At 67.5% G+C, this 57153-nt stretch carries 51 protein-coding genes; 25 read left to right on the top strand and 26 right to left on the bottom strand.

The annotated features are described in order from the left end of the window. Positions 1-147: 147 nt before the first annotated feature. A complete protein-coding gene (locus tag V7778_RS17845; protein WP_335557699.1) occupies positions 148-1563 on the bottom strand; it encodes an aminotransferase-like domain-containing protein in 1416 nt (471 codons plus the stop codon). A 108-nt stretch (positions 1564-1671) separates the two neighbouring features. Between V7778_RS17845 and V7778_RS17840 the strand changes: the two genes are divergently transcribed. The 5 genes from V7778_RS17840 (at position 1672) to V7778_RS17820 (ending at position 7156) form a co-directional block, all read left to right on the top strand. After that, positions 1672-2592 (top strand): DMT family transporter, encoded by a 921-nt coding sequence (locus V7778_RS17840; RefSeq protein WP_335557697.1) that lies wholly within the window; start codon positions 1672-1674, stop codon positions 2590-2592. A gap of 24 nt (positions 2593-2616) precedes the next feature. Continuing rightward, positions 2617-3642, top strand: a complete 1026-nt coding sequence (locus tag V7778_RS17835; RefSeq protein WP_335557695.1) for a threonine dehydratase — start codon at positions 2617-2619, stop codon at positions 3640-3642. A gap of 154 nt (positions 3643-3796) precedes the next feature. Then, a complete protein-coding gene (locus V7778_RS17830) occupies positions 3797-4258 on the top strand; it encodes a RidA family protein (protein WP_335557693.1) in 462 nt (153 codons plus the stop codon). Positions 4259-4389: 131 nt separating this feature from the next. Further along, a complete protein-coding gene (locus V7778_RS17825; protein WP_335557692.1) occupies positions 4390-5583 on the top strand; it encodes an aminotransferase-like domain-containing protein in 1194 nt (397 codons plus the stop codon). A gap of 214 nt (positions 5584-5797) precedes the next feature. Continuing rightward, complete coding sequence (locus V7778_RS17820; RefSeq protein ID WP_335557690.1) at positions 5798-7156, top strand: GGDEF domain-containing response regulator; 1359 nt, start codon at positions 5798-5800, stop codon at positions 7154-7156. A 16-nt stretch (positions 7157-7172) separates the two neighbouring features. Here V7778_RS17820 and V7778_RS17815 read toward each other — a convergent pair whose 3' ends face one another. The 6 genes from V7778_RS17815 to V7778_RS17790 form a co-directional block, all read right to left on the bottom strand. Next, positions 7173-8087 (bottom strand): alpha/beta hydrolase, encoded by a 915-nt coding sequence (locus tag V7778_RS17815; protein WP_335557689.1) that lies wholly within the window; start codon positions 8085-8087, stop codon positions 7173-7175. Beyond that, on the bottom strand, positions 8084-9205 hold the full coding sequence (locus V7778_RS17810; RefSeq protein WP_335557687.1) for an acyltransferase family protein: 1122 nt from the start codon (positions 9203-9205) through the stop codon (positions 8084-8086). The genes V7778_RS17815 and V7778_RS17810 overlap by 4 nt, the downstream gene beginning before the upstream one ends. Further along, positions 9202-10374, bottom strand: a complete 1173-nt coding sequence (gene ampC / locus V7778_RS17805; protein ID WP_442920738.1) for a class C beta-lactamase — start codon at positions 10372-10374, stop codon at positions 9202-9204. Before ampC ends, V7778_RS17810 begins: the two co-directional genes overlap by 4 nt. 98 nt (positions 10375-10472) lie before the next feature. Further along, positions 10473-11237 (bottom strand): LytR/AlgR family response regulator transcription factor, encoded by a 765-nt coding sequence (locus V7778_RS17800; protein WP_335557683.1) that lies wholly within the window; start codon positions 11235-11237, stop codon positions 10473-10475. A gap of 4 nt (positions 11238-11241) precedes the next feature. Next, complete coding sequence (locus V7778_RS17795) at positions 11242-12369, bottom strand: sensor histidine kinase (RefSeq protein WP_335557681.1); 1128 nt, start codon at positions 12367-12369, stop codon at positions 11242-11244. 114 nt (positions 12370-12483) lie between these two features. Next, positions 12484-14088 carry a methyl-accepting chemotaxis protein gene (locus tag V7778_RS17790; protein WP_335557679.1) on the bottom strand — a complete coding sequence of 535 codons (1605 nt, stop codon included), beginning with the start codon at positions 14086-14088 and terminating at the stop codon, positions 12484-12486. A 367-nt stretch (positions 14089-14455) separates the two neighbouring features. On the opposite strand from V7778_RS17790, the gene V7778_RS17785 reads away from it, so the two are divergent. Next, positions 14456-15172: a flagellar brake protein gene (locus V7778_RS17785; protein ID WP_335557677.1), complete on the top strand. Its 717-nt coding sequence runs from the start codon at positions 14456-14458 to the stop codon at positions 15170-15172. A 135-nt stretch (positions 15173-15307) separates the two neighbouring features. Next, on the top strand, positions 15308-16591 hold the full coding sequence (locus V7778_RS17780) for an HD-GYP domain-containing protein (RefSeq protein WP_335557676.1): 1284 nt from the start codon (positions 15308-15310) through the stop codon (positions 16589-16591). Between the two features lie 4 nt (positions 16592-16595). Here V7778_RS17780 and V7778_RS17775 read toward each other — a convergent pair whose 3' ends face one another. From V7778_RS17775 to V7778_RS17765, 3 genes are read right to left on the bottom strand one after another with little or no spacing between them, the layout of a single operon-like run. Further along, entirely contained in the window at positions 16596-18158 is a 1563-nt protein-coding gene (locus V7778_RS17775; protein WP_335557674.1) for an FGGY-family carbohydrate kinase, read from the bottom strand. Positions 18159-18175: 17 nt separating this feature from the next. Further along, complete coding sequence (locus V7778_RS17770) at positions 18176-19741, bottom strand: glycerol-3-phosphate dehydrogenase/oxidase (RefSeq protein WP_335557673.1); 1566 nt, start codon at positions 19739-19741, stop codon at positions 18176-18178. Continuing rightward, positions 19738-21333 (bottom strand): FAD-binding oxidoreductase, encoded by a 1596-nt coding sequence (locus V7778_RS17765; RefSeq protein ID WP_335557671.1) that lies wholly within the window; start codon positions 21331-21333, stop codon positions 19738-19740. Before V7778_RS17765 ends, V7778_RS17770 begins: the two co-directional genes overlap by 4 nt. 88 nt (positions 21334-21421) lie before the next feature. On the opposite strand from V7778_RS17765, the gene V7778_RS17760 reads away from it, so the two are divergent. After that, a complete protein-coding gene (locus tag V7778_RS17760) occupies positions 21422-22477 on the top strand; it encodes an AraC family transcriptional regulator (protein WP_335557670.1) in 1056 nt (351 codons plus the stop codon). Between the two features lie 755 nt (positions 22478-23232). Further along, the gene (locus tag V7778_RS17755; RefSeq protein WP_335557668.1) at positions 23233-24243 is read left to right on the top strand and encodes a DUF2235 domain-containing protein; all 1011 of its coding nucleotides are present in this window, start codon (positions 23233-23235) and stop codon (positions 24241-24243) included. Between the two features lie 251 nt (positions 24244-24494). On the opposite strand, the gene V7778_RS17750 is transcribed toward V7778_RS17755, so the two are convergent. Beyond that, positions 24495-25016: a GNAT family N-acetyltransferase gene (locus V7778_RS17750; RefSeq protein WP_335557666.1), complete on the bottom strand. Its 522-nt coding sequence runs from the start codon at positions 25014-25016 to the stop codon at positions 24495-24497. Positions 25017-25156: 140 nt separating this feature from the next. Between V7778_RS17750 and dapC the strand changes: the two genes are divergently transcribed. From dapC to V7778_RS17735, 3 genes are all read left to right on the top strand, one after another. After that, positions 25157-26371 carry a succinyldiaminopimelate transaminase gene (dapC, locus tag V7778_RS17745; protein ID WP_335557664.1) on the top strand — a complete coding sequence of 405 codons (1215 nt, stop codon included), beginning with the start codon at positions 25157-25159 and terminating at the stop codon, positions 26369-26371. Between the two features lie 46 nt (positions 26372-26417). Beyond that, positions 26418-27257: a 2,3,4,5-tetrahydropyridine-2,6-dicarboxylate N-succinyltransferase gene (gene dapD / locus V7778_RS17740; protein WP_335557663.1), complete on the top strand. Its 840-nt coding sequence runs from the start codon at positions 26418-26420 to the stop codon at positions 27255-27257. Positions 27258-27385: 128 nt separating this feature from the next. After that, on the top strand, positions 27386-28528 hold the full coding sequence (locus tag V7778_RS17735) for a PilT/PilU family type 4a pilus ATPase (protein WP_335557661.1): 1143 nt from the start codon (positions 27386-27388) through the stop codon (positions 28526-28528). A gap of 163 nt (positions 28529-28691) precedes the next feature. Here V7778_RS17735 and V7778_RS17730 read toward each other — a convergent pair whose 3' ends face one another. Then, positions 28692-28925, bottom strand: a complete 234-nt coding sequence (locus V7778_RS17730; RefSeq protein WP_335557660.1) for a hypothetical protein — start codon at positions 28923-28925, stop codon at positions 28692-28694. A 21-nt stretch (positions 28926-28946) separates the two neighbouring features. Here V7778_RS17730 and V7778_RS17725 point away from each other — a divergent pair, with 21 nt between their 5' ends. Next, positions 28947-29348, top strand: a complete 402-nt coding sequence (locus V7778_RS17725; RefSeq protein ID WP_335557658.1) for a hypothetical protein — start codon at positions 28947-28949, stop codon at positions 29346-29348. 52 nt (positions 29349-29400) lie between these two features. Here the strand turns inward: V7778_RS17725 and V7778_RS17720 are convergent, their stop codons facing one another. Further along, positions 29401-30003 (bottom strand): hypothetical protein, encoded by a 603-nt coding sequence (locus V7778_RS17720; RefSeq protein WP_335557657.1) that lies wholly within the window; start codon positions 30001-30003, stop codon positions 29401-29403. A gap of 490 nt (positions 30004-30493) precedes the next feature. On the opposite strand from V7778_RS17720, the gene V7778_RS17715 reads away from it, so the two are divergent. The 5 genes from V7778_RS17715 (at position 30494) to V7778_RS17695 (ending at position 35631) form a co-directional block, all read left to right on the top strand. Beyond that, the gene (locus V7778_RS17715; RefSeq protein ID WP_335557655.1) at positions 30494-30859 is read left to right on the top strand and encodes an ArsC family reductase; all 366 of its coding nucleotides are present in this window, start codon (positions 30494-30496) and stop codon (positions 30857-30859) included. Beyond that, on the top strand, positions 30859-31995 hold the full coding sequence (gene dapE / locus V7778_RS17710; RefSeq protein WP_335557653.1) for a succinyl-diaminopimelate desuccinylase: 1137 nt from the start codon (positions 30859-30861) through the stop codon (positions 31993-31995). The genes V7778_RS17715 and dapE overlap by 1 nt, the downstream gene beginning before the upstream one ends. 24 nt (positions 31996-32019) lie before the next feature. After that, positions 32020-32913 carry a 50S ribosomal protein L3 N(5)-glutamine methyltransferase gene (gene prmB, locus V7778_RS17705; protein ID WP_335557652.1) on the top strand — a complete coding sequence of 298 codons (894 nt, stop codon included), beginning with the start codon at positions 32020-32022 and terminating at the stop codon, positions 32911-32913. 172 nt (positions 32914-33085) lie between these two features. Continuing rightward, entirely contained in the window at positions 33086-35071 is a 1986-nt protein-coding gene (locus tag V7778_RS17700; protein WP_335557650.1) for an ATP-binding cassette domain-containing protein, read from the top strand. A gap of 11 nt (positions 35072-35082) precedes the next feature. Further along, positions 35083-35631, top strand: coding sequence for a GNAT family N-acetyltransferase (locus V7778_RS17695; RefSeq protein WP_335557648.1), 549 nt, complete (start codon positions 35083-35085; stop codon positions 35629-35631). 16 nt (positions 35632-35647) lie between these two features. Here the strand turns inward: V7778_RS17695 and V7778_RS17690 are convergent, their stop codons facing one another. The 5 genes from V7778_RS17690 to V7778_RS17670 form a co-directional block, all read right to left on the bottom strand. Continuing rightward, on the bottom strand, positions 35648-35962 hold the full coding sequence (locus tag V7778_RS17690; RefSeq protein ID WP_335557646.1) for a hypothetical protein: 315 nt from the start codon (positions 35960-35962) through the stop codon (positions 35648-35650). A gap of 25 nt (positions 35963-35987) precedes the next feature. Continuing rightward, positions 35988-37031: a lysozyme inhibitor LprI family protein gene (locus V7778_RS17685; protein ID WP_335557645.1), complete on the bottom strand. Its 1044-nt coding sequence runs from the start codon at positions 37029-37031 to the stop codon at positions 35988-35990. A 91-nt stretch (positions 37032-37122) separates the two neighbouring features. Further along, positions 37123-37578: a chemotaxis protein CheW gene (locus V7778_RS17680; protein WP_335557643.1), complete on the bottom strand. Its 456-nt coding sequence runs from the start codon at positions 37576-37578 to the stop codon at positions 37123-37125. A 91-nt stretch (positions 37579-37669) separates the two neighbouring features. Further along, entirely contained in the window at positions 37670-39550 is a 1881-nt protein-coding gene (locus tag V7778_RS17675) for a flagellar assembly protein A (protein ID WP_335557641.1), read from the bottom strand. 194 nt (positions 39551-39744) lie between these two features. Next, positions 39745-40119 (bottom strand): hypothetical protein, encoded by a 375-nt coding sequence (locus tag V7778_RS17670; RefSeq protein WP_335557639.1) that lies wholly within the window; start codon positions 40117-40119, stop codon positions 39745-39747. Positions 40120-40389: 270 nt separating this feature from the next. Here V7778_RS17670 and ompR point away from each other — a divergent pair, with 270 nt between their 5' ends. Genes ompR through V7778_RS17655 form a run of 3 tightly spaced genes read left to right on the top strand, consistent with a single transcriptional unit; the run spans position 40390 to position 43149 of the window. After that, positions 40390-41091 carry an osmolarity response regulator transcription factor OmpR gene (ompR, locus tag V7778_RS17665; protein WP_051306146.1) on the top strand — a complete coding sequence of 234 codons (702 nt, stop codon included), beginning with the start codon at positions 40390-40392 and terminating at the stop codon, positions 41089-41091. After that, positions 41091-42476, top strand: a complete 1386-nt coding sequence (locus V7778_RS17660) for an ATP-binding protein (RefSeq protein WP_442920737.1) — start codon at positions 41091-41093, stop codon at positions 42474-42476. Before ompR ends, V7778_RS17660 begins: the two co-directional genes overlap by 1 nt. Position 42477: 1 nt before the next feature. Then, positions 42478-43149: a class I SAM-dependent methyltransferase gene (locus V7778_RS17655; RefSeq protein WP_335557636.1), complete on the top strand. Its 672-nt coding sequence runs from the start codon at positions 42478-42480 to the stop codon at positions 43147-43149. 151 nt (positions 43150-43300) lie between these two features. Here V7778_RS17655 and V7778_RS17650 read toward each other — a convergent pair whose 3' ends face one another. Continuing rightward, positions 43301-44260 (bottom strand): threo-3-hydroxy-L-aspartate ammonia-lyase, encoded by a 960-nt coding sequence (locus V7778_RS17650; protein ID WP_335557635.1) that lies wholly within the window; start codon positions 44258-44260, stop codon positions 43301-43303. Between the two features lie 167 nt (positions 44261-44427). Here V7778_RS17650 and V7778_RS17645 point away from each other — a divergent pair, with 167 nt between their 5' ends. Then, the gene (locus V7778_RS17645) at positions 44428-44808 is read left to right on the top strand and encodes a DUF4124 domain-containing protein (protein ID WP_335557633.1); all 381 of its coding nucleotides are present in this window, start codon (positions 44428-44430) and stop codon (positions 44806-44808) included. A 6-nt stretch (positions 44809-44814) separates the two neighbouring features. On the opposite strand, the gene V7778_RS17640 is transcribed toward V7778_RS17645, so the two are convergent. The 6 genes from V7778_RS17640 to V7778_RS17615 all read right to left on the bottom strand — a co-directional run bounded on the left by V7778_RS17640 (position 44815) and on the right by V7778_RS17615 (position 52120). Beyond that, entirely contained in the window at positions 44815-45819 is a 1005-nt protein-coding gene (locus V7778_RS17640; protein ID WP_335557631.1) for a bestrophin family protein, read from the bottom strand. 3 nt (positions 45820-45822) lie between these two features. Further along, positions 45823-46494 carry a PEP-CTERM sorting domain-containing protein gene (locus V7778_RS17635; RefSeq protein ID WP_335557630.1) on the bottom strand — a complete coding sequence of 224 codons (672 nt, stop codon included), beginning with the start codon at positions 46492-46494 and terminating at the stop codon, positions 45823-45825. Positions 46495-46662: 168 nt separating this feature from the next. Next, a complete protein-coding gene (locus tag V7778_RS17630) occupies positions 46663-49545 on the bottom strand; it encodes a putative bifunctional diguanylate cyclase/phosphodiesterase (RefSeq protein WP_335557628.1) in 2883 nt (960 codons plus the stop codon). Between the two features lie 183 nt (positions 49546-49728). Next, complete coding sequence (locus V7778_RS17625; RefSeq protein ID WP_335557626.1) at positions 49729-50511, bottom strand: N-acyl amino acid synthase FeeM domain-containing protein; 783 nt, start codon at positions 50509-50511, stop codon at positions 49729-49731. A gap of 136 nt (positions 50512-50647) precedes the next feature. Beyond that, the gene (locus V7778_RS17620; protein WP_335557624.1) at positions 50648-51535 is read right to left on the bottom strand and encodes a PhzF family phenazine biosynthesis protein; all 888 of its coding nucleotides are present in this window, start codon (positions 51533-51535) and stop codon (positions 50648-50650) included. Between the two features lie 84 nt (positions 51536-51619). Then, positions 51620-52120 (bottom strand): VOC family protein, encoded by a 501-nt coding sequence (locus V7778_RS17615; protein WP_335557622.1) that lies wholly within the window; start codon positions 52118-52120, stop codon positions 51620-51622. A gap of 256 nt (positions 52121-52376) precedes the next feature. Here V7778_RS17615 and V7778_RS17610 point away from each other — a divergent pair, with 256 nt between their 5' ends. Further along, complete coding sequence (locus tag V7778_RS17610; protein WP_335557620.1) at positions 52377-54425, top strand: tetratricopeptide repeat-containing diguanylate cyclase; 2049 nt, start codon at positions 52377-52379, stop codon at positions 54423-54425. On the opposite strand, the gene ilvB is transcribed toward V7778_RS17610, so the two are convergent. Next, positions 54420-56174 carry a biosynthetic-type acetolactate synthase large subunit gene (gene ilvB / locus V7778_RS17605; RefSeq protein WP_335557619.1) on the bottom strand — a complete coding sequence of 585 codons (1755 nt, stop codon included), beginning with the start codon at positions 56172-56174 and terminating at the stop codon, positions 54420-54422. The two genes, V7778_RS17610 and ilvB, sit on opposite strands and share 6 nt — an antisense overlap. A gap of 80 nt (positions 56175-56254) precedes the next feature. Between ilvB and V7778_RS17600 the strand changes: the two genes are divergently transcribed. Together V7778_RS17600 and V7778_RS17595 are read left to right on the top strand one after the other, a co-directional pair. Further along, positions 56255-56737, top strand: coding sequence for an Lrp/AsnC family transcriptional regulator (locus V7778_RS17600; RefSeq protein WP_335557617.1), 483 nt, complete (start codon positions 56255-56257; stop codon positions 56735-56737). A 33-nt stretch (positions 56738-56770) separates the two neighbouring features. Next, a complete protein-coding gene (locus V7778_RS17595; protein ID WP_335557615.1) occupies positions 56771-57145 on the top strand; it encodes a VOC family protein in 375 nt (124 codons plus the stop codon). The last annotated feature ends 8 nt before the right edge of the window (positions 57146-57153 follow it).

Genomic DNA, 57153 nt, shown 5'->3' with positions numbered 1-57153 from the left:
TACAGACCGCCCGCAGATTGGGAGGGCGGCAAGATTTTCAAGGGTGGCGTGCGAAAAATTGCCAAGAGGCCAACAAAATTTGCACAAATCCGCCCTGAGGCAATGAAAATGTGCTTTTTTGATGCAAAAAGGCAAATTTTCGATGCATCAGCGTCCAATCGCCTCGTCGAAGAAGCGCCACACGCCCTCGTCCTGCAGCGCGGCCACATTCAAGCGCATGTGGCTGGACGGCAGCTGGTTCGGCGAGAACAGGCTGCCGGGCGCCAGCAGGATGTCCTGCCGCACCGCCTGCGCGGCCAGCACATTGGTGTCGCGGCCGGCGTCGACCCACACGAACATGCCGCTGGTAGGGGCCGGGTCGAGCCGCATGCCGAGCTGCTCGAGCCGGCGCAGCGCCCGCGGGCGCACCGCGTCGAGGCGGGTGCGGATGCGGTCCAGGTGCTTGCGGTAGTGGCCCTCGGACAGGATCTTGTAGACGACCCGTTCGCCGATGTCGCTGGTAGTGAGCGTGGCCAGCATCTTGCGGTCGGCCAGGCGCTGGGCGCGTTCGCTGGAAGTGGCGATGAAGCCGACGCGCAGGTTGGCCGCCATCGATTTCGAGAAGCCGCCCAGGTAGATCACGCGCTCGAGCTGGTCGAGCGCGGCCAGGCGGGTGGCCCCGCCCGGGTGCAGGTCGCTGTAGATATCGTCCTCGACCACGGTAAAGCCATGCTGCTCGGCCAGGCGCAGCACCTGGAAAGCCTTGGCCGCAGACAGCGAGGTCGAACTCGGGTTGTGCAGCACCGAATTCAGGACATACAGGCGCGGCTGGTGCAGCGCCGCCAGCTGGGCCAGCTGGGCGACGTCCGGCCCATCGGCCAGGCGCCGCACGCCGACCACCTTCAGGCCCATGGCCGCGAAGGAGCCGAACATCAGGAACCAGGCCGGATCGTCGACCAGGACGGTGTCGCCCGGCCGGCAGAACTCGCGCGCCACCAGGTCCAGGGCCTGGGTCACCCCCAGGGTCGTCACCAGCTGCTCGGGCGCGGCGTCGATCTCGTTCTCGGCCAGCTTGAGCTGGAGCTGCTGGCGCAAGGGCAGGAAACCCTGGGGCGTGCCGTAGTTCATCAGGATGCTGCTGTTCTGGCGGCTGAGCGCGCGCAGCGCATTGGCCACCGCCGGCCCGTCCAGCCAGTCGGCGGGCAGGACGCCGGTGCCGGGCGACAAGTTCACGGGCGACTGGCGGAACATGCTGCGCACCAGCCACGCCACGTCGAGCGTCGCGGGCGGCGCCTCGCGCGCCGGCAAGGCCGGGCGCTCCTCCGGCAGCGCGCGCTCGCGCACGAAGAAGCCGGCCCCGCGGCGCGATTCCAGGTGACCCTGGGCCACCAGCCGGTCGTAGCCGGCCACCACCGTGAAGGCAGAGACCCCGTGGGTCGCGGCGAACTGGCGGATCGAGGGCATGCGCGCGCCGGGACGCAGCAGGCGCTCCTCGATGCGCGCCGCCACCGAGCGCACGATCTGGTCGGCCAGGGCTTCGCCCGATTCGCGGCTCAGCAGCAAGGGCAGGTGCGTATTGGTCATTTCACCATCACAGTCGAAGGATTATGTGCGCAAGTGTACTGGGACTGTACTGGTGCGCCGGGATAGCATAGACCTTCCGATGCCAACGCCGCAACAAGATTCTGAAGGATGCCCATGAGCGCCACCGCCAGCTGTCCAGCTCCGTCCCTGCCCCTCGACGACAACCGCGGCATGCTGCTCGGCCTCGCGGGCGTGGCCATCTTCAGCCTGACCATTCCCTTCACCCGCATGGCGGTGGCCGAGCTCGATCCGCTGTTCGTGGCGCTCGGGCGGGCGCTGGGCGCGGCCGTGCTGGCGGCCGGCTGGCTGGCCTGGAAGCGGGTGCCGCGTCCCTCGCGGGCCGCCTTGTGGCAGCTGGCGCTCGTCATCATCGGCTGCATCGTCGGCTTTCCGCTCCTGACTTCGCTGGCCCTGCGCACCCTGCCCGCCTCGCACGGCGCGCTGCTGGTGGGCGTGCTGCCGCTCGCCACCGCCCTCTACGCCGCCCTGCGCGGCTACGAGCGGCCCTCGCGGGGTTTCTGGGTACTTGCCCTGTTCGGCGCCGGCCTGGTGATCGCCTTCGCCCTGGCCCAGGGCGGCGGATCCCTGCACCTGGCCGACCTGCTGGTCCTGGCCGCGGTGCCGATGGCGGCCATGGGCTATGCCGAGGGCGGCCGCCTGGCGCGCAGCATGGGCGGGCCGGAAGTGATCTGCTGGGCGCTGGTGCTGTCGGTGCCGGTGCTGCTGCCGCTGGTGCTCTGGCTGTGCGCCCCCCAGCTGGCCGGCCTGGGCGAGGTCGGGCCGCGCGCCTGGACCGCCTTCGCCTATGTGACCCTGGGCTCGACCTTCACCGGTTTCTTCTTCTGGTACCGCGGCCTGGCGCTGGGTGGCGTGGCGCGCGTGGGCCAGGTGCAGCTGCTGCAGCCCTTCCTCAGCCTGGTCGGCGCCGCCGTGCTGCTGGGCGAGGCCCTGACCTTCACCAACTGCCTGTTCGCGCTGGCGGTCGTCGCCACCGTGTTCGCCGCGCGCCGCATGCAGGTCCGCCGCTAACCTCTCTATATTTATAAGGAACTCATGATGCTGCCCGACCTGCTAGAGCTCGAGAACGCCGCCCGCATCGTCTACGGCGCCATGCCCGCCACGCCCCAGTACAACTGGCCCCTGCTCGACGCGGCGCTCGGCCTGGAAACCTGGGTCAAGCACGAGAACCACGGCCCGGCCGGCGCCTTCAAGCTGCGCGGCGGCGTGGTCTACATGGAGCGCCTGCTGCGGCGCGAGCCTGGCGTACGCGGGCTCGCGGCGGCCACGCGCGGCAACCATGGGCAGTCGATCGCCTTCGCGGCCCGCCGCCACGGCCTGGAAGCGACGATCGTCGTCCCGCACGGGAACAGCGCCGAGAAGAACGCGGCGATGCGCGCCCTGGGTGCGCGCCTGATCGAGCACGGCGGCGAATTCCAGGAAAGCCGCGAGCACGCCTGGGCGCTGGCCGACCACGAGCGCCTGCACATGGTGCCCTCCTATCACCCGGACCTGGTGGCCGGCGTGGCCAGCTACTGGCTGGAGCTGCTGCGCGCCCAGCCCGGGCTCGACCTGGTGCTGGTCCCGATCGGCCAGGGCTCGGGCTTCGCGGCGGCGGTGGCGGCGCGCGAGGCGCTGGGCCTGACAACCCGGATCGTGGGCGTGGTCTCCAGCCACGCGCCGGCCTACCGGCTGTCCTTCCAGGCCGGGCGCGCCGTGGAAGCGCCGGTGAGCACGGTGCTGGCCGACGGCATGGCCTGCCGGGCGCCGGATGCCGCTTCGCTGGAGGTGGTGCTGCGCCATGCGGACGACGTGATCGCGGTGAGCGACGCGGCGGTGGCGGAGGCGATGCGATTGATGTATGCGTGCACGCACAATGTGGCGGAAGGGGCCGGGGCGGCGGCGCTGGCGGGGGCCTTGCAAATGAAGCGGGAGGGCAAGCTGGGTGGCGTTGCGCGGATTGGTTTGCCTTTGACGGGCGGGAATGTCGACGCGCCGGTGTTCTCTGAGGTACTCGCCGCCCCTCCCCGTCACTCCCGCGAAGGCGGGGGCCCACGTTTGGGTGAGTGGCCTGCGCGCTAACTTGGGTCCCCGCCTTCGCGGGGAAGACGTTGGTTAGGGTGGGTGGCAAACAAGCGCCGCGATTTCGTTAAACGTTTGATAACGCTAGCAACATACCCATCACCCGTGTCACGACGTACAATATCGCCTTCACCCACCGCAACCTGGAAATAGCATGTCCGTCTACGACAAACTCAAGGAACTGAACATCACCCTGCAGGCCCCGGCGACCCCGGCCGCCGCCTACGTCATGTACGTGCAGACCGGTAACCTGGTATTCATTTCGGGCCACATCGCCAAGAACGCCGACGGCAGCCCGAATGCCGGCATCCTGGGCAAGGACAAGACCACCGCGGACGGCCAGGCCGCCGCGCGTTCGGTCGCGATCGACCTGATCGGCACCCTGCAGGAAGCGGTGGGCGGCGACCTGGCCCGCGTGAAGCGCATCGTCAAGGTCATGAGTCTGGTGGCCTCGACCCCGGAATACAACGAGCAGCACCTGGTCACCAACGGCTGCTCCGAGCTGCTGGGCGAAGTGTTCGGCGACGCCGGCAAGCACGCGCGCTCGGCCTTCGGCGTGGCCTCGCTGCCGCGCGGCACCTGCGTCGAAATCGAGATGATCGTCGAAGTCGCCTGATCGACGCGAATGCAGTAACCCGATGCGGGCTGGGCCTACCCGGCCCGGCCTTGGCGAAGCCGCCTATCCGGCGTGCTTTATAATGGCCCGGCACCTCCCGCGGTCCCCTTCTGTGAGCATGTGAGACAGTAATGAAAATTGAAAATCCCAATCCCATCCAGTGGCAGTTCTCGGAACGCGCGCAACAGCTGCAAAGCTCGTTCATCCGCGAGATCCTGAAGATCACCCAGCGTCCGGAGATCATCTCCTTCGCCGGCGGCCTGCCTTCGCCAGCCACCTTCCCGGTCGAGGTCATGAAGACCGCCTACGACAAGGTGCTGACCCAGACCGGCAAGGTCGCGCTGCAGTACGGCCCGACCGACGGCTATGGCCCGCTGCGGGAATGGATTGCCGATTCGCTGTCGACGGAAGGTTCCAGGATCCTGCCTGAACAGATCCTCATGACCTCGGGCTCGCAGCAGGCGCTCGACCTGCTGGGCAAGGTCCTGATCGACGAAGGCAGCCGCGTGCTGGTCGAAACCCCGAGCTACCTGGGCGCGCTGCAGGCCTTCTCGGTCTACCGTCCCGAATTCAAATCGGTCGACACCGACGAACACGGCCTGGTGCCGTCCTCGATCGACGCCGTCGCCAAGGGCGCACGCCTGCTGTACTCGCTGCCCAACTTCCAGAACCCGACCGGCCGCAGCCTGTCGGTCGAACGCCGCCAGGAGCTGGTGGAAACCTGCGCCCGCCTGGGCCTGCCGCTGATCGAGGACGATCCCTACGGCGCCCTGAGCTACAAGGGTGCGCCGATGCCGAAGATGGTGGCGATGAACCCGGACGGCGTGATCTACATGGGCTCCTTCTCCAAGGTGCTGACCCCGGGCATCCGCCTCGGCTACGTGTGCGCCCCGCTGCCGCTGGTGCGCCGCCTGGAGCTGGCCAAGCAGGCCGCCGACCTCCACACCGCCCAGCTGACCCAGATGGTCGTGCACGAAGTGGTCAAGGACGGCTTCCTGGACCAGCACATCCCGACCATCCGCAAGCTGTACGGCGACCAGTGCCAGGTGATGCTGGACGCGATGGCCGAGCACTTCCCGGCCGGCGTCAGCTGGACCAAGCCGGAAGGCGGCATGTTCATCTGGGTGACCCTGCCGAAGCACATCGACGCCATGAAGCTGCTCGACCAGTCGCTGGCCGCACGCGTGGCCTTCGTGCCGGGCGCGCCCTTCTACGCCAACGAGCCGGAAACCAACACCCTGCGCCTGTCCTTCGTGACCGTGCCGCCGGAACGCATCCGTGAAGGCATCGCCATCCTCGGCAAACTGATCACCGATCTGATGTAATTCCTCCCGGCCGTGGCGGTGCGCTCTCGCTGCGCCGCCACGGCCGCGGTCTCCCGCCGCAACATTGGCAGATCAGCCAACTAAAGTGGCAGTCTCGCAACACACTCAGCCATAACTAACCATTAGATATAAATAACCGGCAAGAAAAGTTGCCGAACGGATTCATTTTGGGAGTATGATTCTCAGGTCGCCATGCCGTTTTGACCAGCACTCCATGATCCCCCCTGCCCTCGCGTTCTCCGCGCCCGCGCGCCAGTCCGCGATCCTTATCGTTGACGATGCCCCTGACAGCCTCGGGCTGCTGCAGGAGATCATGCGCCAGCAGGGTTACCAGACTTTCATCGCCACCACCGGCAAGCGCGCACTGGACATCGCCGCGCGCGTCCAGCCCGACCTGATCCTGCTCGACGTGCTGCTGCCCGACCTCGACGGCCTCGAGATCTGCCGCCGCCTCAAGCGCCAGCCCGACACCGCCCATATTCCCGTGATCTTCGTCAGCGCCTGCGGCGAGACCGAGGATATCGTGGCCGGCTTCGACACCGGCGCGGTCGACTATATTTCCAAGCCGGTGCGCATGGCCGAGGTCTGCGCCCGGGTCGGCGCCCACCTGCGCTTCCGCCGCCATAGCGTCAACCAGAAGGAGCAGACCGACCGCCTGCAAATGATCCTGGACGGCATGGACGAAGGCTTGGTGCTGGTCGACGGCGACGGCCGCATCGTCTACGCCAACCCGGCCAGCGAACGCTTCGTTGCGCACAGCATGCGCGAACTGATCGGCCTGCCGCTGGCGGGGCTGCTGGCCGAGCCCGCGGACGACGACTACGCGGCCTACTTCGCCGACCGCGACGATCCCGGGCGCGCCGCCCAGTGCCGCGGCACGCGCGAAGTGCTGGTGCGCCAGCACGACGGCTCGCTGCGCGCCATGGACCTGAGCCTGACCCCGATGGCGGGCAGCGAACCGCTGTTCGTCGCCCTGCTGCACGACATCACCCACCACAAGCAGTCCGAGACGGCGCTGCAGCGCGCGGCGCTGGTCGATCCGCTGACCCGCATCGCCAACCGCCGCCACTTCGACAGCGCCCTGGAAAAGGAATGGCAGCGCGCGATCCGCAGCGGCCAGCCCTTGTCGCTGCTCGTGCTCGACGTCGACCACTTCAAGGGCTACAACGACAGCCTGGGCCACGCCGAGGGCGACCGGTGCCTGCAGATGGTGGCCGAAGTACTGCAGGAGCACGCGGTGCGCCCGGCCGACCTGGCGGCGCGCTATGGCGGCGAGGAATTCGTGGTGCTGCTGGGCGAAACCGCCGCCGAAGGCGCAGCCGGCCTGGCCGAGGCGATCCGCGCCCACGTCGAGCGCCTGGCGATGCCGAACCCGCGCTCGACGACCTCCGAGATGGTCACCGTCAGCATCGGCGTGGCGACCATCGTCCCGACCCTGTTCGACGAGCTGCGTTCCTTCTTCATCGCCGCCGACCGCGCCATGTACGAAGCCAAGTCGGCCGGCCGCAACCGGGTGGTGACGGTGTGCGCCGGCGCGGCCTGGAACACGGTGCGCGAGACGGTCGCGCACTGAGCGCCTGCCGGCGCCTCTATCTCGACGACTTCAGGTAGCTGCGCAAGCCGTGGGTCAGCACCGCGGGGAACACGCTGGCGTGGTCTTCCTCATGGAATACCCGCAAGCGCGTCTTCAGGCCCGGATAGCGGCGCTGCGCGAGCGCGCCGTCGAATTCGCGCAAGTCCTCCACCATGTCGGCCTCCTCCTCGCCGCGCGAGCGCCGCTTGCCCGGCGCCAGGCGCTCCAGCCCACCGATCCCGAAGAACACCGAGGCCGGCAAGTCCGTGTGGCGCGCGGCATAAGCCTGCTCGCGCCCGAACATCACGCCGCCGTCGAACCAGAGCGACGGGCTGCCGAGGATGTAGTGCTCGAAGCTGCGCGGCGTGCTCAGCAGCAGCTGCAGGCCGAGCAGGCTGCCGTAGGAATGGCCGACGAAGACCTTGCGTTCCATATCGGCGCGGTAGTGGCGCGCGACCAGCGGCAGCACTTCGCCGGTGAGGAATTTGCCGTAGGCGGCCGCGCCGCCGAATTCCGGCGCCCGGCCCGGCATGTCGGCGCGATAGGCCTGCTTGCGCGGCACGCTGGGCGTGTAGTCGCGCCGGCGGCTATGGTTGCCGCTGTCGCCCTTGGCGTAGGACAGGCCGACCACGATCGCTTCCTCCATGCCCGCATGCTTGTGCAGGCGCTGCACGATGCTGCGCACGACCGGGAAGGCGTAGTTGGCGTCGGTCACGAACAGCACCGGGTAGCGCTGGCCGCCTTCGCGGTATGAGTCCGGCAGGGCCACGTACAGCTGGTAGTCGCGCTGCAAGGCTTGCGCGCGGATGTCGCGCACTTCGGTGTTGTCCAGGGCATAGGGTGACGGGGCGGACGGAGCCGCAGCGGCGCCGCCGGACAGGCAGCACAGGGCCAGCAGCAGGCCGGCGGTCTTGGTGTGGATGAAGGTCATGGCGATTCCGTAAGCGATTGCAGTCCCCGCGCCAGCAGTACGCATACGCACAGCACGGGCAGGTAGACGGCGAAGGTCCAGGCCTGGGTCTCGCCCAGTACGGCGCGGTACAGCGCAACCGCGCCCAGGACGACAAACATGTGCGACAGATAGAGCTCGTAGCTCAGGCGCCCAATGCGCGCCAGCCAGCCCAGGCCGCGCCGGGCCGCGGGCGGGTGGGCGTGGAAGGCCGACAGCAGCAGGCAGGCGCCGATGCACAGGACGTACAGGCTGGACTTGAACAGGTGGCGGTGCACCAGGTCGGACCACCCGAGCGCCGCCAGCAGGCAGCATGCACCCAGCAGCGCCATGGCGCGCGCCGTGCCCCTGGCGGGACGCCAGCGCTGGGCCAGCATGGCGGCCAGCACGCCCCAGGCGATGGCGGCCATGCCGGGCAGGTAGGCTTTCTCCCACCATACCTCGTCCGTGACCGGGACCAGCGCGCGCAGCGGCAGCAGGGCCAGGGCCCAGGCCAGCAGCAGGCCGGCCAGCACCCGGCGCGGCAGCCACAGGCACAGCAGGGGGAAGCCCAGGTAGAACACTTCTTCGATCGACAGCGACCACAGCACGTCCCAGCCCGCCGGCGCCCAGCCGGTGCGGCCTTCGTAGAGGTTGAAGGTGAAGCTGAGCGCCGATCCGAGCAGGCCGCCCACGCTCTGGTCCGCGCTTTCCGGCGCGAAGCCGGGCACGCCCATCCAGCCCAGCGCCGCCAGGCAGGCCAGGACCAGGGCCAGCAAGGGCAGGATACGGCGCGCGCGCGCCGCATAGAAGCGGCGCAGGTCGGCCCGGCCAAGGTCTCCGTCGCGTTCGATGATGCTGCGCGCGATCAGGAAGCCGGAGATGACGAAGAAGACGTACACCGCCTCGTAGCCGTTGAAACCGATGGCGTCGAGCAGCCGCCTGGGCCACCATTCGCCCAGCAGGCTGGGGCCCAGCGGCAGGCGGAAAGGCAGCGCCAGGTGGTGCACGATCACCAGCAGGATGGCCATGCCGCGCAGGCAGTCGATGCCGGCGTTCCTGGCGCGGCCGTGCGCCTGCGCGGTGTCGAGGATGGCGGCCGACGGAAACGGCGCCGTCATTGGCCGGCCCCGCGGTCCAGCGCTTCCAGCAGCGCATGGGCCGCCTCGATCCGCGCCGGAATCGGGAAGCTCTTGTTGGCCAGCAGGACGATGCCGATCTTCCGGTCAGGCACGAACAGCGCATAGGCGCCGAAGCCCCGGGTCGAGCCGGTCTTGTTGAACAGCGTGCCCGCTGGCGCCCGCGCCGCCCCCGCGGCGATGGGGCTGGCCGGATTCGGGTCCAGGATCATCCCGGCGGCATTCCCAGCCAGCAGGCGCGCCAGGCTCAGCGGCGGGCGGTACTGCTCCCAGCCGAGCCCCTGCACCATCTCGCCGACGCGGTAGTAGCCGGCATGGGTCCCTTCCACCGCGCGCCGTGCCGCCCCCGCCAGACGGGACGGGTCGATGTTCGCCTGGAGGTAGCGGACCATGTCGGCGGCGCTCGACTTGATGCCGTAGGTCTGGGCATTGAGCGCCGCGTGCGTCATCCGCGCCGGTTTGCCCTCCGCGTCCACACCCCAGGCGTAGCGTCCCATCGCGGCAGGCGGCACCACCGCATAGGTGTCGCGCAGGCCGAGCGCGGGAAGCAGCTGCCCTTCGAGCGCCTCGCCGAAGCCCTGGCCCAGCGCGGCGGCCGTCGCCTGGCCCAGCAGGCCGATGCTCGGGTTGGAATAGCGGCGCATGGTTCCCGGCGCGGCGTCAGCTTGCCATGCGCCGTAATAGGCCATGGTCGCCGCCATGCCCTCCACCTCCCCGGGGAATTGCAGCGGCAGGCCGCCCGCCGTATAGGTGCCGAGGTGGCGCAGGCTGGCCTGGTCGATGGGGCGGCCCTTGAGCGCGGGCAGATAGGCGCCGGGATGGGCGTCGAGCGAGAGCTTGCCCTGGGCCTGGGCGTACAAAGCCAGGGTCGCGGCGAAGGTCTTGCTGATCGAGCCGAGTTCGAACAGCGTGTGTTCGGTCACCGGTGCGCCGTCCTGCGTCGAGGCCAGGCCGTAGTTGAAGAACATGGTCCGGCCGCCGGCGGTGATGCCGACCGCCATGCCGGGCACGCCGTACTGCGCCATCAATGGACGGATGGCGCGGTCGGCAAGCGCGCGCAGCGCCGCGGGTTCGGCCGCCTGTGCCTGGGCGGCGAGCGGCAGGATGCAGGCGCAGGCCAGCGCCGCGCGTGCGAGGGAAAGCAGTGACAGGTGCAAGAAGGTCTCCCGGAATGATCGCTGTAAAAGCACAGTCTAGGGAGTGCGGCGCGGCGGGAACAGCGCAGCCGTCCCAGCCACGCGGATGTTCGTCACATGGCCGACTTGAGCGCCGCCAGGTAACGCTCGCTCACCGCCGCCACGGCGCCGCTGCGCAGCGTCAGGCGGTAGCTGCCCTCGCCATCGGTCGCCAGCAGCGCGATCTGGTCGCGCCTGACGATGGTGCTGCGGTGCACGCGCAGGTAGTCGCCCGGCGGCAGCAAGGTTTCCATGCGGTTCAGCGTGATCCGGTGCAGCACGCTGCGCGCCGCCAGGTGCAGTTCGACATAGTTGCTGGCGGCCTGCATCCACAGGATGTCCTCGAAGCGGATGCGCTCGATGCTGCCCACCGAACGCACGTTGACGTGCTCCATGCGCCGGGCCTCGGCCGAGCCCATGGCTGCGCCGGCGTAGTCGCGCAAGGCGGCCGCGTAGGCGCCGCGCTGGCGCTGGGCCAGCATGCCCGCGGCCCGCTCCACCGCTTGCGCCAGGCGGGCGTCGCCGATCGGCTTGAGCAGGTAGTCGAGCGCGAACACCTCGAAGGCGTCGATCGCATGCTCGCTGTAGGCGGTGACGAAGATGACCAGGGGCGGCGCGGGCTGGAGGGCGAGTTCGCGCGCCAGGACCAGTCCCGATTCGCCCGGCATCTGGATGTCGAGGAAGACCACGTCGACCGCGTGCTGCCCGAGGGCCGCGCGCGCGGCGGCCGCGCTGGCGCATTCGGCGGCCAGCTCCCAGTCCGAGGCCTCGACCAGGGCGAGGCGCAGGTTGCTGCGGCTGCGCGCCTCGTCGTCGACGATCAGGTAGCGTACCGGCATCGCGCTAGTCCCGGTCGCCCATCGGCAGGCGGATCTCGGCCACGAAGCGTTCGCCGTCCAGCCCGGCCCGCAGCGAGGCCGCCGGATGCATCAGGCGCAGCCGGTCGCGCGTGTTCGCCAGGCCGAGGCCGGCACCGGGGTTGATGGATGCCTGGCCGCTGGCCGGGTTGGTCACCCGGATCGACAGCACCTCCCCCTCGCCTGGGGCCTCACTTTCAAGTTCACGCGCGAAGCACACGCGGATATCGCCCGGCCCTTCCCTGCAATCGAGGTCGTGGCGCAGCGCGTTTTCGAGCAGGGGCTGCAGGATCAGGGGCGGACAGCCGATCTCGTGCAGCCAGGGACCGGCGCCTTCGATCCCGACCTGCAGCCGGTCCTCGTAGCGCAGGCGCTGCAGGTCCAGGTAGTCGCGCACGAACTGCAGCTCCTCGGCGACGGTGGCGGTATTGCACGCGCTGGCCGAGAGCGCGTAGCGCAGCAGGTCGCTCAGCCGCCCGATGCCGCCCAGGGCCAGCGCCTTGTCGTTGGCGCGCACCAGGGCGCTGATCGCGTTGAGCGCGTTGAACAGGAAGTGCGGTTCGAACTGGGCGCGCAGCGCCAGCATGCGCTGTTCTTCCAGCGCCAGGCGCAGGTTCAGCATATCGGTCTGCGAGCGCTGCCAGGCCAGCTCGCGCTGCAGCGCATGGCGCCAGTAATGGATCGCCAGGATCGCGGCGAAAGTCCCGGTGGTGGAGAACCAGCCGACCAGCAGCATCTTGAGGAACAGCTGCCAGGCCTCGTCCGGGCCGGCCACCGGCAGGTAGCCGCGCAGCCAGGCCATGTACAGCCATTGCAGCGGCTGGAACACGGCCATCAGGCCGACGAACAGGGCGACCACCCGGCGCGGGCGCGCCACCAGCTCGGGCCGGCGCGCCAGGGCCAGGCTCAGGCCCGCGCTCAGGACGATCAGCGGCACCGCGTATTCGATGAACCAGGTGACCAGGAGGGCCGGATAGTGGCTCTCGGCGCCGGCTCGCAGGTTGTCGCTGTAGGTCTGCAGCGCGCCGAGCGCGCTGACCGCCGTCCACGCGAGCACGGCCCAGGCGACGGTCTTGAAGGGCGGCGTGGGCGCGGCCGGGAATGCGTGGTTCATGGTGCGCCGAGTATAGCAGCGCGCCAGCGCCGCGGGACCAGCGGGCGCAGGGCTTTCGTCACGCCGGCCGGGCGATTCGTCCCGCCGCCAGGCCGCCGGGGTTCAGTCCGGTATTCAGGCGTGCGCGAGACGCATGCGCCGTGCGGCCGGTGCCGATGCCGATGCCGTGTCGGCATGGACGGTGAAGGTGCTGACCAGTTGCGCCAGCGAGGCCGCCTGGTCCTGCAGCGAGGCCGCGGCGGCCGCGGCCTCCTCGACCAGGGCCGCATTCTGCTGGGTGGCGCCGTCCATCTGGGTGATCGCGGCGTTGACCTGCTCGATGCCGAGCGTCTGTTCGGCGCTGGCCGAGGCGATCTCGGACATGATGTCGGTGACGCGCGTGATGCCCTGCACGATTTCCTGCATGGTGGCCCCGGCCTCGTCGACCAGGCGGCCGCCGGCATCGACCTTGGACACCGAATCGGTGATCAGGGCGCGGATCTCCCTGGCCGCGCCCGCCGAGCGCTGGGCCAGGTTGCGCACTTCGGAGGCGACCACGGCGAAGCCCCGCCCCTGCTCGCCTGCACGCGCGGCTTCCACCGCCGCGTTCAGGGCCAGGATGTTGGTCTGGAAGGCGATGCTGTCGATGACCCCGATGATGTCGCCGATCTGCTTCGACGACGCGTTGATCGACTCCATCGTGGCCACCACCCGCGACACCACGGTGCCGCCGCGCACGGCGATTTCCGCGGCGGCCAGCGCCAGCGTATTGGCCTGGCGCGCATTGTCCGCGTTCTGGCGCACGGTGCCGGTCAGTTCCTCCATCGACGACGCGGTCTCCTCCAGCGAGCCGGCCTGCTGCTCGGTGCGGGCCGACAGGTCGAGATTGCCCGCCGAGATCTGGCGCGAGGCCGTGACAATGGTCTCGGTGCCGGCGCGCACGTCGGTGACGGTCTTGAGCAGCTGTCCGTTCATGGTCTTCAGGGCCGCCAGCAGCTCGCCGACCTCGTCGCGCGTATCGACGCGAATGTCGGCGGTCAGGTCGCCCGAGGCCACCCGCCCGGCCAGCCTGACGGCGCTGCCCAGGGGACGCGTGATGCTGCGCGTGAGCGCCAGGCCGAAAGCCGCGCCGCACAGCAGGGCCACGGCGCCGATGGCGATCAGCAGGCGCTGCCCTTCCGCGTGCATGGTGTCGATGCGGCGGCTGGCATCCTGGAACAGCTGTTTCTGGTAAGCCGCGACGTCCTGCACCGAGCGGATATAGCGTTCCATCGCAGGCAGCAAGGATGCGCCGACATAGGCCTTGAGCTCTTCGCTGCCCGCGCCGAGCACGGCCTTGCGCTCGTAGGCCTCGTCGCGAATGCCCATATAGGTCTTTCTGTTCTCGGCGACGGTTTGGAGCAGCGCCTTGCCCTGGTCGCTCTCGACCAGGGCTTCGAGCTCCTTCTGCACCTTGCTCAGGTTCGCGCTGACGGCTTTCATCTCGGCGGCGTAGTAGGCGTCGTCGGCGGGATCGGTGCTCTTGGCCCTGGCCAGGGTGCGCACGCTGTTGGTGGCAATGCCCGACAGCCAGTCGCTGGCGAGGCTGGCCTTGTGCTCGGCCATGGCCATGGCTTCCTTGGCGTGGTCGATCCGGCCCAGTTGCCACAGCGCGCCGGCCAGCATGAGGCTCATGAGAACGAGGATGGCGGCGAAGGCGGCGCCGAGGCGAGTGCCAATACGGAGATTGTTGAACTTCATTGTCGACCGATCAAGCTGAGGAAGAATCCCCGGGGCGCTGCAAGGCCTGCCGGGGGACGCACCACCACCCTCCATGCCGGGCGGGTATTAGAGAATCTACTCTAAATGCTTTCTACGGCGCAAAGATAGGTGAAAAGAATTTCTATCTGTTAAAGTAAATGCAATAAAAACGCTTTAAAAACAACGACTTAATACAAAATAATCATCGAAGTTAGTCGAAATATAAAGCCTCGCGCCGCTCGGCATGGCCGGGAGCGCGAGTGTGGGCGGAAAGCCAGTCAGGGCTCAAACGCTATCCGGCAAGCAACGACGCGGGGTGTTATCATTTCGCTCTTTCGCCGTACACAGCCACTCGCTATCGCTCCTCATGAAAGGCGCATCCCCCCAGGAGCTCGCTCCGCAGGAATTCGAATTCGAGACCCTGAACCTGCAGGTCGGCGTCCGCCTCCAGCTGGTGACCCACCGCCGCGTCAAGCCGGTCTCCTATTTTTCCAGCCTGATCGGCTACCTGAAGGACGAGTACATCATCGTCAAGATCCCGCTCGAGAACGGCAATCCGATCGGGCTGACCGAGGGCGAGCGCGTCACCATCCGGGTCTTCTCCGGCGTCAACGTCTGCTCCTTCGCCTGCTCCGTCGAGCGGGTGTTCGGCCGGCCGCTGTTCTACGTCCACCTGTCCTTCCCGACCTCGATCCAGGGCACCAGCCTGCGCGGCGCCATGCGGGTCAGGACCGAGCTACCGGCCCGCGTGCGCAGCACCGCCACGCCGGAGCTGGCGCCGATCGACTGCACCCTGGCGAATATCTCCGTCACCGGCGCCCGGATCGATTCACCCTTCCCCTTCCCGCGCGGCGAGGAAAAGCTGGCGCTGCAGTTCACGGTGGCCATCCCGGCCGCCAACCAGGAGATGCGCATCGACACCCTGGCGCTGGTGCGCAACGCCACGATCGACGAGTCGGCCGCCGGCCAGGGCGAGATCTACCGCTATGGCGTGCAGTTCCTGGACCTCGATCCCATGCACGCTACCGTGCTGCAGAACATGACCTACGAGGCCCTGCTGGCCGACCGGATGAAGATCGTCTGAGCGCCGCCTGCTCCGCAATCACATCCAATTAGAATGTTTTGCCTAGACAACTTCGCTATAAATTAGTTTTGCGATAACATATGTTGCCGTACGGCATGATATTCTCTGCACTTTTCAATATCCGGAATGGCAGCAATGTCCGACGCAGTCGTCAATAAGTACTATCTCGAGAAGGTCATCGAGCTGGCCGAGCAGTTGCCGGTCGTCGCGACCGAAGACATCTATGATGCACGCGGCAACAAGCTGCTCGCCAAGGGCGCCAAGGTCTCCCGCGTCCTGCAGGAAAAGCTCATCCTGCACAAGCTCACCAAGCCGATCGAGGCCTCGCTGCGCGTGACCGGCGGCGTTGACGCCAACCTGGTGGTCAAGACCGCCGAGCGCCTGCTGGCCGAGAACAAGGCGCTGGAGGCGATCGTCGCCGTCTCGCAGGGCAACGGCCCCTCGCCGCTCGCCCTGCTGTCGCGCCTGGAGTTCGGCAACGCGACCACGATGATGCTCACGATCTCCGAGCGCGGCGGCAACGAGGCGCTCGACCATGCGGTGACGGTCGCGATCGCGGCCGCCTGCTTCGCCAAGCACCTGGACTTGTCGCCCGAACTGCAGCAGTCCTGCGCACTGGCCGGCCTGCTCCACGATATCGGCGAACTGTACATCGACCCTGCCTACCTGGCGCCCGGACGACAGCTGCAGCCGCACGAATGGGCCCACCTGGTGGTTCATCCGCGCACCAGCCAGATGCTGATCGCCGAGCACGAAGCCTATCCGCAGGAAGTAGCGCGGGCCATCGCCGAACACCACGAGCGCCTGGACGGTTCCGGCTATCCGCGGCGCCTGGCCGGCGCAGCCATCAGCCCTTGCGGCCGGGTGCTCGCGGCGGCCGAAGCCGTCTGCGCCATGCTGCGCACGGCGCACGGGCTGGAGCGGGCGGAAATCGCGCTCAAGCTCATCACGAGCGAGCATGACAGGCGCATCGCCGCCGTGGTGTCGCGCGCCAGGAAGCACCTGCGCGGCAGCGTCGGCCAGGCGTGCGCCGAACGCTCCGTGCTGGACCGCGACGCCCGCCTGTACCGCCGCATCGTCGACGGCATGGGGACGGCGCAGGCGCTGGCGCAGAGCGCCGGCCTGAGCCCCTCTACCCGCGACCTGCTTGAACGCATCGCTGCGCGCATGGCGCAGCTGCAGCGCGCCGCCCTGAGCTCGGGCCTGGACCTGGTGCTGCTGCCGGAGGGCGAGGACGGCTTCGACGGCCTGCTGGTGTTCGAACACGCCGTCGCCACCAGCGAGATCGGCTGGCGCCTGCGCGAACTGTCGCGCGAACTGGCGCTCGCCACCTGCAGCGCCGGCGAGCGGGCGATCATGGCGCCTCTTGTGTCCTTCCTCGATCCGGTGACCGGTCCGGCGCTCGAACACGCCGCCTGAAGGCCTAGGTCCGCACCGGATAGCCGGTGATGCGCGCGATGTCGCGGTACATCGGCTGCAGGCGGCGGTACATCTTCACATACACGTCGCGGTACAGGCGCTCGTAGATCGCCTGGTTTTCCGGGATCGGTTCGAATACCCGTCCCACCCGCGTCATCGCCTTCACGGCGCTCGGGAAATCCGGATACAGCCCCAGGCCGACCGCCGCGTCGATGGCCGCTCCCAGGCCCGAAGTCTCGTACACATGCGGGCGCGAGGTCGGCAGGCCGAAGATATCGGCCGTCAGCTGCATCGCCGCGTCGCTCTGCGAGCCGCCGCCGGACACGCGCAGCTCGGTGATCGGCACGCCGCTGCGTTTCTCGATCCGCTCCTTCCCCTCGCGCAGCGCATAGGCCAGCCCCTCCAGGATGGCGCGGTAGACGTGGGCGCGCGTGTGCACGTCGCCGAAGCCGATGATCGCGCCCTTCGCCTCCCTGCCCGGCACCCGGATGCCCGGCGTCCAGTAGGGCTGCAGCATCAGGCCCATGGATCCGGGCGGCACCGCGTTGGCCAGCTCGTCGAACAGCCGCTCCGGCGCCACGTCTTCCTGCAGCGCGCGCGCCTGCTCGTGGTGGCCGAACTGCTCCTTGAACCAGTTGACCATCCAGTAGCCGCGAAATACCTGGACCTCGGTGCTGTAGGCGCCCGGCACGGCGGCCGGATACGGCGGCACGAAGGGCGTCACCTCGACGTAGCGCGCGCTGGTCGTGTTGATGGTGGCGGTGGTGCCGTAGCTCAGGCAGCCCACGTGCGGCTCGCTGCAGCCGGCGCCAATCACTTCGCAGGCCTTGTCGGCGGCCGCCGCCAGCAGCGGCAGGCCTTCCGGAATGCCGGTCGCGCGCGCCGCCTCCGGCGTGACCTCGCCCAGGCGCGTGCCCGGCTCGGCCAGCTCGGGCAGCATGTGCGGCGCCACGGCCAGGGCCTGCCATTTCCAGTCGCGCGCCGCGGCCCAGCGCAGGCGCTTGTAGTCGAAAGGCAGGTAGGCCACCTGCGAGCCGGACGAATCCACGTAGCGGCCGCACAGGCGGTAGTTCAGCCACCCGGACAGCAGCAGGACCTTGTCGGTCTTGCGCCACACCTCCGGCTCGTGCGCGGCGATCCAGTTGACCTCGGCCTCGCCGCGGAAGTAGTCGATGGTGTCGGCCACGCGCGCCAGCTTGAAGGCGGCGCGCCACAGTGGCCCGATCGGCGGCACCTGTTCGGTGCGGCGCTGGTCGAGCCAGGTGATCGCGGGCCGCAGCGGGCGTCCGTCCTTGTCGAGATTGACGACGGTGCCCCGCTGGGTGGTCACGGCCACGCCGGCCACGCGTTCGCGGTCGGCGCCCGGCATCTCCCACAGCCGCAGGCAGGCTTCGCACACCGCCTGCCAATACCCCTCGGCGTCGTGCTCGGCCCAGCCGGGTTGGGTGGAAAAATAGGCTTGCAGGTGCACCTGCGACTTGGCGACGATGTCGCCGCGCAGGTCGAACAGCAGCGCGCGCACGCTCTGGGTGCCATTGTCGATGGCGAGGATCAGCGGTTCAGGCATCGTTGTTATCGTTGTGGTCAGGCGGCGGGAATGCCGTAGCACTCGCGCCATAATGCCATGTAGCCGGCCTGCTCGGCCAGCCAGCGGGCCTCGTCCCAGCCCAGCTCCGGCCGGCAGATGGTCTTGATGCGCGCCAGGTGCGCGGCCCCGCCCTGCGGCAGCAGGATGCCCAGGCGGGTGCGGCGCAGCAGCAGGTCGGCCAGGGTCCGCACGCGCTCGGCGCGCGCGGCCCAGCGCAGTTCGGCCCACAGGGTCTCGGTGCCCGGCACCGTCTCCAGCTCGCCCTCCTCCGCCGCATCGACCAGCGCCTGGGCGTGCGGTCCATAACGCCCGCCCAGGCGCCGCAGCACGGAACCCGGCAAGGCGCGGCACAGCGGCGGCGCCACGCGGGCGAACACCGGCACCGGATCCAGCTTCGCCCGCCATCCCGGCAGCTGGGGCGCGGCGTGGCGCAGGGTGTCGAGCGCGATGGCGCGGAAGGTGGTCAGCTTGCCGCCCGTGACCGACACCAGGCCGGGCTCGGACCACACCGTATGCTCGCGCCTTTCCTTCGAAGGCGCGCCGTGCTGGCCGCCGTCGATCACGGGGCGCACCCCGGCATAGGTCGCGAGCACGTCGGCGTCCTGCAGGCCAAGCTGCGGGAAAGCGGCGCGCAGCGCGGTCATCAGGTAATCGAATTCATCGCGCGTGATGCGCGCTTCCAGGTGCAGGCCCTCGCCATGGTCGACGTCGGTGGTGCCGACCAGGGTCGCGCCTTCCCATGGGAAGGCGAACACGGGGCGGCGGTCGCCGGGATGCAGCAGGCTCACCGCCTGCGCCAGCGGCAGGCGCCAGGACGGCAGCACCAGGTGGCTGCCGCGCAGGGGACGCAGGCGCGGGCCCTTGCCTTCGCCGCCCAGCGCGCCGGCCCAGGCCCCCGCCGCGTTCACCACCACGCGGGCGCGCACGGATTGCTCCTGGCCGCCGCGCTCGTCCAGCAGGCGGGCGCCAACTATTGGGCCGCCCTCGCGCACCAGGCCCCGCACCGCCACATAGTTGAGCGCCTCCGCCCCGTGCGTGCGGGCCTCGTCCAGCACCCGCAGCACCAGGCGCGCATCGTCGGTCTTGGCGTCGGTGTAGCGCACCCCGCCCAGCAGGCCGTCGCGCCGCACGTTCGGCGCCAGCATGGTGAAGCCGTCCGCCGTCTCCCAGTGCGGCTCGCGCCGCCCGGCCAGCCGGTCGTAAATGCGCAGCACGGCCAGGAAACCGAGCCGGCGCGGCCAGCCCCCGCCGTGGTCGGCGAACGCGAAGCCCTGGGGCTCGACCAGTCCCGGCGCCTCGCGCAGCAACGCCTCGCGCTCGCGCACCGACTCGCGCGTCAGGCGCAGCTGGCCCTCGGCCAGGTAGCGCAGGCCGCCATGCACCAGCTTGGACGAGCGGCTGGAGGTGCCCCAGGCGAAGTCGCGCTGCTCCACCAGCAGCGCGCTCAGGCCGCGCCGCGCCGCCTCGAGCAGGATGCCGGCGCCGGTGATGCCGCCGCCGATCACCAGCAGATCCCACTCGCGCGCGGCCAGGGCCTCGACATCCACCGCGTGGTCCCTCATCGGTTCACCAGCTTGCCCGGATTCATGCGGCGCTCCGGGTCGAAGTGGCGGAACAGCGAGGCCATCGCGCTCAATCCCAGTTCGCCCTTCTCGGCCGCCAGCCAGGGCGCGTGGTCGGTGCCCACCCCGTGCTGGTGGCTGATCGTCCCGCCGCTGGCGACGATGGCGTCCGACACGCGGTCCTTCAGCTGGCGCCAGCGCGCCACGTCGGCCTCGTAGTCGCCCGCCAGGCGGAACACGAAGGTCGAGTACACGCTCGCGCCCTGCGGGTACAGGTGCGACAGGTGGGTGTAGGCGTGCACCTTCTCGCCGAAGGGCTCCAGGGCCCGCGCCGCGGCCGCCTCGATGGCTTCCATCGCCGGCGTCACGCGCGACCAGTCGAGCGCCGTCTCAACGGTGTCGATGGCATAGCCCTGGGTCCACAGGACGTTGCGCAGGTAGACGCTGCGGAAGCGGTTGCGGCGCCAGCGCTCGCCCAGCATGCGGCCCAGGTGCACGCCGCCGTGGGGGCGCGCCATGGCCAGGGCCGCATCCAGGGCCTGCTTGCATTGCTTGCGGTGGCCGCTGACGCCCACCAGCATCATGCACATGCCGGCGCCGCAGCCGCGCCAGCCCAGGTAACGCCGCAGCAGGCCGACCCGGCGCGGGTGGCCGGCAAGGGTCAGCATGGTGGAGGTCTCCAGGGCGTTCGACAGGCGCAGCATCGACAGCGGCAGCCGCGCCTGGGCCAGGCCGCGCACCGCCTGGACCGCCTTGTCCCAGCTGGGGAAGAACACGGCGTGGAAGGCTTCGTGCTCCGGCAGCCGGGTGACGCGCACGCTGGCGTGGGTCAGGATGCCGAGCCGGCCTTCCGAGCCCAGCACCATCTCGCGCAGGTCGATGCCGGCGGCAGAGGCGGGGAAGGTCGGGATCTCGAGGGTGCCGACCGGCGTTTCGACCCTGCCGCCGGCGAACAGCTGCTCGATGCGTCCGTAGCGCAGCGACTGCTGGCCGGAAGAGCGCGTGGCGACCCAGCCGCCCAGGGTCGAGTACTCGAAGGATTGCGGGAAGTGGCCCAGGGTATAGCCATGGGCGCGCAGCTGGGCTTCCAGGTCCGGCCCGGTGACGCCGGCGCCGAAGCAGGCCAGCTGGGCTTCGGAGTCGAGCGAGACCATGCCCCGCATGCGCTGCATGGCGATGCTCAGGACCGGACGCGCCGCCGCGCCCACTTCCAGGTGGCCGGCCACGCTGGTCCCGCCGCCATAGGGAATCACGTCGGCGCCGTACAGGGCGGCGAAGTCCAGCAGTTCGCGCACCTGCTCGCTTGATTCCGGGAAGGCTACGGCGTCCGGCACCTTGCCCAGGCGCCCGTGGCGCAGGCGCAGCCAGTCCGGCAGGCTCTGGCCCAGCGCGTGCAGGGCGCGCGTCTCCGGCGAGGCGTCGACCAGCCAGTGCGGCGGCAGGCGCCCGGCGGGCAAACCGGCGCAGGCCTGCTCGAAGCTGGCGTCGGCCGGCGCCCTGCCCTTGCCGACCCGCCCCTCCAGGAAGGCGCGCGCCTCCGTACCCAATTCCATCTCGACCGTGTCGTCTCCCCACCCGTTCCAGCGTCGCATGCCTTGTTTTTCCCGTTATACTGGTTATTGCCATTCTGGCCATTGCATGCAACATTAAGCGGGAAGTCCAACGCCGTATTGCGCTTTCATGACACAGCCTTGCTCCAATACGCCAAACCTTGCGTCACACTCCGGCGCCGTCCCCGACAACGGCCGGGTCACCGGTCCCTACCTGCAGCCGCTGCTCGACGCGGCCGCGGAACGCGGCGTCGCGCCCGCGCATCTGGCGGCCGGCGCGGGCCTGCCGGCCGGCCTGCTGCTTTCCCCGCCCGAGACCCTGCCCGCGCGCGACTACATCGCCCTGCTCGACGCCGGCGCGCGCCTGGCGGACGATCCGCATTTCGGCCTGCACGTGGGAGAGAAGGTCCGTCCCGGCACCTTCAGCGCCTACGGCATGATGCTGCTGGCCTGCAGCGACTTCGCCCAGGCCCTGGCCCAGACCCAGCGCTACGAGCAGCTGGCCCATGACCTGGGACGCACCCGGGTGGCGATCGACGGCGCCGACGCGGTATATGCCTGGGACAGCCACTATCCGCAGGCCAGCCGGCACCTGGTGGAAAGCGTGTTCGCGGGCATCCGGGTGTTCGGCAGCTGGCTCGCGGGCCGGCCGCTGACACCAGCGCGCGTGAGCTTCGCGCACCGCAGCGGCGCCGACGCCGGCGAATACCGGCGCATCCTGGGCGTGACGCCCAGCTTCGGCGCGCCGGCCCACGCGGCGCACTTCGACGCCGCCATCCTGTCGCTGCCCGTGCCCAACGCGGACGTCAGCCTGTATCCGCTGCTGCGCCAGCACGCGGAACGCCTGCTGGGCGAGCGCGCCCAGGGCGACGGCGTGGTGGCCCAGGTGCGCGCGGCCCTGCTGCGCCGCCTGCCCAACAACGGCGCGCGCCTGCCCCTGGTGGCGGAAGACCTCGGCATGTCGGCGCGAACCCTGCAGCGCAAGCTGGCCGACGCCGGCACCAGCTTCCAGGCTGTGCTGGACGCGGTGCGCTACGCGCTGGCCCAGGACTACCTGCGCCAGCGCGACCTGGGCCTGGTGGACATCGCCTTCCTGCTCGGCTTCCAGGAGCAAAGCGCGTTCACCCACGCCTTCCGCGAATGGAGCGGCAGCAATCCGGGAGCGTGGCGCGAGCAGGCGGGCTAGCTGCGCCTTCCGCGGCTGCGGCCGTGCTGCCCGCGAGTGCATCGGGACTTAGTGGACGAACAATGAAGTTCGCCACAAGCTCTCCTGTGAGACGGTCAGATTCTGGCGCGCTGTTCTTGCAAATTTTGTTTGCCACAAATGCGCGGCGAACGGTATTGCATCGGTCGCTCGCAAAAGTAGCGTCTGCTACAACCTTAGGGCACGAATCTGTTGCGTCGACCGGTTGGATGCGCAACCCGGAGCCGACATTTATCGAGTAGACCTGAAGCTACGCCGTTGTACGACTATGGATACCACGAATAAAGGCACAGAGATCAGAAGCCCCAGTAGCGCGGCAACGTGAAGCCCACCCAATAAGCCTGAAACCAGATAAGGACCGAATTGATGCCCACCGACGACACACTGCTCCACTGAGTACGGCGTCGGATTGCAGTTTGGAATTAGCCAGATGAGGCACTGGGAAAACAGCGAAACCACGAGGGGAATGAGCGTGACGCAAATCGCCGTGCGCTTTAATCTTTTTGAGCTAGCCATACTCTCCCTTTTGCTCTAAATTCGAAGGACCGCGTGTGGCCGGTTGCAGACCCATGCTTTCGCTTGATTGTATTTTGAGCCCATGATCAGGAAGCGAGACAATGGTTACCACTCTAAGTAGAAAGCGGAGTTCAGCGGGCCAGCTTGGCCGTACAGTACAACAGTAGATGCTCCAAATCGCCGCGTGTCGATTGTTCTCTTGCAGCTCGGTAGGAGGGTACATGGCTAAGAACCTGGTTGTGGGCATGGATGGCACTTGGAACAGTGTGTTACATCGAACCGGTGGCCACTCGAATATACCTGCCCTACTTTCTTGGGTAAATCGAAGCGGACAGTCCTCGACTTACATTGCTGGCGTCGGCAATGGACTAGGCACCTTTGGACAAGTGCTATACGGGGCACTAGGTCGAGGTGTATTTAGTGCAGCCAGACAAGGCTGGCAGTGGCTGCATCTAAACTACGAGCCGGGTGATCAGATATTCATCTTCGGGTTCAGTCGAGGTGCCTTTGCTGCACGCCACCTTGCTAGTATGATCGTTCGTCATGGCTTGAAAGGCTGGCGAGGCGACATTGAGACCGAGTTTCGGAAATGGCAACGCACGGTCCATGAGCCACCGCCCACTACACAGACGCCAGTGCATATGCTGGGCCTCTTCGACTGTGTACCGGGAAACCAGTTCTACGTGATGCGCGACCGTTCGCATTATCTAAATTCTGGGAAACTGGAGCCTGGAATCCTCAACGTTCGGCACGCAGTCGCCATCCACGAGCGACGCTGGTCATTCGCGCCTGTATTGTTTGAGCGTGGCTCGCGTAACGACAAAGCGTTTGACCAACGATGGTTTCCTGGATACCACAGTGATGTGGGCGGCGGAGGCAGCAAGAAAGTAGCTAATGGGCTGGCTGCTTTCAGTCTGTGGTGGATGATGCGCGAGGCGCATGGGTTGGGTCTAGAACTGAACTTAGTGAACTGCCCGAAGCATTATGGCGGAACTAACCTCAACGTCATTCAAGCCATTGACTTGAGCGACCCACCCAGGTGCTCGGACTGGCTCAGCACACGGTTGGGGCTAAAGGTCGAGCGCGAGAGTCTGCAATTGGCACATCTCGTAGGCGAGACACCCGACTTCTTCGACTTAGACGAGTGCTACCGCTGCAAAAGCGAAATGTTCGATGCACTGATTTCGCCAGAAGGGCAGCGCCGCATTGCCACCCTTAAAAAGCGCTCATAGATGCGAATCATGATACTCAGCATGCGCGAAAACGTGAGCTACGTAAGCGTCGGTGCCTATGACGTTTCGAGCTGCCAAACAGGAGCGAGATGATGCTTGCTACACCGCCGCGGAAGGAATTCATCTTACGCAGGACATGATCGCAAGGGCATCATGCTGCGCCTGGGCGGCGCCAATTGCCATCATGAAGCCGGCCGCGGCGGCGAGCCGTGCGCGCCGCACGCGCAAGCCGACTGCCCGGAGCCTGCAGCTCATTCGCATACCATGTCATCGTCCTGTTCCGGGCAGGCTTGCGCAGCCGGCCTCAGTCGCTTGCTCATCAGGGTGACTTCCTTGACGCCGAACGAGTCGACTCGTTCTTCCATGACACGCCAGCCCAGCCGGGTGTAGAAGCCGACCGCGCTCCCGACCGACAAATACATCGTCTCGACCCCGAGGGCATGCGCCTTGGCTTCGAGCGCCCGGACGATCTGTTCGCCAACCCCGGTGCCGCGGTAGGCCTCCTTGATATACATGCCGGCCAGCCAGGGCGACAGCCCTGGCTTCGTTCCCGGCTCCTCCAGCTTGATGCTGCCGGTGCCCAGCAGTTCGCCATCGCGCAGGGCGACAAAACTGATGGGCAGCCGCTCCGTATTCGCCCGCACTTCCAGCGTCGCCCGGAGCTGGTCCTTGCCGATGCCATCGGCCAGGAACAGGTCGGACCATTGGCCGAAAATCAGGTCCGTGATCTCGGGGATGAAGTGCCGGTGATGCGCGAGATAGTCGACGATCATGTGGATTCCCTTAGGCGATGGAATATTGACATGTTACCTAAGAAACACACGAGCGGATACTGGCGGCTTGGCGTCCGAACCCTGCCGGATCAACGCGGTATAATCAAAAGATTATTGCAAAGCGCCAACTGGATAACGCCGTGAACCCGCATCTCGACCAACTCCATCCCTACCCGTTCGAAAAGCTGCGCCAACTGTTCTCCGGCGTCACCCCCAACCCCGCGTATTCCCCGATCAGCCTCGGCATCGGCGAGCCCAAGCATCCGACCCCGGCCTTCATCGAGCGGGCATTGGTGCACGCGATGTCGGGCCTGTCGAGCTACCCCAGCACCCACGGCAGCGAGCCGCTGCGCGCGGCCATCGCCGCCTGGCTGGAACGCCGCTACGGCGTGCCGGCGCTGGACCCGGCCACGATGGTGCTGCCGGTGAACGGCTCGCGCGAAGCGCTGTTCGCCATCGCCCAGTGCATGATCGACGGCCGCAAGCCGGATGCGCTGGTGATGTGCCCGAATCCCTTCTACCAGATCTACGAAGGCGCGGCCTACCTGGCCGGCGCCCAGCCTTATTTCGTCAACTCGGAACCGGCGCGCAACTTCGCCTGCGACTACGGCAGCGTGCCGGACGCGGTGTGGCCGCGCGTGCAGCTGCTGTACGTCTGCTCGCCGGGCAATCCGACCGGCGCCACGCTGACACTGGACGACTGGCGCCAGCTGTTCGAACTGGCCGACCGCTGGAACTTCCTGATCGCTGCGGACGAGTGCTATTCCGAGATCTACAGCGGATCGGCGCCGCCGCTGGGCGCGCTGGAAGCGGCCCACCAGCTGGGCCGCGCCGAGGGCGAGCGCCCCTACCGCAACCTGATCGTGTTCTCCAGCCTGTCGAAGCGCTCCAACGTGCCCGGCATGCGCTCGGGCTTCGTGGCGGGCGACCCGGCCGCGATGAAGAAGTTCCTGCTCTACCGCACCTACTGCGGCGGCGCCATGTCGCCGCCGGTGCAGGCGGCCTCGATCGCGGCCTGGAACGACGAGCACCACGTGCAGGAAAACCGCGCGCTGTACCGCGAAAAATTCCAGCTCATCACCCCGTTGCTGAAGGAAGTGATGGACGTCGAGCTGCCCGACGCCGGCTTCTACCTGTGGGCCGACGTGCGCCGCAGCGGCCTGTCGGACGAGGAGTTCGCACGCCGCCTGTACGCCGACTATAATGTCACGGTCCTACCGGGCAGCTATCTCGCGCGCGAAGCGCACGGCACCAATCCGGGCCGCAACCGTGTCCGCATGGCCCTCGTGGCCGGCGTCGACGAAGGACTGGAAGCCGCGAACCGCATCGTCCAGTTCTGCCACGGGCTTGCCTGACTCCTTTGCCTGAACCAGCCTCCCCCCATCCCTACTAGACTGCATCATGACTCAACAACTCCAGAACATCATCGACACCGCGTGGGAACAGCGCGCGGAGATCAGCCCGTCGAGCGCCGGCGCCGAAGTGCGCGACGCCGTCGCCCACGTCCTTGCAGGCCTCGACAACGGCAGCCTGCGCGTGGCGCAGAAGGATACCGGCGACTGGGTCGTCAACCAGTGGATCAAGAAGGCCGTGCTGCTGTCATTCCGCCTCGAGAACAACGTGGCAATGCCGGCGGCGGCGGGCCTCGGCGGCAGCCTGCAGTTCTACGACAAGGTCCCGACCAAGTTCGCCGACTACACCGCGGAGGATTTCGCCAAGGGCGGCTTCCGCGTGGTGCCGCCGGCCGTGGCCCGCCGCGGCAGCTTCATCGGCAAGAACGTGGTGCTGATGCCGTCCTACGTCAACATCGGCGCCTACGTCGACGAAGGCGCGATGGTCGACACCTGGGCCACCGTCGGCTCCTGCGCCCAGATCGGCAAGAACGTCCACCTGTCCGGCGGCGTGGGCATCGGCGGCGTGCTGGAACCGATGCAGGCCAACCCGACCATCATCGAAGACAACTGCTTCATCGGCGCGCGCTCGGAAATCGTCGAAGGCGTGATCGTGGAAGAGAACTCGGTGATCTCGATGGGCGTGTACATCGGCCAGTCGACCAAGATCTACAACCGCGAAACCGGCGAAGTGTCCTACGGCCGCGTGCCTTCGGGCTCGGTGGTGGTGTCGGGCAGCCTGCCGTCCGCCGACGGCAAGTACAGCCTGTACTGCGCGGTGATCGTCAAGCGCGTGGATGCGAAGACCCGTGCGAAAACCGGCATCAACGAGCTGCTGCGCGGGGACTGATTCCGGTCTGCTTGCGCCCGTTGAACGCGTCGGCGGCGGAGCCGCCAACCCTCCCCTAGGGTCGGCGGGTTCCCCGCCGACGCGTCCGACAGGCCCTGAAACACCAAGACAAATACGGAGACGATGCCATGGCCATGGAACGCCTGTTCCAACTGATGAAGGAGAAGAACGCGTCCGACATGTTCTTCGCGGTGAACTCGCCGGTCCACATCAAGATCAACGGGAACCTCATCCCGATCAACCAGCACCGTCTCGAACCCGACAACATCCACTCGCTGCTGTCCGAGATCGCCACGCCCGAGCAGATGGCCGAACTCGAGCGCGAGAACGAATTGAACATGGGCGTGTCCGTGCCCAACCTGGGGCGCTTCCGCCTGTCGGCCTTCCGCCAGCGCGGCTCGATCTCGGCCGTGTTCCGCTTCGTGCCGGCCAGCATCCCGCCGCTGGGCGAACTGGGCCTGCCGACCGTGTTGTCCGAGCTGATCATGGAAAAGCGCGGCCTGCTGCTGGTGGTCGGCGCCACCGGGTCCGGCAAGTCGACCACGATCGCCTCGATGCTGGACCACCGCAACGAACAGCGCACCGGCCACATCCTCACGCTCGAAGACCCGATCGAGTACCTGTTCAAGAACAAGAAATCGATCGTCAACCAGCGCGAGATCGGCAGCGACGCCACCAGCTTCTATACGGCGCTGAAGAACTCGATGCGCCAGGCGCCGGACTGCATCCTGATCGGCGAGATCCGCGATCGCGAAACCATGGCCGCCGCACTTGCTTATGCTCAATCCGGCCACCTGGTGCTGGCCACCCTGCACGCCAACAACAGCTACAACGCGCTGAACCGCATCATCAGCTTCTACCCGATCGAAAACCGCGCCGCCCTGCTGCAAGACCTGGCGTCGAGCGTCAAGGCCATCGTCTCGCAGCGTCTCGTGAAATCCGCCGCCGGCGGCCAGCGCCAGGCGGCGGTCGAGGTGATGCTGAACACCCGCTACATCGGCGACCTGATCGAGAAAGGCGAGATCAGCCAGATCAAGGAAGCGATGGACAAGAGCCTGTCGCCTGGCTCGCAATCCTTCGAGACCGCCCTGTTCCGCCTGGTGCGCGAGGGCCTGGTGAGCCAGGACGAGGCGCTGGCGAATGCGGATTCCGCCACCAACCTGCTCTGGCTGCTCAACAACGGGCCGGAAAGCCAGGCGCAGCAGGAAGAGCAGAGTAAGCCCGATGAAGCGCAGGGCGCGTCGTTTACGGAGTTCACGCTCAATTCCTGAGGTGCCGGGGCGCTCGCCTCATGAAGTCCATGTCTGCTTGAAGGCGCACAGCCCCCCTGTTTTGACAATCGACAATGATGGGCGTATGGCGCTCGACAACAATGGCGACCTACCGTGGATAATGGAGGGTCGCCGTGGGTGTCAATCATCGATTTCCCCCGCCTCAGGATGCGCGAGGCTTCTTCAGCATCGGAGTGAACTTGAGGTAGACATTCGCCCCTTGCGCAAGGACGGTCTCGAGCAGCCGGTCCGCTGGTGGGAACAGCAGTACGATAAGGAAGGGACTGAGCTGCTGATTGGTCTCTTCCGGACATTCGCAGCGGTCGTTACCGTACTGCTCAACGCCCCCGGCGCCCCGTTCGCAAAGAGAGCGCCCCGTCACGACGACCATTTCCACCTGAAGCTGCGAGGTTGACTCATGCTGAAGACGCAAAAGCTTGCCTGGCTTTTCGCAGGTGTGGTCGTGGCAGGCTCACTCTCACTAGCGCTTGCCGCCACGCCCATCCATGGATGGAAGTCGATTCCCGGAGCGATCTATCTGATCCACGGCGGCATGCTTGCGGACAGGCAGTTGCCCTCCGCCGGCGACCGCAAGCTATCCATTCTGATCAATGGACCACCCGCGAAAGAAATGTTCGACGCTATCGGTCCCGATTTGCTGGAAACATGCTCAGGTGAAAAAGGCGATCGCGCTCGCGATAAAAAAGGGGGCCATTGCTCGTATAGTGCGCAGGATAAAGCAAGCAAGGAAGGCCCCTATCGCTGCTGGATCGGTATCGATCTTCGAACAGGCGACAGTGTCGGCACAGTTAGCTGCTAGGTCGTGCGCATCGACGACTCAGCATGATGCGAAGGCCGCGCGAAGCGCAAGGTCAGCCCGACTTGGGTTCCTTGTTACTGATCGTTTTCGAAATATGCCACTCGTCGCCCTGGTCCGCCTTCATTGATGCGAAGTAAGTCACAGCCCAGGCGCTATCTGGGATATGTTGATGTGCGAAAAAGAAGGCGGCTTCCCCCGCGTCGATCACTGCGGCCATGTTCGCTTCGCTACCAGCCTCCTCCGACCATTGCGTGATATGGCGCGTTTCTGCAGCTCCATCCGGTCCGTGAATCTGTACGGTGATCTGCGGCGTTGGATTCCACACCGTCGAGCTGCCCACATTCTTGGCGGATAGCGATATCGCATGAATGCGGTATTGTTCCGGCGTTTGGTGGACACTTGCTTCGAGCGAAAGCTCCACCCTGAGCGACAAGGTCCTGCCCTTGAAGAAGCGATAGTAGGAAAAGATGGAACCGGCGACCAGGATCAGCATCGTCACGATGCTGTTCAAGGCGGCGAGCGCGTCCTTCTGCCCGGCCAGCCAGCGCGAGGAGACGAGTTCGTGCTTCCAAGCGTTGGACAACGCAAGGACGATGACGCTCAGGCTCAGCACGAAGGTGATGGGCCCGGCATGCCTGCGCAGCCAGGTGATCACGAAGCGCTAGAGCAGGTAGTAGAGCAACAAGGCCACCACAAGGGCCAGCACGACCATCAGCCAGCCGCCCTTGAGCGGCGTGTTATGTCGCCGCATCATGATCCGCTCCCTCCCGAGCCATCAGGGCTCCCGTCGCCGGGACGCCCTACTCGAAGTAGACGTAGGCCGACACGCCGGCCACCATCAGCAATACGGTAATCAGCCAGAGACGCGGGAGAGGCGTGCGGTGGAGCAAGGTCTCGAAGTGCAGTTTCATGGACTCACCCTGGTCATTCTGCCAAGTCCATGCTAGTGCGTTCCACGCGGTGAGTAAAATTGATTTCGCTATGCGCGGCGTACGGGCCGATAGCCTTTGCGCCGTCGTGGCGGCCGTCGCTCGTCGGCCACCTGTGTACAATCCCCCAATGCGGAGCGTGTGCTATCCTCCCGCGTTTCCAAAATTCAAACAGCCTGCGCGCCTCGCGCGGGCGCAAGGATCTACGCCCATACCATGACCAAGACCGCGACCCTGTACGGCATCCCCAACTGCGACACCGTCAAGAAAGCCCGCACCTGGCTTGCCGACAACGGCCACGACTTCAGCTTCCACGACTTCAAGAAACAGGGCCTGAGCCGCGAACTGGTGGAGGGCTGGCTCGAGCAGCTCGACTGGGAAACCCTGGTCAACCGCAAGGGCATGACCTGGCGCAACCTGAGCGACGAGCGCAAGGCGCAGATCGTCGACAAGGCCAGCGCGGCCGAGCTGATGCTGGAAAACCCGTCCGTCATCAAGCGCCCCGTGCTCGACGGCGCCGGTCCTTTGAGCGTCGGCTTCTCCGCCGACCAGTACCGCGCCATCTTCGGACAGGCCGGCTGATGAAAGCGTCGCGCACCCTGCTCCTGACCGAAGAGCTGATCGCCCTCGATTCGATCACCCCGCACGACAAGGGCTGCCAGCAGCGCCTGATCGAACTATTGGCGCCGCTGGGCTTCCGCTGCGAGACCATCGAGTCGAATGGCGTGACCAACCTGTGGGCGCGCAAGGGGACCGCGTCGCCCGTCTTCGTGTTCGCCGGCCATACCGACGTCGTGCCGACCGGCCCGGTCGACCAGTGGCAGTCGCAGCCCTTCGCCCCCACCCAGCGCGACGGCAAGCTCTACGGCCGAGGCGCCTCGGACATGAAGACCTCGATCGCCGCGATGGTCGTTGCCTGTGAAGAATTTATTGCCGCGCGGCCCGATCACAAGGGCTCGATCGCCTTCCTGATCACCAGCGACGAGGAAGGCCCGGCCACGGATGGCACCGTGATCGTCTGCGAACGCCTGGAGGAACGCGGCGAGACGCTCGACTATTGCCTGGTGGGCGAACCGACCTCGAACCATGTGCTGGGCGACACGATCAAGAACGGGCGCCGCGGCTCGCTGTCGGGCCATCTCGTGATCAAGGGCGTGCAGGGCCATATCGCCTACCCGCAGCTGGCGCGCAACCCGATCCACCAGGCCGCGCCGGCACTGGCCGAGCTGGCCGCCGAGGTCTGGGACGAGGGCAACGAGTACTACGCCCCCACCAGCTGGCAGATCTCGAACATCCATGCCGGCGCGGGGGCCACCAATGTGATTCCTGGCAGCATGACCCTGGACTTCAACTTCCGCTTCTCCACCGCCAGCACGGCCGAGGGCCTGGAGGCGCGGGTGCACGCCATCCTCGACCGCCACGGCCTGGACTACGACCTGGCATGGACCCTGTCCGGCCTGCCCTTCCTGACGCCGAAGGGCACGCTGTCGGACGCGGTCTGCGGCGCGATCCAGGAAGAACTGGGTGTACAAACGGAATTGTCGACCACGGGCGGCACCTCGGACGGGCGCTTCATCGCCCGGATCTGCCCCCAGGTGATAGAATTCGGCCCACCGAACGCCAGCATCCACAAGATCGACGAGCACATCGAGCTGCGCTACATCGATCCCCTGAAGAACATCTACCGCCGTACGCTGGAACGCCTGCTGGCTGCCTGAGCCCACCAACACGAGAACATGGCCATGACTACGACTCCTTTCAGCACGCCGCGCGACCTGCTGCGCTATGCCGTCACCCGCTTCAACGGCGCCAAGCTGTTCTTCGGCCACGGCAGCGCCGAGGCCCTCGACGAAGCCGCCTACCTGATCCTGCACACCCTCAAGCTGCCGCTGGACAAGCTCGAGCCCTTCCTCGACGCCAAGCTGCTGCAGGAGGAAGTGCTGCAGGTGCTGTCCGTGATCGAGCGCCGCGTCACCGAGCGCGTGCCGGCCGCCTACATCACCAGGGAAGCCTGGCTGGGCACCTACAACTTCTACGTCGACGAGCGCGTGCTGGTGCCGCGCTCCTTCATCGCCGAGCTGATTCCGCAGATGTTCAGCCCCTGGGTGGAAGATCCGGACGCGGTCGAGAACGTGCTGGAACTGTGCACCGGCAGCGGTTGCCTGGCGATCATGATGGCCGATGCCTTCCCGAACGCCGTGGTGGACGCGGTCGACATCTCGAAGGATGCGCTGGCCGTGGCCGAGCACAACATCCGCGAATACAAGCTGGAAGGCCGGGTCAACCCGATCGAGTCCGACCTGTACGAGAACGTCCCGTTCAAGAAGTACGACATCATCGTCTCCAACCCGCCTTACGTGAATTCGGCGTCGATGGGCAAGCTGCCGCCGGAATACCTGCGCGAGCCGCAGATCGCGCTGGCGGGCGGCGAGGACGGCATGGACCTGGTGCGCAAGATCGTCGCCGGCGCCGCCGAGCGCCTGACGCCGGAAGGCATCCTGATCGTCGAAATCGGCAACGAGCGCGAGTACGCCGAAGCCGCCTTCGGGGAGCTGGGGCTGACCTGGCTGACCACCAGCATCGGCGACGATGCGGTGTTCCTCTTGAGCGCGGAACAGCTCCAGAACGCGCAATAAGCGAAACGTCCGGCATATCGTAGGCTTGGCGGCTTTGCCGCCGACGTGGCGGCCGGCGCTCTGGTGATCGTTACCGGCTCCGATATTCCGCGCGGTGAGCTCGCCGCTACCAATCACCGCGTCGGCAGCAGAGCTGCCGGCCCTATACGCACTACTTTCTACCAGCCCCACCATGATCCGATTCCAGAACGTCAGCCTGATGCGCGGCACCAAGCCGCTGCTCGAGGACGCCGACCTGACCCTCAACCCCGGCGACAAGATCGGCCTGATCGGCGCCAACGGGGCCGGCAAATCCAGCCTGTTCGGCATGCTGCGCAACGAGCTGCATCCGGACCAGGGCGCGATCGACTTCCCGTCCAAGTGGCGCATGGCCTACGTGGCCCAGGAGACCCCGGCGCTCGACCGCCCTGCCCTGGAGTACGCGATCGACGGCGACGTCAACCTGCGCCGCCTGCAGGGCGAGCTGGAAGAACTGGAAGCGCATCCCGACCTCGACGCCCACGGCATGCGCCTGGGCGAGATCCACGGCGCGCTGGCGGACGCCGACGCCTACACGGTGCAGTCGCGCGCCGAGCAGCTCCTGATCGGCCTGGGCTTCTCGCTGGAGCAGATGCAGCGCCCGGTGGCGAGCTTCTCGGGCGGCTGGCGCATGCGCCTGAACCTGGCGCAGGCCCTGATGTGCCCTTCCGACCTGCTGCTGCTGGACGAACCGACCAACCACCTGGACCTGGACGCCATCATCTGGCTCGAGGACTGGCTCAAGCGCTATCCGGGCACCCTGATCATCATCTCGCACGACCGCGACTTCCTCGACGAGATCGTGAACGTGATCGTGCACATCGACGAGCGCAAGCTGAAGCGCTACTCGGGCAACTATTCCGCCTTCGAGCGCCAGCGCGCCGCCCAACTGGTGCTGGCCGCCGCCGCCTTCGAAAAGCAGCAGCGCACCCGCGCCCACCTGCAGTCCTTCGTCGACCGCTTCAAGGCCAAGGCCACCAAGGCGCGCCAGGCCCAGAGCCGCATGAAGGCGCTGGCCAAGATGGAGGAGCTGGCTCCGCTGCGCGCCGCCGCCGAATTCTCCTTCGAATTCCGCGAGCCGCTGTCGGCCCCGAATCCGCTGCTGGTGATGGAAGACGTGGACGCCGGCTATCCGGTCCTCGATACCCACGGCGACAAGGTGGGCGGCAAGGCCATCGTGCACCGCGTGAACTTCTCGCTGCAGATCGGCCAGCGCATCGGCCTGCTGGGCGTGAACGGCGCCGGCAAATCGACCCTGGTGAAGACCATCGCCGGCGAACTGGCGCCCCTGACCGGCACCGCCACCCTGGGCAAGGGCCTGTCGATCGGCTACTTCGCCCAGCACCAGGTGGAGATGCTGCGCCACGACGAGTCGCCGCTGTGGCACCTGATGAAGATCGCGCCGAATGTGCGCGAGCAGGAGCTGCGCAACTTCCTGGGCAGCTTCAACTTCCCGGGCGACATGGTGACGAGCAAGATCGCGCCTTTCTCGGGCGGCGAGAAGGCGCGCCTGGCCCTGGCCCTGATCGTGTGGCAGCGCCCCAACCTGCTGCTGCTGGACGAACCGACCAACCACCTGGACCTGGAAACCCGCGAGGCCCTGACCCTGGCCCTGGCCCAGTTCGAAGGCACCCTGGTCCTGGTCTCGCACGACCGCCACCTGCTGCGCGCCACTACGGAAGAATTCATCATCGTCGCCGACGGCAAGCTGCAGCCCTTCGACGGCGACCTGGACGACTACAAGGAATGGCTGTTCCAGACCAAGCTCGGCAAAGGTACGGCCACCCTGCCCGCGCCGGCGCCGGCCGCGACGCGCGACGCCAAGGCGGCGGAACCTGCCGCCGCGCCGGCCGACCGCCGCGAACAGAAACGCCTGGAGGCGGGCGAGCGGCAGCGCCTGGCCGCGCTGCGCAAACCGATCGAGAACCGCATCAAGCGCCTGGAAGAGCAGATGGCCAAGCTGAACGAGAAGAAGGCCGAAATCGACGCCCGGCTGCTCGACCCCGTCATCTACGAGGCCGAGAACAAGGACAAGCTCAAGACCCTGGTGGCCGACCAGGCCTTCGCCACGCGCGACCTGGAGCAGCTGGAGTCGGAATGGCTGGAGCTGCAGGAGCAGCTCGAAGGCCTGGCCGCCTGACGCGCGCCGGCATGTCCTCCAGTCCTTGCCCAGGAATCAGGACGGCGCGCTTCGTCCTGCGCGGCTTCAGGGAGGATGACCTGCCGCGGGTATTTCGCGGCCTGGGCGATCCACGGGTGATCGCCCACTACGGCGTGAGCTACGCCACGCTCGAGGCCACCCGGGCGCAGATGCGCTGGTTCCAGCAGCTGGAAACCGAAGGGACAGGCAAATGGTGGGCCATCTGCCCCGCTGACGAACCGGGGCAGCTCATCGGCGCATGCGGCGTGAACGACATCGTGCACGCGCACCGGCGCGCGGAGCTCGGCTACTGGCTGTTTCCGGAATACTGGGGCCAAGGCATCGCCCACGAATGCGTCGCGGCCATGATCAAGCATGTGTTCGACACCATGCCCATCTACCGCATCGGCGCGGAGGTCGAGGTCGACAACGAGGCCAGCGCCAGGCTCTTGCGCAAGCTGGGCTTCAGCCACGAAGGGACGCGCCGCGCGTATGAGTTCAAGAACGGCGCTCCGCTCGACCTGCAGCTGTTTTCGCTGCTCGCATCGGACCGGCGCTGAGCGCCAGGCAGCGGGCCTAGTCCGTTTCCCTGCCCGCCAGGCTGCTGCGCAGCCAGTCGCGCCCGCGCGCGTCCATGGCGGCCTTGATCACCTCGGGCGGCAGGCTGTAGACCGTGGCCCAGGTGGCGCGGCCGTCGGCGGCGTTCGAGGGGAAGCTGGTCGTCTCGATCGGCCAGTTGTACTTGCGCTTGAGCGCCTTGACGATGGCGGCCAGGGTCACGCGTCCGCGCAGCGGTTCGGCGCCGGCCTGGTCGGTGTTGGAGAGCAGGACCGCGAGCACGGCGCCGCGCGCGGTGCGAGGGCCGGGAAAAATGGGAGATTTGCGTGCCATGCCCACATTCTAGCCGCTGCGCACGCTACCGGTAGCCCGCCAGGCGGCGCAGCGCGGCGATGCGCTGGCGCGTCAGCAGCGCCTCGACCGCGGCGCCGTTCGACCCGGCGCCATTCTCCGCGGCGAATGCGGTGAATGCATCCCGGTAGGCGATCCAGCGCCGCTCGGTGGTCCGGATGTCGGCGCGGCTGATCGTCGAATCGCCGATCCGGTCCGGCCAGTTATCCTGCTTCGACGGAAGCGCCATGACCTCCCGGTAGACCCGGTTCAACTCACGGTCGAGCTGCTGCGCCTGCGCCGGCGTTGCGCGCGGCAGCTTGCCGCCAACCGCATCCAGCGCCGCCTGCATGAATTGCTCGCGCAGCCGTCCCTGCTGGGCGAGCACGAATCCCGGTGCGCCGGTGCCCTGCATGTCACGCTCGCCTGCGCTGGCCTCGACATAGCGCTCGGCCGCGGCGCGCACTGCGCCGAAACTGGCGCGGGCGGCGTGGGGCAGCGAGCGCGCCAGACGGTCGAGACGCGCCTCGCGCACCCGCTCGTCCCGCGTTTCCCGGATGCCCGCGCAGACCGTTCCCATGGCGCCGCTGGTGATATCGTCGCACTGGTCGAACACGTCGCTCCCCGGGTGCATGCCCGCCAGGTGGGCGACGCGTCCTTCCATTTCGGCCTTGGCGACATTGTCCATGCTGCACGCATGGTGGATCGCGACGTCGAGGTCGCGCTCGACCCCGAAGCCGTTCGCATACAGCATCGCCAGGACCGCGTGGTCGCCGCGCGCCAGCGCGCACGCGCGCACCTGCTTCCATTCGGCCGCCGAGGTCCCGGCCTGGCCGCGTTTGGCGTAGTACATGGCGCCGGCATCGCAGGGCGCCGCCGGCCCGGCGCCTGGAAGCGGGTAGCCGGGCGCCGCGCGCTGCTCGACGCGGCGGCATTGACGGTGCCAGGCCTCGTCCTCGGAGAACGGGACGCCGAAATGGGAGGTGTTCGGGTAAGGGGCCGCGGCAAACGCCGCCTGACCGAGCGCAAGCAGGAGCATGGGCAGTGCCTGGCGTGCGAAGCGGCGGAGCATGGGTCGTGTGCCTTCAAGGTTCGAAAGCGCCACCTTACCGCAGATCCGGCGCCCGGACGTAGCAGACGTCCGGCCTGTTCCCGGCGGATCTTCAGGCCGCCCGCTTCGGCTGCTTCGGCGCCAGCGACATCAGCCGGTCGATATCGACCAGCACCAGGCGGCGCTGCTGCGATACCCCCATGCCGATCAGGTAGTCGGCATGGTGCGCCCCCGGCAGCGCCACGATCTGCGCGGTCGACAGGCGCACCACGTCCCCGACCTCTTCCACCACCAGTCCCGCCAGGCAGGACGCAAGGCGCACGATCATGACCTCGGTATCGGGATGCGGCGCAGCCACGCCAGGCGCGAAGGCGGCGCGCAGGTCGACCACGGGCAGGATCACGCCCCGCGAGAGCGCGACGCCGCCGATGATCTCGCCGTCCGCGGCGAAGCGCTCGAGCGACTTGAGCGGCTTGAGTTCCTGGACCTTGGCGCAATCGAGCCCATACTCGAGGCCACCCAAGGTGAAACTCAGGAATTCCTGCGGCGTCGTGGAAGCTGAATGCATGACGGGTCCTTTCGGCGGTTCGATGAAGCGACCTTCATGCTAAGGCCGCGCCGCCTCCGGATCGTTGACTGCAGTCAACAGTGCGCCGCGCTCAGGCCGCCGCCCCGATCGTGTGGTCCCAGCGCAGCTCGCCGCTCGATCCGGCGAACAGCAGCTCGGCGCCTACGGATTCGCGCAGGCGCGCCTTGACCTCGCGCGCAGGCAGGTCGTGCACGCTGCCGGCATCGGGCTCGTAGGCCAGCGCGCGCACCTGCACGTCGCCGTCCAGCTGTTCGATGGCCACACTGGCGGCGCCGGCGCGCGCGCTGCGCTGGGCTTCCAGCTGGGCCAGGAAGGCCATGCCGCCCTGCTGCTCGGTCTCGGCGGCCTTCAATTCGTGGTTCAGGCGGCCCAGCTCGCGCAGCGCGGGCAGCACCGCCTGCGACAGGCGATCGAACTGCGGCTGCTGCTCGGCGCTGAGCACCAGCTCGCCCTTGCGGATGCGCGGCGCCAGCTGCAGGTACTTGCGCAGGTCCGGCCGGGCGCCGAGCGCCTCGATCCCGGCGCGGCAGCGGCCCGCCAGTTCGCCGAACTGGCCGACCCGCTCGCGCACCTGGGCCATGGCCTCGGTGTAGCGGCTGCAGTCCGGGCGCAGCACGAAGACCAGCATCTCGTTCTGGCGGCGCGGGCCGGCGCGGCCGATGCCGAGCTTGCGCCCGCCGATGGCGCAGCCTTCGGCAATCCCGACCTCGACTTCCTCGGCCAGGATCTCGCAGTTGATCGCATGCTCCACCACCACGCGCGTGCCCGAGATGATGCAGTTCTCGGCGCGCGTCATGCGCACTTCGCCGTTCGCCGTCTGGACCACGGACTGCGAGGCCACGCCCTGCACCGTGATCGATCCGGCCGCATTACGCGCGCTGCCGCCGACCAGGTTGCGGTTCAGCAGGATCGCGCCGCCGCGCGAGACCACGTGGCCGAACACGTCGGCGTGCACCGTGATGCCCTCGCCTTCGATGATGCGCTGCTCCTGCACCTCGCCGAATTCCTCGTAGTCGCCGCTCAGGTTCAGGTTGCCGGTGGTCTTGGCGCTGACGCCGTCATGGCTGACGATCTTGTCGTCCACCGCGATGCGGCTGCTCTTGGCATCGACGTTCAGGAAGCCGTCCTGCTGCGCCACCAGGAATTCGCCGTCCGCAGTCTGCTCGACCCTGGTGCCCGGGCCGGCATAGCCGCCCAGGTCGAGGTCCGCGGGGATCTCGGGCGCCAGCGGAATGCCGGACAGGTCGAAGCCCGGTTCGCCCGCCTCGCGCGGCAGCTTCTGCAACAGGCGTTCGCCCAGGCGGATCTGCGGGAAGCGGTTCTGGAAGCTCATCAGGTCGAGCTTGCCGTTGGCCAGCTGGCGCGGGGCGTCGCTGCGGTGCAGGCTGGAGACTTCGACCACGCGGGCATCGACCCCCGGCCGCGGATCGAGGCGGCGCGCCACGGCGATGCGGCCGGCCGCACCGGTGGCGATGGCCTCGGTGATGGCCGCGACGTCGATACCGAAGCGGATGCCCTTCATCCACATGTCGGCGATGAATTCATCGACGTCCAGCCGGGCCGGGGCCTCGGCGCCGTCCGCATCCGGCAGGAACACGGGTTCGAAGTAGTAGCCGGCCTCGCCGTCGGCGATCTTGACCGCGCGGTAGAGCGCGCGGCGCGCCGGGCTGAAGGGCACGATATCGTCGGCGATGCGCACCAGCGCCTGGCCGCGCGCATCGCGCGGCAGCTCAGGGCCATGGCCGTACAAGGCCTTGATCAGGACCGGGTAGTCGAGCCCGGCGAAGTAGTTATTCGCGAGCAGGACACTGTCGACCGCCGCCACCAGGGTCGAGCCCAGGACCTGCGGATCGGCATACACGCCGTCGGCGCGCTTGACGATGCAGTGCTCCGGCCCGGTTCCCGCAATGCGGGACGCCGGGGCAGGCGGATGTGCGGCGGGCTCGATCACGTTGACGCTCCAGTCTGCTCAGGAAAGCGGGGGCCGGAATCGATACCCGCTATGAGTCAAGGCTAAGCGTAGCACGTTGCGCCGCATAAATAAACATATAGCAACTAACTTTCCGTAAAGAAATTTCGTCAATACGGACAGCCGGTAAACGACGAACGGCGCCCTCGGCGCCGTCGTGCTTTGCAGCGAGCGCCTCAGCGGCGCTGGGCGTTCGGATACAGGTCGCGGCGCGCCTCGTTGATCTGGCGGCGCAGGTCGCTGCGCTCGTCCGGCGTCATGCGGCGTTCGCCACGCTGTTCGCGCTGCTCGCGTTCCATCTGCATCTGGCGGCGCTGCTCGTCGTAGGCGCGCTGGCGCTCCTCGAAATTGCGCTGGTCCTGCATCTGCATCTGGAAACGGTCGCGCGGCTGCGCTTCCTCGCGGCGCGGGTTGCCGCGATCGTAGTTCTGGGCCAGCGCACCGGCGCCGACACCAGCGAGCACGCAGGCGAGCACACCGTGGCGCACGAGCCGTGCCAGGCGGCTTGCGCCGCCCGCTGCTGCTTCAGTCTTGATGAGCGCGTCTTTCATGGTGTTCCTCTTCCGCGATGCCATATAAACAGATAAGCTGTGATGACCACTTGCCGCCAGTGTATGTGCATACCGTCTGAGGTGTAAGCCTGATTGGGTAAAGTTTGTAACACATTGTAATGGATGAGGCATGTTGTCGAAATGCCTAAGCTTAAGACGTTACCATAGCAACATTCTTCTGACAAATTTGGAAGCCACATGAGTACAACGACTTCGAATACCGGAACCAACGCGGGCCCTGGCGCGCAAGGCGGGCATTCCGCGAAGATCATGGTCGTCGACGACGACGTGCGCCTGCGCGACCTGCTGCGCCGCTACCTGACCGAGCAGGGTTTCCAGGTGGTGACGGCCGAGAGCGCGCCGGCCATGAACAAGCTCTGGCTGCGCGAGCGCTACGACCTGCTGGTGCTGGACCTGATGCTGCCGGGCGAGGACGGCCTGTCGATCTGCCGCCGCCTGCGCGGCGCCGGCGACCAGACCCCGATCATCATGCTGACCGCCAAGGGCGAGGACGTGGACCGCATCGTCGGCCTCGAGATGGGCGCGGACGACTACCTGCCCAAGCCCTTCAACCCGCGCGAACTGGTGGCCCGCATCGGCGCGGTGCTGCGCCGCAAGGGACCGGACGAGATCCCGGGCGCGCCGAGCGAAACCCCGCAGACCTTCGAGTTCGGCGACTTCGTGCTCGACCTGGGCACGCGCACGCTCAAGAAAAACGGCGAGACCGTGCCCCTGACCACCGGCGAATTCTCGGTGCTGAAGGTGTTCGCGCGCCACGCGCGCCAGCCGCTGTCGCGCGAAAAACTGATGGAACTGGCGCGCGGCCGCGAGTACGAAGTATTCGACCGCTCGCTCGACGTCCAGATCTCGCGCCTGCGCAAGCTGATCGAGCCTGACCCGTCGAGCCCCCTGTACATCCAGACCGTCTGGGGCCTGGGCTACGTCTTCATTCCGGAAGGCCAGCCGCGCTAGTGTTTTCACCGCAGTTTTCACCCTTCTCGGCGGCGCGCCGCGCCGCGCGCTTCGCCTGGTACAAGAGCGGCCTGTTCTGGCGCACCTTCTTCCTGCTGTCGGTACTGACGGCCCTGTCGATGGGCTCCTGGATCGGCATGCTCAACGTCTACCAGCGCGGCCCCCAGGTGGAGCAGACCGCCGAGCTGGTGGTGTCGGTGGTGACCATCACCAAGGCCGCGCTCACCCACTCGGCGCCGGACTTGCGGCGCGAGCTGCTGTTCGAGCTGGTCTCGAACGAAGGCATCCGCATTTTCACGCTCGAGGACAGCGACGTCGTCGAGCCCCCGCCCGCCAATCCCCTGATGCCCGAGATCGCCGCCAAGGTGCGCGAGAAGCTCGGCAAGGACACGCGCTTCTCGAGCCGCGTGAACGGCGTCGCGGGCTTCTGGATCAGCTTCAACATCGAGGACGACAAGTACTGGCTGATGCTCGAACGCGAGCGCCTGGCCGGCCTGACCCGGGTGCAGTGGCTGGGCTGGGCGACCCTGGTCGGCCTGCTGTCGCTGGTGGGCGCGGCCTTGATCTCGAGCCTGGTGAACCTGCCGCTGGCGCGCCTGACCGCGGCCGCGCGCGCCATCGCCAAGGGCGAACGCCCTACCCCGCTGCCCGAGAAAGGTTCGCAGGAGATCATCGAGGCCAACCGCAGCTTCAACCAGATGGTCGAGGACTTGGCCCAGGTCGAGAAGGACCGCGCCGTGATCCTGGCCGGCATCTCGCACGACCTGCGCACGCCGCTGGCGCGCATGCAGCTGGAGGTCGAGATGGCCTCGCTGCCGCAAGAGGCGCGCGAGGGCATGCAGTCGGACATCAACCAGATGGACGCCATCATCGGCCAGTTCCTCGACTACGCCAAGCCGACCGACGCCGCGACCTTTGTCGCCGTGAACCTGTCGGAGATGCTGGCCGACGTGGGCCGCGAAGCGGCCCGCATCCGCGACCTGCGCGTCAAGACCGACCTGATGCCGGGGGTGCACGTGCTGGGCAACGCGACCGACCTGCGGCGCGTGGTCAACAACATCATCGAGAACGCGCGCCGCTATGGCAAGACCCCGGGCGCGGACTACACCGAGATCGCGATCCTGCTGCGCGTGAAATCGACTGCCCACGGACGGCGCGCGGTGATCGACATCTGCGACCACGGCGTGGGCGTGCCGCCCGACCAGATCGCCCAGCTGCTCAAGCCCTTCACCCGCCTGGACAGCGCGCGCGGCCAGGCCAACGGGGCCGGCCTGGGCCTGGCCATCGTCGAACGCGTGCTGAGCCGCCACAACGCGGAGCTGACGGTGCGCAACCGCGATCAAGGCGGCCTGCTGCTGCAGATCGCCCTCCCGCTGGCCGGCTGACATGACGACCCGGTCCGACACCCAGGTGCTCGATGCGTGGTCGCGCAATGCCGACCCGTGGACCAGCGCGGTGCGCGGCAACGAGATCGCCTCGCGCGTGCTGGTGACCAACGACGCGATCGTGGACGCGGTGCGGGCGCGCGCGCCGCGCACCGGGGTCGACCTAGGCTGCGGGGAAGGCTGGCTGGTGCGGGCGCTGCCCGAGGTCGCCATGGTCGGCGTGGATGCGATTCCGGAACTGGTCGAGGCGGCGCGCGCGGCCGGCGGCGGCGACTTCCGGGTCATGGCCTATGAAGAGATCGCGGCAGGAGCCCTGCAACTGGCGGCCGACGTCGCCGTCTGCAATTTCTCGCTGATCGGGAAGGAAGCCGTCGAGGGCCTGTTCCGCGCCGCGCCGTCCTACCTGCGCCAGGGCGGCGCGCTGGTCGTGCAGACGGTGCATCCGCTCGTGGCCTGCGGCGAGCAGCCCTACGTGGACGGCTGGCGCGAAGGGAGCTGGGCGGGGTTCAACAGCGGCTTCCAGGATGCGCCGCCCTGGTATTTCAGGACGGTGGGGAGCTGGGTGGCGCTGTTTGTGGCGCACGGGTTCAAGCTGGTGGAGATGCGGGAGCCGGTGCATCCGGAGACGGGGAAGGCGGTGTCGCTCATTCTTATTGGCGAGCTCGCGGGGTAGCGGATACGCGGGCAAACTTGGGTCCCCGCCTTCGCGGGGATGACGTGCGAAGGGACGTGGTCGAAGTTGGTGATGCTGGTATCGACGTATACCCTAACAACGTCATCCCCGCGCAGGCGGGGACCCAAGTTCGCCGCGCAGCGTTAGCTCATCAAGCAATTAAACTGGCAAACCGCGCCAAATCGATATTCCCCCCACTGATCAAGACCCCCACCTTCCTGCCCCTCAAGCTCTCTTTCATCTTGCGCGCCGCCGCGAACCCCAGACACCCCGTCGGCTCCACCACGATCTTCATGCGCTCCGCAAAGAAGCGCATGCACTGCACCAGCTCATCGTCCGACACGGTCAGGATGTCGTCGACGTCGCGCTGGATGATCGGGAAGGTCAGCTTGCCCAGGTGCTGGGTCTGCGCCCCGTCCGCGATGGTCTTGGGCGTATCGATGTGCACGATCGCGCCCGAGCGGAAGGATTGCTGCCCATCGTTGCCCGCCTCCGGCTCCACGCCGTAGAGGTCGCAGTTGGGCGCCAGCGCGCGCGTCGCAAGGGCCGAGCCGGACAGCAGGCCGCCGCCGCCCAGGCAGACGAAGAAGGCGTCCAGCGGCCCGGTTTCCTCGAACAGCTCCTTGGCCGCCGTGCCCTGCCCCGCGATCACGTCCGCGTGGTCGTAGGGCGGCACCAGGGTCAGGCCGTGCTTCTCGGCCAGCTCGCGCCCGATCTGCTCGCGGTCTTCGGTGTAGCGGTCGTAGAAGATCACCTTGCCACCATAGCCCTGGGTGGCCGCGACCTTGGCCGCCGGCGCGTCCTGCGGCATCACGATGGTGGCAGGCATGCCCAGCAGGCGCGCGGACAGCGCCACCGCCTGCGCATGGTTGCCCGAGGAGAAGGCCACGACGCCGGCGCGACGCTGTTCGGGACTGAAGCGCGACAGCGCGTTGTAGGCCCCGCGGAACTTGAAGGCGCCCATGCGCTGCATGTTCTCGCACTTGAAATATACCTGTGCGCCGAACTCTTCGTTGACGGTGCGCGAGGTCAGGACCGGGGTGAGGTTGGCGGCGCCGGCGATGCGGCCTGCGGCGTCGACCACGTCGTCGTAAGTGGGAAGCATATGCATGGAAGCGTCCTGTCTCGAGGGTTGGTGCTGCATTGTAGCGAAGCGTCCCGCGCTTGTAAAAAAGCAATCTGTGTGTATTTGCGCCTAGCCCGCGCGCAGGGTGAGTCAACGAACAGAACCGGGGACCAGCGGCGCGCAGAATAAAGCTTCACCAGAAGGAGCCGACCATGAAGCGTATTCTGTGCCAACTCAGCCTGCTCGCCGCGGCAACGGCGGCCGCACCCGCGGTCCTCGCCGGAAACGACATCGTCAAGTGCATCGACAGCGCCGGCCATGTCACCCTTACCGACCAGCCCTGCGGCGACGGCACCACCACGGTACGGATGGCGAACATGCCGGCTGCGGAAGGCGTCAGCACCGCCCAGCCCTACCCGCTCACGATCGAGCGCAGCAGCGTGCCGCCGGCGCGCACCGCCGAGCGCAAGGCCGCCCCGCGCCGCGCCAAGGCCAAGCCCATGCAGCGCGACGTCGCCACCCTGAAGGAAGCGCGCGCCCAGTTCCTGCTGCTCGACAGCGGCGCCAAGCACACCCTGGCCGGTCTCCAGTAAGCCGCCCTACAGGACGATGTGATTGTCCGGACCGGCCGGTTCCGGCAGGCCTTGCTCGCCCAGCAGCGTCCTCGATTCGCGCTCGATGCCCTGGCAGATGTAGGTGATCGGCACGTCGTTGGCGCTGCCTTCGAAGGGGTTCTCCGTGCTTTCGCCCACCTGGTCGAGCGCGACATACATCCACGCGACGAGGGTGCTGAACGGCACCGCCAGCCAGCCCATCAGTTCCCGCCAGCCCGCGGCCGTCCCGATCTGGGCGAATTCCCTGACCACGCCCAAGGGCAGCAGCAAGGCGAAGGTCCAGACGAACACCGTATTGATGATCGCGTACTGGCGCGGATAAGGAAAATTCTTGATGCGCTCGGCCCGCGCGTGCTGGTCCAGGAATTCCTTCAAGGTCTTCTGCATCTCGGCATGGTGCAGGGGCACCAGCTCCTGGCCGGTGTAGAGCTGGCGGATCGCCTGGCTCTGCTGGGCAATCAGCATCCCCGCCGGATTGCCCGATGCGAGCAAGGCGTCCATTTCCGCGGCCGGCACATAGGGTGACAAGGCCTGTGCCAGCGGAACGGTATGCTCCGCCACCCGGAAGGCCTTGCTGCGGTATTCCACGTCCGGCGCGCGTCCCGCCGCTTCCCAGCTGCGCGGAGCGCGCAACTGGTAACGCACCACCGTCAGCCACGCCAGGTGGCGCAGCACCAGGTCCCTGGCGGCGCCGGCATGGACCGGAAAGTCGCGGCTGATCAGCCCCCAGTAACGGCTGAGACTGGTGATCGTGGTCCAGACCTGCTGGGCCTCGACGCTGCGCGCGTAGGTCTGGGCATTCTTGAAGCCGACAATGAAGGACGCCGCGGTGCCGAGAATGGCGACGACGGGCCAGGGCAGCGCCAGCCAGTGCCAGCCCGCCAGCAGGTAGAGTCCCGCCGCCAGACCGGCATTGACGAGCAGCAGAGTGGCCCGGCGCCGGGTCCAGATCAGGAACTCGAGGAATCCGTAGGATTTGCCGATGTGCATCGGCTAACTATGCCACAGGCCTTCCGGTGCGATTGGTGCATATCGATCAACGAAGCCCGGACCTGCTACGCGCGCTCCCTGGCTCTTTGCCTTCTGCCGGCGCGACGCGTAGGCGCCGAGCAGGCCGATGCCCAACAGGCCGAGCGACGCGGGCTCCGGCACCCGGCGGAAATGACCCATCGCGCCAGTGCACTTGACCTCGCCTGGGAAGCCGGTGCCGCAGCCGGCTTGCGGCATGCCCGCATCGCTGTTTGCGTCGAGCACGGTGAACACGCGGCCTTGCGAGCGCATCTCGATATGGTGCTCGGAGTCGTTGGCGTAAATATATCCAGTAAGGAATCCGCCATGCTCGAAGACTAGGTTCATGCTGAGGTAGCCAGTAAACTTCCCTACTACGCCATCTCTGGGGCAGAACTCGATCGCGGGCGGGAAGACTCCAGGAAAGGAATAATGGAGCGCCAGCAGCTCGGATCCGGGAATTCGCGTGCCTGGAGTTATGTCATCGAATTCCATGTTGAATGCGCCGCTGCGCACTGTCCCATGCGTGAACTCAAGCTGCAGTGAAATACCGTGTGGAATGTCGTTGTTGAGTGCGCGCCATTCGTAGATAACGCCGGCCTGTCCAAGCATGGGCAGTAACAGCAGCGCGGCAGCAGCAATGCACTTCAGCTTCATGGTCCCTCCCCGGTGTGGGATGCTTATCTAAAAAGCAATTTCCAAGCCAGGAAGCCAAGTAGCTGAACAATAACGACATTCGGTCGTTCGTATTTCCAGAGATGATCCGCGTGCAAAAAGACCCGACATCGGCCGCCAAGGCGCCGGCGCGAGCGAAAAGCACCGGGATCAGTGCAGGCGCGTCACGCTCGCCAGGTGCGGCACCTGGGGCACGGCCAGTTCGCGCAGCAGTTCCAGCAGGTCCTCGTCCTTGATGAAGCTGGCCGAGGACTTGGCTTCCAGGATGCGCTCGGGCGGCTGCGAGCGCGCCACCACCCAGCCCTGGACGTAGTCGACGCCGATCTCGTGCAGGGTCTGGACCGTGGCCGCGTCCTCGGCCCATTCGGCGATGGTCTTCATGCCCAGGTTCACGGCCAAGCTGACGATCGCCTCGACGATGGCCACGTTGGCCGGATGGGCGTTGATGTTGACGATGAAGTTGCCGTCGATCTTGAGCACGTCGGCCGGCAGTTCCTTGAGGTAGGAGAACGAGGTGTAGCCGGCGCCGAAGTCGTCCAGCGCCACCTTGACGCCGAAGTTGCGCACCTGGTCGATGAAGCGGCGCGTGTTGTCCAGGTCGTGCAGGGCCACGCTTTCCGTGATTTCCAGGCACAGGCGGCTGGCCACGTGCACGTAGCGGCCCAGGATGTCGAAGGTGTCCTGGACGAAGCGCTCGTCGTTGAGCGAGGCGCCGGACAGGTTCATGCAGACGAAGCGGGTGTTGCACAGCTGCTCGGCGTGCTCGGCGATCCAGGCCAGGGTGGTCGACAGCACCCAGCGGTCGATCATGCTGGCGCGGCCGCTTTTCTCGGCGGCGGCGATCACCGGGCCGGCCGGCACCACGCGGCCGTCCGGCTCGCGCATGCGCAGCAGCACTTCGAAGTTCAGCGATTCGTGCGGATTCTTGAGCGACATGATCGGCTGCATTTCGAGCAGCAGGTTGTCGGTCGCGTTCGGGCCGGACAGGCGGGCCACCAGGTCGAGCTCGGCGGCGCGCTGGCGGAAGGCGTCGGCGCCGCGCTCGTACACCACCAGGCCGTCGCCGGCACCGGTCTTGGCTTCGCGGCAGGCGCGGTCGGCGGTCGAGACCGCGTCCTTCATGACCATGCCGGGCACCACTTCGATCAGGCCGACCGAGCCGCGCACGTGGAAGGCCTTGTCGCCCACGCGGTAAGGCGTGTTGCCGAGGCGGTCGACGATGCCGCGGCAGATGATGGTGGCGAGCGGAACCGCCGTCTCCGGCATCACGATCACGAATTCGTCGCCGCCCACGCGGCCGATCTGCTGGCCGCCGGCCAGCATGGTGCCAATGCGTTCGCACACCTGGCGCAGCACTTCGTCGCCGGCCGCGTGGCCGAACAGGTCGTTGATCAGCTTGAAGCGGTCGAGGTCGACGTAAGCCAGGGCCATCGGGCGGCCCGTCGCCAGGCTGGCGGCCGCGGTCGCAAATTCCTTTTCGATCCCGCGCCGGTTGTAGACCTTGGTCAGCGGATCGTTGTTGGCCATGAAGCGCAGCTGCTCGGTGGCCTTGTGCTTTTCGGTGGTGTCCTGCAGCACGCCTTCGATGCGCGAGCGCGCCAGGGTGGCGCTGACCAGGAAGCGCTGGCTGCCGTCGCGGCTGGTCAGCTCCATCTCGGCCTCGGCCTTGGCATGCACCTGCTCGTGCAGCTCGGTCCAGCTCATCTCGGTGAAGAACTGGCGCCAGGCGGTGCGGCCAGGGACAAAGGCGCTGATGCCCAGCATCTTCTGCAGCGCCGGGTTGACGCTCAGGAAGTGACCGTACATGTCCAGGGTGAACAAGCCGACCGGCATGGCCTTGTAGGCGTGTTCGAGCTCTTCCTGGGCTTCCTGGCGCTTTTCCGTTTCGCTGCGCATCTGCTCCGCCACGGCGAGCGCGGCCAGCAGGCTGGAAGCAAGCGCGGCGGTAACACTGTTGATCACGCCCAGCAGTTCTCGCAGGCCGAGCGCGGCGGCGGCGACTTCGGCCATCGAGGCCAGGAAGGTCAGCGCGAACGAAGCCGCGAACCAGGACGCGACGCGGTTACGGGACTCGACAATGATCTTGAACAGGCCGATCGTCATCAATGCGAAGCAGCACACCACGATGACCCACATCAGCGGCAGGTACATGCGGTAAGGCAGCAGGATGGCGGCGGCCAGCATCGGCATGCACAGCCATTGCATGACGCGCATCGGCAACACATAGCGCATTTCGGCCAGGTGCTCCTTGAGCAGGGCGCCGTACAGGGTCAGGGTGGCGATGCCGTACAGCGTGATCGTCACCGAGCGGCTGCGCAGCAGCCAGTCGGACGGAATGGTCTGGCCCAGCCACTGGATGTCCCAGCCGGCCGACAGCGCGCCCACGCGCAGGTTCAGGATCAGCCAGCCGGCGAACAGCACGTACAGCGGTTGGCGGTTGATCAGGGCGGTGATCAGGACGAACAGCGCCAGCACGATCATGCCGCCGTCGAGCAGGCCCGACTTGCGGTGGTATTGCTCGAGCGACTTGTCGAACTGCTCGGCCGGCCATTGCAGGACCGACAGGCGGGCCGGGCCGGAGAAGCCGCCGCGGCACAGCATCTGGCGCGGCAGCGGCGCCGATGCCGCGCGCAGCACGAAGCCGGCCTTGGCCATCTCGAACGCGCCGTTGACGCCGCCGCGGGTGGCGCCGCCCAGGGGCGCCAGGGTCTCGGCGTCCCAGCAGGCGACGTCGAGCGCGTGGCGCGAAGGGAATTCGATGACCTGCTCGCCGCCGCGCGGCATCGGTTCGAAGGCGAACCAGACCGGGGCTTCCGACAGGTGGGTCTCGTGGGTGTTGACCAGCGGCTGGGGCGCGGTGCGCGCCAGCGCCTCGGCCGGCGTCAATGCCTGCACGCCCTCCTGCACGGTCACGTGCATGGCCAGCGGCACGTCGCCGCTGACGCGGTACTCGTCGTGGAAGAAGATCAGGGCGACCAGCGACATGACCCCGATGCCGATCGGGATCAGGTAGTAGCCGAACAGTTTTAACACCAGCTCCACAGCCGCATGCGCAGCGGCTGGCAGAGAAGAACGGAGCTTGGGTGTGGAATTGGGCATAGGCGGTATCGATGCGGGACAGGTCGCCGGCGCGTCGCTGCGGCGGCTCAAGGCGCAAGGATACAGCGTAAATTTAGTGCCGTCATGCAATAAATGTCTTGACGGCGCTTAAACAGCTCAGGCGACAGCCAATTCGCAACGTTCGGACGACCGTTCGATATCAAATCCGCGCGGCAGGGCCAAAGTCGGCGGCGCGCCCGGTCCGATATCGATGTCCGGATGGTGGGTGTTGAAGAAGAAATTCAACAGCGGGTGGCGCGCCGCGGTCCAGCGTTCTTCGAAGGTGGCGATCTCGAAGGCCATCACGCGGTGCGGGATGTTGCCCACATGGCGCAGCGGCACCAGGCCCTGCTCCGGGAACACATCGACGAACATCATCTGCTCGTACTGGCGGTCGACCGGAGGACGGCCGGTGGCCACCGAGTAATCGATCGCATTGTCTTCGCAATACATGAAGCAGGCCTTGATCAGTGCAATCTTGACCATGCGGCCGACGCGGCCCTCGTCGATGCCGAGGCGGGTCGCCTCGACCAGGCGCTTGCCCTGCAGCCAGTCCGGCAGCACGATGGATTCCTCGACGCCCAGCGGGCGGTAGAGGTTGGTGCGGATGCGGGTGCTGCCGATCGGCGTGCCGTCGAGCTTGGACTCGGCCAGCAGCACGATGGTGTCGTCGTCGTAGTCGGCGGCTTCCGGCTGCGCCAGGCTGCGGGCGAAGTCGGGCACGTGGCGGGCATAGGCGGCATGGCGGATCTGCACTGCTTTGAGCAGGTCCGCCTCGGTTTCTACCCGGCGAATGGTGAACGGCAGACGCTCGATCGCACGACCGGCGGCGGCTTCGCGCGCGGTACGTGCACGGGACGCCTTCGGCGGGTTGAAAACGGCTGCGGGGAACAGCTCCATGGCGGCACTCCTGGTTGATTGAATGAAACAGAACTTGTCTGGATCAAATTATCAATCCGCCACAAAAAAATCATACTGCTGAGCAGCTATGCTTTTATGCCCTTATTTGATGTAACGCAATAGTTCTGTGCGTCATCTAACATAGTGGCATCATTCGCGCCGTTCCCGACACGCGGATCGATCCGCCGGGCGCGTCTCCGAATTCGGCCTTCAGGCGCGAGCGCATGCCCATGTCCTCGCCCTGGATGACGTCGATGGCGCCGCCGTGCGGCCAGCCGAGGTCGCGCAGATAGCCGGCCAGCGCGGCAGTGCCGGCGCCGGTGGCCGCATCCTCATACACGCCGCCGGAGGCGAACGGGTTGCGAGTATGGAACAGCTGCGCATGTTCGGCCCAGGCCAGCACCACGGTCACCAGGCCGTGCCCCAGCATGAAGGCGCGCCCCTCCTCGAGGTCGTAGGCCATCGCCGCCAGGGCTGCGCGGCTGTTCAAGGCAAGCACCAGGTGATCGGCCCCGCCGTGCGCCAGCGCGGGAGGAATGCGCGGATCGAGGTCCTCGCGGGTGTAGCCGAACAGGGCCAGCGCACGCTCGGCCAGTTCCGGTGGCGCCGGGCGCGAGCGGGTCGGGGGCGATTGCAGCGCCGCCTGCACGCGTTCGCCTTCGCAGCGGCCCTCGACCGTGATCGCGGCCGCATTCAGTTGCAGCGCAAAGCGGCCGTCGCCCTCTGCGCGCGCCAGCGCCGCGCCGAGGGCGATGGTGGCATGGCCGCAGAAGGGCACCTCGGACTCGGGCGAAAAATAACGCACGCGCCAGCCCTCGCCTTCGCGCGCGGCGAAAGCGGTTTCGGAAAAGCCGACGGCATGGGCCAGGCGCTGCATCTCGGCGGCCGGCGGCAGCGCCGCGCCGATCCACACGCCGGCCGGGTTGCCGCCCTGGCCGGCGTCGTCGAAGGCGGCGATGCGCAGTACCTCGCCAAGCTGGACGGCGGGATCAGCAAGCTCGCCCGGATCACGGTTCGGGTTCATGGACAGTCCTCATCGAAAGAGAAGCCCCCATGATAGCCCGGCCATCCGGGCCTTGCCGGACCAGCCCGCCCCGTCCTTCCTCGCTCAGGATCCCGGGCAGTTCTGCTCCTTCATGGCCTTCTGCATTTCCTCGGGCGCCACGTCGCGGATATGGGTCGCCATCGACCAGCGGTGGCCGAAGGGATCCTCGACCACGCCGTAGCGGTCGCCCCAGAACATGTCGGCCGGTTCCATGCGCGACACGGCGCCGGCCTCGAGCGCGCGCCGGAAGGCGCTGTCGACGTCCGGCACCGACAGGTGCAGGGTGACCGGCGTGCCGCCCAGCGCCTTCGGGCCGCGCGCATCCCAGTCCGGGTAGTCGTCCATCAGCATCAGCATCGAGTCGCCAATGCGGATGGCCGCATGGGCCAGCCTGCCCTCTGGGTCGGGCAGGCGCATGACTTCCTCGGCGCCGAAGGCGCGCACATAGAACGCGATCGCATCGGCCGCGCCGGCGCATACGAGGTGCGCGGTCACGGTGTGCATGCCCTCTTCCACCGGCTTCACCGTGCTGCTGTCGTTCTTGGACGTGCTGCTGTCATTCATGGCTGGTCTCCTTCAGGTTGGACGGACGAACGGCTTTGCATAAGAACCCTACGCCGGCCCGGTGGTTCGCGCAACGCCCAGGAGGCTTGCGCTGGCACAGCCTCCGAGTCATATAGACAAGAAAAGCCGCAACGGAAGAACTGTTGCGGGAGCGCATCAATAACTTGTCAAGGCATTCACGCCCGGAGTCCTTTCCTTGAGAGAAGAAACATTTCCCTAAATAATCTTCCATTCATCCGAACTGGCGCCGCCAATCATGCCGCATTCCCTCCGCCTCGCCTCTTGCCTGCTCTTGTCCGCCCTGCTGCTCGGCGCCGCTTCCTTGCGCGCCGCGCCCATGGACAGCGCCGCCGCCCAGGCTGAGCTGGCGGCGATCCACAAGCTGTCGCAGCGCTCGCCCACGGAGGCGCTCGGCCGCCTGGCATCGCTCCAGGCCGCGACCGGCGAGAACGCCCCCTACGCCTTGCGGCAGGAGCTGCTGCGCACCGAAGTCTGGCTGAACGAAGACGCCGGCCGGCTCGAGCAGGCTTATACCGCCGAGCGCAAGGTGCTGGCGCTGGCGCTGGCCCACAAGGACCGCGCGACGGCGGCGCGCGCCCGCCTCGGCGAGGTAAGGCGCATGCTCGACCAGAACCGGCCGGACGACGCCCAGGCCAGGCTGGACGCGATCCTGGCGGAGGCGCCCGCGGATGCCCCGGCCATGCTCAAGGTGAGCCTCGACACTACCCAGGGCGACATTTCGAATGCCAAGGCCCACTACGACAAGGCCTTGGCCGCCTATCTGGGCGCCCTGCGCATGCTGGACAGCCTGCCGGACAGCGCCGACCACCGCAGCCTGCTGCGCGGGCGCATCGCCCAGATCTACATCAACAACGATCATCCGGAAAAAGCGGTCGAAGCGACCCGCCTCGGCCTGGCCGATCCCGGCGTGCCGGCGCCGGCGGTGGCCCAGCTCCAGTACACCCAGGGCATCGCCCTGATCCGCCTGGAGCGCAACGAGGAAGGCATCGCCGCCTTCGAACAGGCGCTGCGCGGGGCGCAGCAGGCGGGCCTCGCGATCATGGAGGCTTCGGTGCGCGGCAACATCGCCGACTATTACCTGCGCCGCCACGCCTACCCGCGCGCCGAGCAGGAGGCGCGCAAGGCGCTGGAGGCCTCGAACCGGGTCAAGGACCAGAACCTGATCGTCATGGCCAAGGCCAACCTGGGCTTCGCCCTGATGGGACAAGGCCGCCTCAAGGAGGGCGCTGCCCACATCGACGCGGTGGCGGCCCAGTTGCGCGAAGCCGGCGCGTCGGCCGACCTGGAAGCGGTCCTCGACGAAAAGGGCCGCATGCTGGAACAGGCGGGCCAGTACCGGCAGGCCCTTGCCACGGTGCGCGAACAGCAGGCGCTGCAGCAACGCAGCGCGCGTACCTCGCGTGACCGCGCCATCGCCGCGCTGCAGGAGGAATTCGACGCCAGCCAGCGCACGCGCGAGATCCTGCTGCTCAAGCGCGAGAACCACCTGAAGGATGCGGAACTGGGCAGCCGCCGCACCGCCCAGCTGGCGACCAGCTTCGCCGCCGTGCTGACCGTGCTGGCCGGGGCCGTGGTCTATGTGCTGTACCGGCGCGCGGCGCGCAGCAACGCGCGCCTGCAGCAGGTGAACACCCAGCTCGAATACCACTCCATGCGCGATTCGCTCACCGGCCTGCATAACCGCCGTTCCTTCCTCGAGAAGATGCGCGCCCGCGCCGAGCTCGGCAAGCAGGAGCGGCGCGGCCAGGCCGCCGGCGGCGTCGATTGCTTCGTCCTGATGGACATCGACCACTTCAAGAGCATCAACGACCGCTGGGGCCACGGCGTGGGCGACGCGGTGCTGGTCGAGGTGGCGCGGCGCCTGGGCGCGGCGGTGCGCGACAGCGACATGGTGCTGCGCTGGGGCGGCGAGGAATTCATGATCTACGCGCCGGGCGCCGACCAGGAGCACGTCGCCGCCCTGGTCCGCCGCGTGCTGGACACCATCGGCTCGGCCCCGGTCGAGGCCGAGACCTGCCAGGTGCCGGTCACCGTGAGCGCCGGCGTGGTGTGGCTGCCGCTGCCCGGCGCCGGCGAGGACCTGGACTGGCAGCGCGCCATCCGCCTGGCCGACTGGGCGCTCTACCAGGGCAAGGCCCAGGGCCGCAACCAGGCGCGCATCCTCACCCGCCTGCACGCGCCGGCCGGCGAGGTGCTGGCGCAACTCGAAGGCGCCAAGGACGCGGCGGCCGAGGGCCTGGTCGAGCTCGAACGGGTCGACGGCCCGCCCCGCGTCGGCTCATGAGGCCTCGTACCAGCGCGCCTTGCCCAGCATGACCTGATGGTGGCCGCAGCCGCCCGGGATCATCGGGAAGCAGTTCTCGGCCTGCTCCACCGCGACGTCCAGGAAGAACGGGCCCGCTGAATCCAGGCACTCGGCGATCGCGGCATCCAGCTCGGCGGCGCGCTCGACGCGGCGCGCCCGCCAGCCGAAGGCGCGCGCCAGCGCGACGAAATCGGGCAAGGCTTTCGGATAGCTGTGGCTGTAGCGCGCGCCGTGGTGCAGCTCCTGCCACTGGCGCACCATGCCCATGCAGCCGTTGTTCGAAAGGATCACCTTCACCGGACAGCGGTGCTGCACCGCCGTCGACAGTTCCTGGATGTTCATCATGATCGAGGCGTCGCCGCTGATGCAGGCCACCAGCGCTTCCGGGTGCGCGACCTGGGCCCCGATCGCGGCCGGCAGGCCGTAGCCCATGGTCCCCGCGCCGCCCGAGGTCAGCCAGCGGCGCGGCGCCTCGAAACGTAAAAACTGCGCCGCCCACATCTGGTGCTGGCCGACGTCGGTCGAGACGATCGCATCGCGCGCGGCCAGCGGCCCGGACAATGCCTGCATCAGGCGCTGCGGCGCGATCGCCTCACCGTGTTCCTCGAAAGCCAGGCAGCGCGCGGCGCGCCACTGCGCGATGCGGCGCCACCATGGCAACGTCAGGCCCGGATCCGGCGCCAGCGCCTCGACCCGGCGCACCAGCGCGGCCAGCACGGCGCCGGCATCGCCCACCAGGCGCACGTCGGTGCGCACCACCTTGCCGATGCTCGCCGGATCGATGTCGACGTGGATCACGCGCGCCTGCGGACAGAAGTGATCCAGCTTGCCGGTGACGCGGTCGTCGAAGCGCGCGCCGGCGCAGATCACCAGGTCGGCTTCGTGCATGGCCAGGTTGGCTTCCAGGGTGCCGTGCATGCCCAGCATGCCCAGCCACTGGGGACTGGAGGCCGGGAAGGCGCCCAGGCCCATCAGGGTCAGGGTGCAGGGCGCATTCTTCATGCGCACCAGCGAAGCGAAGGCGGCGCAGGCCTGCGGCCCGGCGTTGACCAGGCCTCCGCCGCCGTAGAACACCGGACGGCGCGCGGCGTGGATCAGCGCCGCGGCCGCGTCCAGCGCAGCTTCTGGCGGCGCCGGCAAGCTCACCTCCGGGCCGGCCGCCACCGCATGGCGCGGCGCCGGCTGCGCCTGGACATCCTTGGGCAGGTCGACCAGCACCGGCCCCGGCCTGCCGCCCGTCGCCTCGCGGATCGCGCGCAGCACGGTGGGCGCAATCCCGGCCACCCCGCGCACCTGCGCATTCCACTTGGTGACGGGGCGCGAGATGCCGAGCGCGTCGCATTCCTGGAAGGCGTCGGTGCCGATCGAGGCGGTCTGCACCTGGCCGCTGATGCACAGGATGGGAATCGAATCGCTCAGGGCGTCGAGCAGGCCCGAGGTGGTGTTGGCCATGCCGGGCCCGGAAGTCACGAAGACCACGCCCAGGCGCCCGGTGGAGCGCGCATAGCCTTCGGCGGCGTGGACGGCGGCCTGCTCGTGGCGCACCAGTACGTGGCGCAGGCGGAGCTCCTGCTGGAGCGCGTCGTACAGGGGCAGCACGGCGCCGCCGGGGTAGCCAAAGACGGTGTCGACGCCGGCCTGCACCAGCAGGTCCAGCAGCAGGCCGGCGCCGGTGAGCGTGGGAGAAGTGGAAGCGTCGGCAGGGTCTGGGGCGGCAAGGGTATCCATGCCTGAAATGGTATTCACTTCACACCTGAAAGTGCTTCATAATCATGCATCATTTCAGGCCAAATAGTGAAAGGCTTTCCGTGGAAGACGACAAGGACAGAAAGATTTTCGACGCGGCCGACCGCGCGATCCTGGCCATCCTGCTGAAGGACTCGCGCACGCCGCTACAGGAGATCGGCGCCGCCGTCGGGCTGTCGACCACCTCGTGCTGGAACCGGATCAAGCGCATGGGCGACACCGGCCTGCTGCAAGCTTATACGGTGAAGGTCGACCTGGCCCACCTGGGCTACCACGACACCGTCATCGTCCAGGTCACCCTGGACAGCCACAGCGAGGAGACACTGTACGAGTTCGGACGCGCGCTGGAGTCGATTCCGGAAGTGCTGGAGGCCAGCCTGATCTCGGGCGACTATGATTACTTCGTGCGCATCGCGGTCAAGGGCACGCGCGACTACGAGCGCCTGCTGCGCGAGCGGCTGTATAAGATCCCGGGCATCCGCCACAGCAAGTCGAGCTTCGTGCTGCGCACCCTGAAGCGCACCGACACGCCCCTGCCCGGCTGACGAGCATCCACGAAGGAGACAGAAGGAGACAGCATGTTTGACCACGTCAAGATCGGCGTCAGCGACTTCGCCGCCAGCAGGGACTTCTATGCAAAGGTGCTTGCGCCGCTGGGCATCGCCATCGTCGCGGAGGGCGAGCCGTCCTACGGCGTCGAACTGTGCGGCGACGGCCCGGTATCCTTCTGCCTGTTCCAGGCCACCGAAAAGCCGGCCCACCTGCACCTGGCCTTCGCGGCCGCCACCCGCGCCCAGGTCGACGCCTTCCACCGCGCGGCACTGGACGCGGGCGCCAGGGACAACGGCGCGCCCGGCCTGCGTCCGCAATACAACGCGACCTATTACGCAGCCTTCGTGATCGATCCGGATGGACACAACATCGAAGCGGTGACCCACGCCCCTGCTGCCTGAACCCGCAC

This window comes from Massilia sp. DD77 (genome assembly GCF_036961685.1).
Classification (GTDB): domain Bacteria; phylum Pseudomonadota; class Gammaproteobacteria; order Burkholderiales; family Burkholderiaceae_D; genus Telluria.
This window is presented reverse-complemented; position numbering and strand designations above follow the sequence as displayed.

Bases quoted from the DNA above. Each gene is read 5' to 3' on its own strand.
- V7778_RS17845 (WP_335557699.1), bottom strand. From the start codon at position 1,563: ATGACCAATACGCACCTGCCCTTGCTGCTGAGCCGCGAATCGGGCGAA.
- V7778_RS17840 (WP_335557697.1), top strand. From the start codon at position 1,672: ATGCCCATGAGCGCCACCGCCAGCTGTCCAGCTCCGTCCCTGCCCCTC.
- V7778_RS17835 (WP_335557695.1), top strand. From the start codon at position 2,617: ATGATGCTGCCCGACCTGCTAGAGCTCGAGAACGCCGCCCGCATCGTC.
- V7778_RS17830 (WP_335557693.1), top strand. From the start codon at position 3,797: ATGTCCGTCTACGACAAACTCAAGGAACTGAACATCACCCTGCAGGCC.
- V7778_RS17825 (WP_335557692.1), top strand. From the start codon at position 4,390: ATGAAAATTGAAAATCCCAATCCCATCCAGTGGCAGTTCTCGGAACGC.
- V7778_RS17820 (WP_335557690.1), top strand. From the start codon at position 5,798: ATGATCCCCCCTGCCCTCGCGTTCTCCGCGCCCGCGCGCCAGTCCGCG.
- V7778_RS17815 (WP_335557689.1), bottom strand. From the start codon at position 8,087: ATGACCTTCATCCACACCAAGACCGCCGGCCTGCTGCTGGCCCTGTGC.
- V7778_RS17810 (WP_335557687.1), bottom strand. From the start codon at position 9,205: ATGACGGCGCCGTTTCCGTCGGCCGCCATCCTCGACACCGCGCAGGCG.
- V7778_RS17800 (WP_335557683.1), bottom strand. From the start codon at position 11,237: ATGCCGGTACGCTACCTGATCGTCGACGACGAGGCGCGCAGCCGCAGC.
- V7778_RS17795 (WP_335557681.1), bottom strand. From the start codon at position 12,369: ATGAACCACGCATTCCCGGCCGCGCCCACGCCGCCCTTCAAGACCGTC.
- V7778_RS17790 (WP_335557679.1), bottom strand. From the start codon at position 14,088: ATGAAGTTCAACAATCTCCGTATTGGCACTCGCCTCGGCGCCGCCTTC.
- V7778_RS17785 (WP_335557677.1), top strand. From the start codon at position 14,456: ATGAAAGGCGCATCCCCCCAGGAGCTCGCTCCGCAGGAATTCGAATTC.
- V7778_RS17780 (WP_335557676.1), top strand. From the start codon at position 15,308: ATGTCCGACGCAGTCGTCAATAAGTACTATCTCGAGAAGGTCATCGAG.
- V7778_RS17775 (WP_335557674.1), bottom strand. From the start codon at position 18,158: ATGCCTGAACCGCTGATCCTCGCCATCGACAATGGCACCCAGAGCGTG.
- V7778_RS17770 (WP_335557673.1), bottom strand. From the start codon at position 19,741: ATGAGGGACCACGCGGTGGATGTCGAGGCCCTGGCCGCGCGCGAGTGG.
- V7778_RS17765 (WP_335557671.1), bottom strand. From the start codon at position 21,333: ATGCGACGCTGGAACGGGTGGGGAGACGACACGGTCGAGATGGAATTG.
- V7778_RS17760 (WP_335557670.1), top strand. From the start codon at position 21,422: ATGACACAGCCTTGCTCCAATACGCCAAACCTTGCGTCACACTCCGGC.
- V7778_RS17755 (WP_335557668.1), top strand. From the start codon at position 23,233: ATGGCTAAGAACCTGGTTGTGGGCATGGATGGCACTTGGAACAGTGTG.
- V7778_RS17750 (WP_335557666.1), bottom strand. From the start codon at position 25,016: ATGATCGTCGACTATCTCGCGCATCACCGGCACTTCATCCCCGAGATC.
- dapD (WP_335557663.1), top strand. From the start codon at position 26,418: ATGACTCAACAACTCCAGAACATCATCGACACCGCGTGGGAACAGCGC.
- V7778_RS17735 (WP_335557661.1), top strand. From the start codon at position 27,386: ATGGCCATGGAACGCCTGTTCCAACTGATGAAGGAGAAGAACGCGTCC.
- V7778_RS17725 (WP_335557658.1), top strand. From the start codon at position 28,947: ATGCTGAAGACGCAAAAGCTTGCCTGGCTTTTCGCAGGTGTGGTCGTG.
- V7778_RS17715 (WP_335557655.1), top strand. From the start codon at position 30,494: ATGACCAAGACCGCGACCCTGTACGGCATCCCCAACTGCGACACCGTC.
- dapE (WP_335557653.1), top strand. From the start codon at position 30,859: ATGAAAGCGTCGCGCACCCTGCTCCTGACCGAAGAGCTGATCGCCCTC.
- prmB (WP_335557652.1), top strand. From the start codon at position 32,020: ATGACTACGACTCCTTTCAGCACGCCGCGCGACCTGCTGCGCTATGCC.
- V7778_RS17700 (WP_335557650.1), top strand. From the start codon at position 33,086: ATGATCCGATTCCAGAACGTCAGCCTGATGCGCGGCACCAAGCCGCTG.
- V7778_RS17695 (WP_335557648.1), top strand. From the start codon at position 35,083: ATGTCCTCCAGTCCTTGCCCAGGAATCAGGACGGCGCGCTTCGTCCTG.
- V7778_RS17690 (WP_335557646.1), bottom strand. From the start codon at position 35,962: ATGGCACGCAAATCTCCCATTTTTCCCGGCCCTCGCACCGCGCGCGGC.
- V7778_RS17685 (WP_335557645.1), bottom strand. From the start codon at position 37,031: ATGCTCCGCCGCTTCGCACGCCAGGCACTGCCCATGCTCCTGCTTGCG.
- V7778_RS17680 (WP_335557643.1), bottom strand. From the start codon at position 37,578: ATGCATTCAGCTTCCACGACGCCGCAGGAATTCCTGAGTTTCACCTTG.
- V7778_RS17670 (WP_335557639.1), bottom strand. From the start codon at position 40,119: ATGAAAGACGCGCTCATCAAGACTGAAGCAGCAGCGGGCGGCGCAAGC.
- ompR (WP_051306146.1), top strand. From the start codon at position 40,390: ATGGTCGTCGACGACGACGTGCGCCTGCGCGACCTGCTGCGCCGCTAC.
- V7778_RS17655 (WP_335557636.1), top strand. From the start codon at position 42,478: ATGACGACCCGGTCCGACACCCAGGTGCTCGATGCGTGGTCGCGCAAT.
- V7778_RS17650 (WP_335557635.1), bottom strand. From the start codon at position 44,260: ATGCATATGCTTCCCACTTACGACGACGTGGTCGACGCCGCAGGCCGC.
- V7778_RS17645 (WP_335557633.1), top strand. From the start codon at position 44,428: ATGAAGCGTATTCTGTGCCAACTCAGCCTGCTCGCCGCGGCAACGGCG.
- V7778_RS17640 (WP_335557631.1), bottom strand. From the start codon at position 45,819: ATGCACATCGGCAAATCCTACGGATTCCTCGAGTTCCTGATCTGGACC.
- V7778_RS17635 (WP_335557630.1), bottom strand. From the start codon at position 46,494: ATGAAGCTGAAGTGCATTGCTGCTGCCGCGCTGCTGTTACTGCCCATG.
- V7778_RS17625 (WP_335557626.1), bottom strand. From the start codon at position 50,511: ATGGAGCTGTTCCCCGCAGCCGTTTTCAACCCGCCGAAGGCGTCCCGT.
- V7778_RS17620 (WP_335557624.1), bottom strand. From the start codon at position 51,535: ATGAACCCGAACCGTGATCCGGGCGAGCTTGCTGATCCCGCCGTCCAG.
- V7778_RS17615 (WP_335557622.1), bottom strand. From the start codon at position 52,120: ATGAATGACAGCAGCACGTCCAAGAACGACAGCAGCACGGTGAAGCCG.
- V7778_RS17610 (WP_335557620.1), top strand. From the start codon at position 52,377: ATGCCGCATTCCCTCCGCCTCGCCTCTTGCCTGCTCTTGTCCGCCCTG.
- ilvB (WP_335557619.1), bottom strand. From the start codon at position 56,174: ATGGATACCCTTGCCGCCCCAGACCCTGCCGACGCTTCCACTTCTCCC.
- V7778_RS17595 (WP_335557615.1), top strand. From the start codon at position 56,771: ATGTTTGACCACGTCAAGATCGGCGTCAGCGACTTCGCCGCCAGCAGG.